56 protein-coding genes (1 of these 56 cut by a window edge) are annotated in these 55,720 nt (G+C 71.9%); 23 read left to right on the top strand and 33 right to left on the bottom strand.

Annotated elements, in window-relative coordinates; genetic code table 11:
* The 8 genes from AC1DXT_RS17105 to AC1DXT_RS17070 form a co-directional block, all read right to left on the bottom strand.
* Window positions 1-344: the 5' portion of a hypothetical protein gene (locus tag AC1DXT_RS17105; protein WP_477062502.1), read on the bottom strand. The gene continues 736 nt to the left of window position 1, outside the view; only the first 344 of its 1,080 coding nucleotides appear in the window; it begins with the start codon at window positions 342-344; its stop codon lies beyond the left edge, outside the window.
* A gap of 63 nt (window positions 345-407) precedes the next feature.
* The gene (locus AC1DXT_RS17100) at window positions 408-611 is read right to left on the bottom strand and encodes a helix-turn-helix domain-containing protein (protein ID WP_477062501.1); all 204 of its coding nucleotides are present in this window, start codon (window positions 609-611) and stop codon (window positions 408-410) included.
* Window positions 611-1,108: a DUF2975 domain-containing protein gene (locus AC1DXT_RS17095; protein ID WP_477062500.1), complete on the bottom strand. Its 498-nt coding sequence runs from the start codon at window positions 1,106-1,108 to the stop codon at window positions 611-613. Before AC1DXT_RS17095 ends, AC1DXT_RS17100 begins: the two co-directional genes overlap by 1 nt.
* 71 nt (window positions 1,109-1,179) lie before the next feature.
* A complete protein-coding gene (locus AC1DXT_RS17090) occupies window positions 1,180-1,602 on the bottom strand; it encodes an iron chaperone (RefSeq protein WP_477062499.1) in 423 nt (140 codons plus the stop codon).
* Window positions 1,603-1,635: 33 nt separating this feature from the next.
* Window positions 1,636-4,059, bottom strand: a complete 2,424-nt coding sequence (locus AC1DXT_RS17085; protein WP_477062498.1) for an ATP-binding cassette domain-containing protein — start codon at window positions 4,057-4,059, stop codon at window positions 1,636-1,638.
* Between the two features lie 49 nt (window positions 4,060-4,108).
* The gene (locus AC1DXT_RS17080) at window positions 4,109-5,257 is read right to left on the bottom strand and encodes an RNA polymerase sigma factor (protein WP_477062619.1); all 1,149 of its coding nucleotides are present in this window, start codon (window positions 5,255-5,257) and stop codon (window positions 4,109-4,111) included.
* A 35-nt stretch (window positions 5,258-5,292) separates the two neighbouring features.
* Window positions 5,293-5,733 carry a YciI family protein gene (locus AC1DXT_RS17075; RefSeq protein ID WP_477062497.1) on the bottom strand — a complete coding sequence of 147 codons (441 nt, stop codon included), beginning with the start codon at window positions 5,731-5,733 and terminating at the stop codon, window positions 5,293-5,295.
* Window positions 5,734-5,812: 79 nt separating this feature from the next.
* A complete protein-coding gene (locus AC1DXT_RS17070) occupies window positions 5,813-6,619 on the bottom strand; it encodes a hypothetical protein (protein WP_477062496.1) in 807 nt (268 codons plus the stop codon).
* A 166-nt stretch (window positions 6,620-6,785) separates the two neighbouring features.
* Here AC1DXT_RS17070 and AC1DXT_RS17065 point away from each other — a divergent pair, with 166 nt between their 5' ends.
* Window positions 6,786-7,136, top strand: a complete 351-nt coding sequence (locus tag AC1DXT_RS17065) for a hypothetical protein (RefSeq protein ID WP_477062495.1) — start codon at window positions 6,786-6,788, stop codon at window positions 7,134-7,136.
* 3 nt (window positions 7,137-7,139) lie between these two features.
* On the opposite strand, the gene AC1DXT_RS17060 is transcribed toward AC1DXT_RS17065, so the two are convergent.
* The 3 genes from AC1DXT_RS17060 to AC1DXT_RS17050 are packed head-to-tail and all read right to left on the bottom strand — an operon-like array spanning window position 7,140 to window position 10,468.
* Window positions 7,140-8,825: a glycoside hydrolase family 9 protein gene (locus tag AC1DXT_RS17060; RefSeq protein WP_477062494.1), complete on the bottom strand. Its 1,686-nt coding sequence runs from the start codon at window positions 8,823-8,825 to the stop codon at window positions 7,140-7,142.
* A gap of 21 nt (window positions 8,826-8,846) precedes the next feature.
* Complete coding sequence (locus AC1DXT_RS17055) at window positions 8,847-9,629, bottom strand: MBL fold metallo-hydrolase (protein WP_477062493.1); 783 nt, start codon at window positions 9,627-9,629, stop codon at window positions 8,847-8,849.
* A 2-nt stretch (window positions 9,630-9,631) separates the two neighbouring features.
* Complete coding sequence (locus AC1DXT_RS17050; RefSeq protein WP_477062492.1) at window positions 9,632-10,468, bottom strand: alpha/beta hydrolase; 837 nt, start codon at window positions 10,466-10,468, stop codon at window positions 9,632-9,634.
* Window positions 10,469-10,697: 229 nt separating this feature from the next.
* Here AC1DXT_RS17050 and AC1DXT_RS17045 point away from each other — a divergent pair, with 229 nt between their 5' ends.
* Both AC1DXT_RS17045 and AC1DXT_RS17040 read left to right on the top strand, forming a co-directional pair.
* Complete coding sequence (locus tag AC1DXT_RS17045) at window positions 10,698-12,623, top strand: oxidoreductase (RefSeq protein WP_477062491.1); 1,926 nt, start codon at window positions 10,698-10,700, stop codon at window positions 12,621-12,623.
* A gap of 25 nt (window positions 12,624-12,648) precedes the next feature.
* Window positions 12,649-13,167, top strand: a complete 519-nt coding sequence (locus tag AC1DXT_RS17040; RefSeq protein ID WP_477062490.1) for a putative immunity protein — start codon at window positions 12,649-12,651, stop codon at window positions 13,165-13,167.
* A 7-nt stretch (window positions 13,168-13,174) separates the two neighbouring features.
* Here AC1DXT_RS17040 and AC1DXT_RS17035 read toward each other — a convergent pair whose 3' ends face one another.
* Window positions 13,175-14,407, bottom strand: coding sequence for an RNA polymerase sigma factor (locus AC1DXT_RS17035; RefSeq protein WP_477062489.1), 1,233 nt, complete (start codon window positions 14,405-14,407; stop codon window positions 13,175-13,177).
* Window positions 14,404-14,733: a YciI family protein gene (locus AC1DXT_RS17030; protein WP_477062618.1), complete on the bottom strand. Its 330-nt coding sequence runs from the start codon at window positions 14,731-14,733 to the stop codon at window positions 14,404-14,406. The genes AC1DXT_RS17035 and AC1DXT_RS17030 overlap by 4 nt, the downstream gene beginning before the upstream one ends.
* 207 nt (window positions 14,734-14,940) lie before the next feature.
* Between AC1DXT_RS17030 and AC1DXT_RS17025 the strand changes: the two genes are divergently transcribed.
* Window positions 14,941-16,011, top strand: a complete 1,071-nt coding sequence (locus AC1DXT_RS17025) for a hypothetical protein (protein ID WP_477062488.1) — start codon at window positions 14,941-14,943, stop codon at window positions 16,009-16,011.
* Here AC1DXT_RS17025 and AC1DXT_RS17020 read toward each other — a convergent pair whose 3' ends face one another.
* From AC1DXT_RS17020 to AC1DXT_RS17000, 5 genes are all read right to left on the bottom strand, one after another.
* Window positions 16,012-17,340: a wax ester/triacylglycerol synthase domain-containing protein gene (locus AC1DXT_RS17020; RefSeq protein ID WP_477062487.1), complete on the bottom strand. Its 1,329-nt coding sequence runs from the start codon at window positions 17,338-17,340 to the stop codon at window positions 16,012-16,014.
* 21 nt (window positions 17,341-17,361) lie between these two features.
* On the bottom strand, window positions 17,362-18,477 hold the full coding sequence (locus tag AC1DXT_RS17015; RefSeq protein ID WP_477062486.1) for a hypothetical protein: 1,116 nt from the start codon (window positions 18,475-18,477) through the stop codon (window positions 17,362-17,364).
* Window positions 18,478-18,588: 111 nt separating this feature from the next.
* Complete coding sequence (locus tag AC1DXT_RS17010; RefSeq protein ID WP_477062485.1) at window positions 18,589-19,890, bottom strand: MFS transporter; 1,302 nt, start codon at window positions 19,888-19,890, stop codon at window positions 18,589-18,591.
* A 104-nt stretch (window positions 19,891-19,994) separates the two neighbouring features.
* On the bottom strand, window positions 19,995-20,579 hold the full coding sequence (locus AC1DXT_RS17005) for a sugar O-acetyltransferase (RefSeq protein WP_477062484.1): 585 nt from the start codon (window positions 20,577-20,579) through the stop codon (window positions 19,995-19,997).
* Window positions 20,576-21,445: a helix-turn-helix transcriptional regulator gene (locus tag AC1DXT_RS17000; RefSeq protein WP_477062483.1), complete on the bottom strand. Its 870-nt coding sequence runs from the start codon at window positions 21,443-21,445 to the stop codon at window positions 20,576-20,578. The genes AC1DXT_RS17005 and AC1DXT_RS17000 overlap by 4 nt, the downstream gene beginning before the upstream one ends.
* 144 nt (window positions 21,446-21,589) lie before the next feature.
* Here AC1DXT_RS17000 and AC1DXT_RS16995 point away from each other — a divergent pair, with 144 nt between their 5' ends.
* Complete coding sequence (locus AC1DXT_RS16995; RefSeq protein ID WP_477062482.1) at window positions 21,590-22,609, top strand: zinc-dependent alcohol dehydrogenase family protein; 1,020 nt, start codon at window positions 21,590-21,592, stop codon at window positions 22,607-22,609.
* A gap of 7 nt (window positions 22,610-22,616) precedes the next feature.
* On the opposite strand, the gene AC1DXT_RS16990 is transcribed toward AC1DXT_RS16995, so the two are convergent.
* The 4 genes from AC1DXT_RS16990 to AC1DXT_RS16975 all read right to left on the bottom strand — a co-directional run bounded on the left by AC1DXT_RS16990 (window position 22,617) and on the right by AC1DXT_RS16975 (window position 26,088).
* Window positions 22,617-23,258 carry a winged helix-turn-helix transcriptional regulator gene (locus AC1DXT_RS16990; protein ID WP_477062481.1) on the bottom strand — a complete coding sequence of 214 codons (642 nt, stop codon included), beginning with the start codon at window positions 23,256-23,258 and terminating at the stop codon, window positions 22,617-22,619.
* A gap of 5 nt (window positions 23,259-23,263) precedes the next feature.
* The gene (locus AC1DXT_RS16985; RefSeq protein WP_477062480.1) at window positions 23,264-23,695 is read right to left on the bottom strand and encodes a VOC family protein; all 432 of its coding nucleotides are present in this window, start codon (window positions 23,693-23,695) and stop codon (window positions 23,264-23,266) included.
* A gap of 63 nt (window positions 23,696-23,758) precedes the next feature.
* Complete coding sequence (locus tag AC1DXT_RS16980; RefSeq protein WP_477062479.1) at window positions 23,759-24,496, bottom strand: AAA family ATPase; 738 nt, start codon at window positions 24,494-24,496, stop codon at window positions 23,759-23,761.
* Window positions 24,497-24,525: 29 nt separating this feature from the next.
* Window positions 24,526-26,088 carry a leucine-rich repeat domain-containing protein gene (locus tag AC1DXT_RS16975; RefSeq protein ID WP_477062478.1) on the bottom strand — a complete coding sequence of 521 codons (1,563 nt, stop codon included), beginning with the start codon at window positions 26,086-26,088 and terminating at the stop codon, window positions 24,526-24,528.
* Window positions 26,089-26,273: 185 nt separating this feature from the next.
* Between AC1DXT_RS16975 and AC1DXT_RS16970 the strand changes: the two genes are divergently transcribed.
* Together AC1DXT_RS16970 and yiaA are read left to right on the top strand one after the other, a co-directional pair.
* Window positions 26,274-27,143, top strand: a complete 870-nt coding sequence (locus AC1DXT_RS16970) for an AraC family transcriptional regulator (protein WP_477062477.1) — start codon at window positions 26,274-26,276, stop codon at window positions 27,141-27,143.
* A gap of 169 nt (window positions 27,144-27,312) precedes the next feature.
* Window positions 27,313-27,777, top strand: a complete 465-nt coding sequence (yiaA, locus tag AC1DXT_RS16965) for an inner membrane protein YiaA (RefSeq protein WP_477062476.1) — start codon at window positions 27,313-27,315, stop codon at window positions 27,775-27,777.
* An 80-nt stretch (window positions 27,778-27,857) separates the two neighbouring features.
* Here the strand turns inward: yiaA and AC1DXT_RS16960 are convergent, their stop codons facing one another.
* The 4 genes from AC1DXT_RS16960 to AC1DXT_RS16945 all read right to left on the bottom strand — a co-directional run bounded on the left by AC1DXT_RS16960 (window position 27,858) and on the right by AC1DXT_RS16945 (window position 31,401).
* Complete coding sequence (locus AC1DXT_RS16960; RefSeq protein ID WP_477062475.1) at window positions 27,858-28,418, bottom strand: DUF2510 domain-containing protein; 561 nt, start codon at window positions 28,416-28,418, stop codon at window positions 27,858-27,860.
* Between the two features lie 79 nt (window positions 28,419-28,497).
* Window positions 28,498-28,866 (bottom strand): YciI family protein, encoded by a 369-nt coding sequence (locus tag AC1DXT_RS16955; RefSeq protein WP_477062474.1) that lies wholly within the window; start codon window positions 28,864-28,866, stop codon window positions 28,498-28,500.
* Window positions 28,867-28,976: 110 nt separating this feature from the next.
* Window positions 28,977-30,395: a serine hydrolase gene (locus AC1DXT_RS16950; RefSeq protein ID WP_477062473.1), complete on the bottom strand. Its 1,419-nt coding sequence runs from the start codon at window positions 30,393-30,395 to the stop codon at window positions 28,977-28,979.
* 46 nt (window positions 30,396-30,441) lie between these two features.
* On the bottom strand, window positions 30,442-31,401 hold the full coding sequence (locus AC1DXT_RS16945) for a DUF5692 family protein (RefSeq protein ID WP_477062472.1): 960 nt from the start codon (window positions 31,399-31,401) through the stop codon (window positions 30,442-30,444).
* 203 nt (window positions 31,402-31,604) lie between these two features.
* Here AC1DXT_RS16945 and AC1DXT_RS16940 point away from each other — a divergent pair, with 203 nt between their 5' ends.
* Window positions 31,605-32,216, top strand: a complete 612-nt coding sequence (locus AC1DXT_RS16940; protein WP_477062471.1) for a TetR-like C-terminal domain-containing protein — start codon at window positions 31,605-31,607, stop codon at window positions 32,214-32,216.
* Here the strand turns inward: AC1DXT_RS16940 and AC1DXT_RS16935 are convergent.
* Window positions 32,213-33,691, bottom strand: a complete 1,479-nt coding sequence (locus AC1DXT_RS16935; protein WP_477062470.1) for a DUF6345 domain-containing protein — start codon at window positions 33,689-33,691, stop codon at window positions 32,213-32,215. The genes AC1DXT_RS16940 and AC1DXT_RS16935 overlap by 4 nt on opposite strands.
* A 99-nt stretch (window positions 33,692-33,790) precedes the next feature.
* On the opposite strand from AC1DXT_RS16935, the gene AC1DXT_RS16930 reads away from it, so the two are divergent.
* Window positions 33,791-34,261 carry an HIT family protein gene (locus AC1DXT_RS16930; protein ID WP_477062469.1) on the top strand — a complete coding sequence of 157 codons (471 nt, stop codon included), beginning with the start codon at window positions 33,791-33,793 and terminating at the stop codon, window positions 34,259-34,261.
* Between the two features lie 31 nt (window positions 34,262-34,292).
* The gene (locus tag AC1DXT_RS16925; RefSeq protein ID WP_477062468.1) at window positions 34,293-35,213 is read left to right on the top strand and encodes a cold-shock protein; all 921 of its coding nucleotides are present in this window, start codon (window positions 34,293-34,295) and stop codon (window positions 35,211-35,213) included.
* Between the two features lie 63 nt (window positions 35,214-35,276).
* On the opposite strand, the gene AC1DXT_RS16920 is transcribed toward AC1DXT_RS16925, so the two are convergent.
* Together AC1DXT_RS16920 and AC1DXT_RS16915 are read right to left on the bottom strand one after the other, a co-directional pair.
* Window positions 35,277-35,843, bottom strand: a complete 567-nt coding sequence (locus tag AC1DXT_RS16920) for a dihydrofolate reductase family protein (RefSeq protein WP_477062467.1) — start codon at window positions 35,841-35,843, stop codon at window positions 35,277-35,279.
* A 55-nt stretch (window positions 35,844-35,898) separates the two neighbouring features.
* Window positions 35,899-36,732 carry an SGNH/GDSL hydrolase family protein gene (locus tag AC1DXT_RS16915; protein WP_477062466.1) on the bottom strand — a complete coding sequence of 278 codons (834 nt, stop codon included), beginning with the start codon at window positions 36,730-36,732 and terminating at the stop codon, window positions 35,899-35,901.
* Between the two features lie 213 nt (window positions 36,733-36,945).
* Here AC1DXT_RS16915 and dnaK point away from each other — a divergent pair, with 213 nt between their 5' ends.
* The 7 genes from dnaK to AC1DXT_RS16880 all read left to right on the top strand — a co-directional run bounded on the left by dnaK (window position 36,946) and on the right by AC1DXT_RS16880 (window position 44,218).
* The gene (gene dnaK, locus AC1DXT_RS16910) at window positions 36,946-38,811 is read left to right on the top strand and encodes a molecular chaperone DnaK (RefSeq protein ID WP_477062465.1); all 1,866 of its coding nucleotides are present in this window, start codon (window positions 36,946-36,948) and stop codon (window positions 38,809-38,811) included.
* Window positions 38,808-39,368 carry a nucleotide exchange factor GrpE gene (grpE, locus tag AC1DXT_RS16905; protein ID WP_235522262.1) on the top strand — a complete coding sequence of 187 codons (561 nt, stop codon included), beginning with the start codon at window positions 38,808-38,810 and terminating at the stop codon, window positions 39,366-39,368. Before dnaK ends, grpE begins: the two co-directional genes overlap by 4 nt.
* Before the next feature lie 74 nt (window positions 39,369-39,442).
* Window positions 39,443-40,408 carry a DnaJ C-terminal domain-containing protein gene (locus AC1DXT_RS16900; RefSeq protein ID WP_477062464.1) on the top strand — a complete coding sequence of 322 codons (966 nt, stop codon included), beginning with the start codon at window positions 39,443-39,445 and terminating at the stop codon, window positions 40,406-40,408.
* Between the two features lie 2 nt (window positions 40,409-40,410).
* Window positions 40,411-40,833 carry a heat shock protein transcriptional repressor HspR gene (locus AC1DXT_RS16895; protein ID WP_477062463.1) on the top strand — a complete coding sequence of 141 codons (423 nt, stop codon included), beginning with the start codon at window positions 40,411-40,413 and terminating at the stop codon, window positions 40,831-40,833.
* A 285-nt stretch (window positions 40,834-41,118) separates the two neighbouring features.
* Window positions 41,119-42,297, top strand: coding sequence for an aminotransferase class V-fold PLP-dependent enzyme (locus tag AC1DXT_RS16890; RefSeq protein ID WP_477062462.1), 1,179 nt, complete (start codon window positions 41,119-41,121; stop codon window positions 42,295-42,297).
* Window positions 42,298-42,413: 116 nt separating this feature from the next.
* Window positions 42,414-43,391, top strand: a complete 978-nt coding sequence (locus tag AC1DXT_RS16885; RefSeq protein ID WP_477062461.1) for an ATP-binding cassette domain-containing protein — start codon at window positions 42,414-42,416, stop codon at window positions 43,389-43,391.
* The gene (locus AC1DXT_RS16880; RefSeq protein ID WP_477062460.1) at window positions 43,391-44,218 is read left to right on the top strand and encodes an ABC transporter permease; all 828 of its coding nucleotides are present in this window, start codon (window positions 43,391-43,393) and stop codon (window positions 44,216-44,218) included. The genes AC1DXT_RS16885 and AC1DXT_RS16880 overlap by 1 nt, the downstream gene beginning before the upstream one ends.
* 27 nt (window positions 44,219-44,245) lie before the next feature.
* Here the strand turns inward: AC1DXT_RS16880 and AC1DXT_RS16875 are convergent, their stop codons facing one another.
* Window positions 44,246-47,413, bottom strand: a complete 3,168-nt coding sequence (locus AC1DXT_RS16875) for an ATP-binding protein (protein WP_477062459.1) — start codon at window positions 47,411-47,413, stop codon at window positions 44,246-44,248.
* Between the two features lie 446 nt (window positions 47,414-47,859).
* On the opposite strand from AC1DXT_RS16875, the gene nrdH reads away from it, so the two are divergent.
* The 4 genes from nrdH to nrdF all read left to right on the top strand — a co-directional run bounded on the left by nrdH (window position 47,860) and on the right by nrdF (window position 51,741).
* Window positions 47,860-48,102 (top strand): glutaredoxin-like protein NrdH, encoded by a 243-nt coding sequence (nrdH, locus tag AC1DXT_RS16870; RefSeq protein WP_175349357.1) that lies wholly within the window; start codon window positions 47,860-47,862, stop codon window positions 48,100-48,102.
* A 99-nt stretch (window positions 48,103-48,201) separates the two neighbouring features.
* Entirely contained in the window at window positions 48,202-48,618 is a 417-nt protein-coding gene (nrdI, locus tag AC1DXT_RS16865; RefSeq protein WP_477062458.1) for a class Ib ribonucleoside-diphosphate reductase assembly flavoprotein NrdI, read from the top strand.
* Window positions 48,588-50,735, top strand: coding sequence for a class 1b ribonucleoside-diphosphate reductase subunit alpha (gene nrdE / locus AC1DXT_RS16860; protein WP_477062457.1), 2,148 nt, complete (start codon window positions 48,588-48,590; stop codon window positions 50,733-50,735). The genes nrdI and nrdE overlap by 31 nt, the downstream gene beginning before the upstream one ends.
* Window positions 50,736-50,766: 31 nt before the next feature.
* Window positions 50,767-51,741: a class 1b ribonucleoside-diphosphate reductase subunit beta gene (gene nrdF / locus AC1DXT_RS16855; protein ID WP_477062456.1), complete on the top strand. Its 975-nt coding sequence runs from the start codon at window positions 50,767-50,769 to the stop codon at window positions 51,739-51,741.
* Window positions 51,742-51,800: 59 nt separating this feature from the next.
* Here nrdF and AC1DXT_RS16850 read toward each other — a convergent pair whose 3' ends face one another.
* Window positions 51,801-52,229: a hypothetical protein gene (locus AC1DXT_RS16850; protein ID WP_477062455.1), complete on the bottom strand. Its 429-nt coding sequence runs from the start codon at window positions 52,227-52,229 to the stop codon at window positions 51,801-51,803.
* A 255-nt stretch (window positions 52,230-52,484) separates the two neighbouring features.
* Between AC1DXT_RS16850 and AC1DXT_RS16845 the strand changes: the two genes are divergently transcribed.
* Window positions 52,485-52,784, top strand: coding sequence for a DUF1540 domain-containing protein (locus tag AC1DXT_RS16845; protein WP_056087472.1), 300 nt, complete (start codon window positions 52,485-52,487; stop codon window positions 52,782-52,784).
* Between the two features lie 63 nt (window positions 52,785-52,847).
* Here AC1DXT_RS16845 and AC1DXT_RS16840 read toward each other — a convergent pair whose 3' ends face one another.
* Entirely contained in the window at window positions 52,848-53,738 is an 891-nt protein-coding gene (locus tag AC1DXT_RS16840; protein ID WP_477062454.1) for a phosphotransferase, read from the bottom strand.
* A 100-nt stretch (window positions 53,739-53,838) separates the two neighbouring features.
* Window positions 53,839-54,660, bottom strand: coding sequence for a hypothetical protein (locus AC1DXT_RS16835; RefSeq protein ID WP_477062617.1), 822 nt, complete (start codon window positions 54,658-54,660; stop codon window positions 53,839-53,841).
* A gap of 144 nt (window positions 54,661-54,804) precedes the next feature.
* Here AC1DXT_RS16835 and AC1DXT_RS16830 point away from each other — a divergent pair.
* Window positions 54,805-55,720: sigma-70 family RNA polymerase sigma factor (locus AC1DXT_RS16830; protein ID WP_477062453.1), on the top strand; the 916-nt coding region annotated here is incomplete at its 3' end.

Genomic DNA, 55,720 nt, shown 5'->3' with positions numbered 1-55,720 from the left:
CCGGCGATCATCGAGACGACCCCGGCAGCCCAGCCGGCGACGATGACGGCGAACCACACGGCGAGCACGCGAGGCGCGGCGCCGGTCCGGGTGGCGCGGAGCGCCGGGAGCACGAGCAGGGCGAGCGCGCCGAGGAACACCAGGACGGCCAGGACCTCACCGCCTCCGGCGTACCCCGCCCCGCGGACCAGCGACACCGCGGGCGTCGCGGGGGCGAGCAGGCCGACGAGCCCGGGGGAGATGCCGGCCCTGCTCGCCCCTGCGTGGGCGACCGCCGAGACGAACCAGAGCACGAGGCCGAGGCCGAGGGCGGTCAGGAGCGCGCGGTTCGTCCGGATCGGCATCGCCGGAGACTAGCGGCCCGGCACGTGCCCCGTCCGGCGAACGGGCGGATGCGGCGGACCGACCTACGGGACGCGTCGCAGCAGGTCTCCGGGCTGGCACTCCAGCACCGCGCACAGCGCCTCGAGCGTGGTGAACCTGACCGCCTTGGCCCGGCCGTTCTTGAGCACGGCGAGGTTGGCGGGCGTGATGCCGACGCGGTCGGCCAGCTCACCCACGGACATCTTGCGGCGGGCCAGCATGACGTCGACGTCGACGACGATCGGCATCAGATGACCTCGTCGAGCTCGGCGCGCAGCGTGGTGGCCGTCGAGTCGAGGACCATCGCCTTGGCCAGCAGCACCCGCAGGACGAGCACCAGCAGGGCGATCCCGGCCGTGCCCATGCCGCCGATCACGACGAGCAGCACGATCCCGGGCGCCACCGCCTCGCCGGGTGCGAGCACGAACGACAGGACCATCGCCAGCAGGGTGGCCGCGACCGCCGCCCCGATGATGACGTCGACGTACCGGAACGCCGCGGTGCTGAACACGGTGTCGCGCCGGACCATGGTGAGCAGCTGCCACACGCAGACGAGCGCGGCCTGCACGGCGAGCACGCCCAGGATCCCGATGATCATCACCGGCCAGCGCAGGTGCGCCACCGCGGCTCCGCCGTCGTCGATGTCGCGACCGATGGCCGGGATGATCATGATCTGCACCGCCAGCAGGCCGGCGAGCATCAGCACGATCACCACCCGCAGCGCGAGGACGGCCAGTCGGCTCATGGGGTGCTCCTTGGTGGCGATCTATCGATTAACGACAGAAATCTATCGTTATCCCGCCACCAGAGCAACCGTCAGCTGACGGCCTTCCTCACGAGCTCGCCGATCCGCTTCTCGTCCGCGGCCGTCAGACCGGTGAGCGCGAAGGCCGTCGGCCACATGGAGCCGTCGTCGAGGGCCGCCACGTCGTTGAAGCCCAGGGTGGCGTACCGCGTGTTGAACTTCGACGCGGCCTGGAAGAAGACGACCACCTTGCCGTCCTTCGCGTAGGCCGGCTGGCCGTACCAGGTCTTGGGCTCGAGGTCCGGCGCGACCTCCGTGACGATGGCGTGGATCCGCTCCGCCATCGCGCGGTCCCCCTCGGCCATCTCGGCGATCTTCTCGAGCAGGTCGCTCTCGCCGTTCGCCTTGCGCCGCGTCTCCTTGGCGCGCTCCTTGATCGCGGCGCGCTCCTCCGCGGTGAATCCCTCGGCCTCCGTGCTCGTCGTCTTCGCCATCATCGGTTCCTCTCTGGACGTCTTCCGACCACCCTAGGGAGCGGCCGCGACCGCGGCTTCTCCATCCCTGCTCGATGCGGCAGCACTCACGTAGGCGGCCAGGTGCTGGCCCGTGAGCGTCGAGCGGCCGGCCACCAGCTCGGCCGGCGTCCCCTCGAAGACGATCCGCCCGCCGTCGTGGCCGGCGCCGGGACCGAGGTCGATGATCCAGTCCGCGTGCGCCATGACCGCCTGGTGGTGCTCGACGACGATGACCGAGGTCCCGGAGTCGACGAGCCGGTCGAGCAGGCCCAGCAGCTGCTCGACGTCGGCGAGGTGCAGGCCGGTGGTCGGCTCGTCCAGGACGTAGATGCCGCCCTTGTCGCCCATGCGCGTGGCCAGCTTGAGCCGCTGGCGCTCGCCGCCGGACAGCGTGGTGAGCGGCTGACCGAGGCTCAGGTAGCCGAGCCCGACGTCGGCGAGCCGGACGAGGACCGCGTGCGCCGCGGGGGTGCGCGCATCGCCGGCCCCGAAGAACTGCTCCGCCTCGGTCACCGACATCGCGAGCACCTCGCTGATGTCGCGGCCGCCCAGGTGGTACTCGAGCACCGAGGCCTGGAACCGCTTGCCCTCGCACAGCTCGCACGGGGTGGCGACGCCGGCCATCATCGCGAGGTCCGTGTAGATGACCCCGGCGCCGTTGCAGCTGGGGCAGGCGCCCTCGGAGTTGGCGCTGAACAGGGCGGGCTTGACGCCGTTGGCCTTGGCGAACGCCTTGCGGATGGGCTCGAGCAGGCCCGTGTACGTGGCGGGGTTGCTCCGGCGTGACCCCTTGATGCCCGCCTGGTCGATGGACACGACGCCCGCACCGGTCGGCATCGACCCGTGGATGAGCGAGCTCTTGCCGGAGCCGGCCACGCCGGTGAGCACGACGAGGACGCCGAGCGGGATGTCGACGTCGACGTCGCGCAGGTTGTTGGTGGTCGCGCCGCGGATCTCGAGCGTGCCGGTCGCCGTCCGGACGGACTCCTTGAGGGTCGCGCGGTCGTCGAGGTGGCGCCCCGTGATGGTGCCGCTGGAGCGCAACCCGTCGAGGCTCCCCTCGTAGCAGACCGTGCCGCCCGCCGACCCGGCGCCGGGTCCGAGGTCGACCACGTGGTCGGCGATCGCGATCGCCTCGGGCTTGTGCTCCACGACGAGCACCGTGTTGCCCTTGTCCCGCAGGCGCAGGAGCAGTGCGTTCATCCGCTGGATGTCGTGCGGGTGCAGGCCGATGGTGGGCTCGTCGAACACGTACGTCACGTCGGTGAGCGACGAGCCGAGGTGCCGGATCATCTTGGTGCGCTGCGCCTCGCCGCCCGAGAGGGTGCCCGACGAGCGCTCGAGCGAGAGGTACCCGAGCCCGATGCTGACGAACGAGTCGAGCAGCTCGCGCAGGGCCGTGAGCAGGGGTGCGACGGACGGCTCGTCGAGCCCGCGCACCCACTCGGCGAGGTCGCTGATCTGCATCGCGCACGCGTCGGCGATGTTGACCCCGCCGATCTTCGACGAGCGGGCGCCCTCGTTGAGCCGCGTCCCGTCGCAGTCCGGGCACGTGGTGAAGACGACGGTGCGCTCGACGAACGCCCGGATGTGGGGCTGCAGGGCCTCGACGTCCTTGGCCAGGAACGACTTCTGGATCTTCGGGATGAGCCCCTCGTAGGTGAGGTTGATGTTGTCGACCTTGATCTTGGTCGGCTCCTTGTAGAGCAGGTCGTGCAGCTCCTTCTTGGTGAACTTGCTGATCGGCTTGTCGGGGTCGAAGAAGCCCGAGCCGCTGAAGATCCGCCCGTACCAGCCGTCCACGCTGTAGCCGGGGATCGTCAGGGCGCCCTCGTTGAGCGACTTGCTGTCGTCGTAGAGCTGGGTGAGGTCGAAGTCGGTGACCGAGCCGCGGCCCTCGCAGCGCGAGCACATGCCACCGGTGATGGAGAAGCTCCGGCGCTCCTTGGTGGTGGTGCCACCCTTCTCGATGGTCACCGCCCCGGCGCCCGAGATCGACGCGACGTTGAACGAGAACGCCTGGGACGAGCCGAGGTGCGGGACCCCGAGCCGGCTGAACAGGATGCGCAGCAGCGCGTTGGCGTCGGTCGCGGTGCCGACGGTCGACCGGATGTTGGCGCCCATCCGCTCCTGGTCGACGATGATCGCCGTGGTCAGCCCGTCGAGCACGTCCACGTCAGGCCGCGCCAGCGAGGGCATGAAGCCCTGGACGAAGGTGCTGTAGGTCTCGTTGATCATCCGCTGCGACTCGGCGGCGATCGTGCCGAACACCAGCGAGCTCTTGCCCGAGCCGGAGACCCCCGTGAACACCGTGAGCCGGCGCTTCGGGATCTCGATACTGATGTCCTTGAGGTTGTTCTCGCGCGCACCGTGCACGCGGATGCGGTCGTGGGTGTCGGCGACGTGTGCCGCAGTGCTCATCTCGTCCATCACCATGGGCGCCACGCTAGCGGCGGGCGCGGACACCCGTACGGGTGGGACCCGCTCAGCTGAGCCTCGCCACCTGCGCGTCCAGATAGCGGCGCTCCGCCACGTTGGTCGCGCGGCCGGCAGCCCGTCGGTAGTGCGCGAGCGCCAGGTCGGTCTCGCCGGCGAGCTCGTGCAGGTACGCGCGCAGCTGGTCGACCCGGGGCATCCCGTCGTCCACGCCGTCCAGGATTGACAGCCCGGCCGCCGGCCCGTCGACCATCGCCGCCGCGACCGCTCGGTTGAGCGTCACCACCGGGTTGCCGGTCATCCGCTCGAGCAGGCCGTAGAGCGCGAGGATCTGCGGCCAGTCGGTCGCGTCCGCCGAGGGCGCCCGGTCGTGGATCGCGGCGATCGCCGCCTGCAGCTGGTACTCGCCGACCGTCGCGCGTCCGAACGCCCCGTCGAGCAGGGCCGTCCCCTCCGCGATCCGGGTGCGGTCCCAGCGGTTCCGGTCCTGGTCGGCCAGCGGCACCGGCGCACCCGAGGCGTCGGTCCGCGCCGGCCGACGGGCGTCCGTCAGGAGCATCAGGGCGAGCAGCCCGGCGACCTCGGCGTCGTCGTCGACGGTGTGCAGGAGCCGCGCGATCCGGATGGCCTCGTCGGACAGGTCGGCGCGCGTCAGGTCGGAGCCCGCGCTGCTGGTGTAGCCCTCGTTGAACATCAGGTACAGGACGCGCAGGACGCTGCGCAGCCGTGCCGGTCGCTCCTCGGGTGCGGGCATCGAGAACCGCTCGCCCGCGACCCGCTGCTTGGCGCGGCTGATCCGCTGCGCCATGGTCGCCTCCGGCACCAGGAACGCCCGCGCGATCTCCGCGGTGGTCAGCCCGCCGACCGCGCGCAGGGTCAGCGCGATCGCGGACGTGGGGGTCAGCGCCGGGTGGCAGCACAGGAACAGGACCGTCAGGGTGTCGTCGTCCTGCTCGGCGCCGCCGGATGCGGGCTCCGTCGCGACGCGGACCTCGCGGTCGCGGCGGGCGACGTCGCTGCGCCACCGGTCGACCATCCGCCGCGACGCGGTCTGCAGCAGCCACCCACGCGGCTGCGCGGGGACCCCGTCCGCCGGCCAGTGCTGCGCGGCCGCCAGGAGGGCCTCCTGCACCGCGTCCTCCGCGGCGTCGAAGTCGCCCCACCGGCGAGCGAGCGTGCCGAGGACCTGCGGCGCCAGCTGACGCWGCAGGTCCTCGACGTCGTCGGGGACGTTCAGCGGGCGTCGCTCGCCGTCTCCAGGAACGCGTTCATCTCCTCGACGTCCGACGGTCCGTCCTCCATGATCCGGCGCACCTGGATGGGCTGCTGGGTCGGCACCCCGCCGCGTCCGGGCACGGCCGAGACGAGGGCGGCGATCTCCACCGCGCGCGCCTCGGTCTCCGTCTCGACGATCTGGTAGCCGGCCACCCACTCCTTGAACTCCTGGAACGGGCCGTCGGTGACCACCGTCGTGGAGCCGTCCGACGTCACGACCTTCGCCAGGTCGGGGCCGGTGAGGATCTCCCCGCCGACGAGCTCGCCGCTCTCGGTCAGCTCGCGGTTGAGCCGCCCGTAGTAGTTCAGGTGTGCGGCGACCTCGTCGTCGGTCCACGCCGACATGGGGGCGTCGTCGGGACCGCTCTGGAAGTCCACGATCAGCAGGTACTTCGCCATGGTTCTGCTCCTTCGTCGTCGTGCCCAGACTGGCACTGTCACTCGGAGAACGGAGCCGCCCGGCGGTTCTCTACACGGATCAGAACGGGATCTCGGTCGTGACCTGCTCGGCCGGGGGCACGGTGACCGGGGTGCCCGCGCCGACGTGCGTGAAGACCACGGTCGTCGTGGTGCCGTTCAGCTCGTACGAGCTCTTGCGCGGGAGGTCCTGCGCATCGAGCCAGTGGGTGTACGTGAGGGTGGGCGGGAGAACCGTCAGGCCCTCGTCCTCGAGCATCCCCTGGGCGACGTCCGGCGTGATCTTGGTCGAGTCGACCACGACCTGGTACGCCTGCACCTCGACGCCGTCGAGGACCTCGGGAGCGCCCACCTTCGTCACGCTCGTCACCGCCTGGTCCATCCCCTCGAACGCCGACGAGAGGACCTCCCCGAGGTCGCCGAACGCCTCCGCGAGCGGGTTCGCCCCGTCGTTCGGGTCGACCTGGTAGAAGAGGCCGCCGCCGATCTCGGCGATGTTCACGTAGAGCAGGCCGTCCACGAACCGGATCTCGATCGGCCCGACGTCCGGGTCGGTCAGGTGGATCGCGACGTTGTGCTTGCCGCCGGCCAGGTCCGCCGAACCGGTCATCTCCATCGTCGCCGCGCCGGTGACCGAGACGGCGACGTCGTAGCTGGTCGCGGTCGCCTCACCGGCGGTCGCGCGCGCGACGAAGTTCGCGGCGGTGAGCTCCTCGACGGTCGGCGTCGGGGTGGGGGTCGGCGACTCGGCGACCACGGCCTTCGTGGGCGACGGGGACGGTGCGGCGGCCGGCTCCCCGCCGCACGCGGTCAGGCCCGCGGCGACGAGGATCGCGACGGGGAGGGCGGTGAGGCGGGACACGTGCATGGGAACCCCCTGCTGCTGCCGCATCCGGGCGAGCGCCCCCGAGGTGCGCGAGCGGCCAGGCGCGCGACGCGCGACATCCTGGCAGGAGCACCGGCACCGCCGTGGCGGTTTGCCGCGCATTCGCTCGCTCGGACGAGCGCGGGTGCTTCGGGGTAGTTTCGCGGGCATGGACCCGACGTCCTCGACCCGGATGCCCGGCCGCCTCGTGCCCGCGAGCGGCGGTCACGTCCCCGTGCGGGTGCGGGGATTCCTCGACTCGGCCGCGCCCACCCGCGCCACCCGCTCCGAGCGGGGGTTCGCCGTCGCGCTGGCCCGGAGCGAGCACGACGTCGTCAAGGTGCTCGATGGTTCCACGGTCCTCGGGTTCCTGCCGGCCACGTGGTCGCAGACGGTCGACTTCGAGCTCTGGTCCTGCGAGCAGGCGGGGGAGCCGGCCCTGGCCCGGGCGGTGCTCGAGGGCGTCCCCGGCGAGCGCGACCTGTTCGTCATGCTCGACTGGAAGCGCCGCCGGGCCTGACCTTCATCTGTCGAGGAACGTGGCCACCCAGACCAGGGGTGCGTTCCAGCGGATGCAGACGTCGTTGGTGACCTCGGACGTGGGCTCGTCCAGGTAGCAGAGCTGGGGTGCGAGGCCGGCGAGCCGCGGGTCGTCGGGGAAGTCCGGCGCGGGGACCGAGTTGGCGCCGCCCGCCAGGGCGCCTGGCGGTGGTGGCGGCATCGCGGGGTCGAGGTCGTGGCCGAACTGGCGGGTGCGCTGGTGGTGGCTGTGGTCGGTGCCGTACCCGGTGACGTAGCTCTGGCCGAGCGCGTTGCGTCCGAGCAGGTAGTCCACGCCGGAGGCGACCGCGTCGCGGTAGGCGGTGCTGCTGGTGACCAGGTGGGCGACCCCGAGGACGACGAGGTTGTTGAGGATCCGGCCGTTCGACCCCCAGCCCCACCCGTCGGCGGGTGCGTAGGGCTGCCCCCATGGCTGGCGGGACTGCAGGTCGAGCAGCCGGTCGGCGGCGCGGCGAACGCCGTCGACCACCCGCGCGTGGTCCTCGAGCCGGCGGCCGTGCAGTGCCAGGTCCAGGCGCGCGGGCGCGCTGACGCGGTGGAAGTCGTACCCGGCGGTGTCGAACGGGTCGGCGGCGTGCTCGGAGCAGTCGAGGACGTGCTCCTCGTAGACCCGCTCCCCGGTGGCCAGCCAGAGCTCGGCGGCGGCCCAGTAGAAGTCGTCGCCCACGTCGCCGTCGTCGTACGGACCGCCACCGTGCCGCGCGTGGTCGTCCGGCGGGAGGAGGTCGGGGTGTCGCCGCGCCGCGTCGTAGGCCGTCCGCGCGGCAGCCAGCAAGCGCGCGGCGTAGGCGGGATCGGTCGGCCGGAAGTGTCGGGCGCCGGCCGCTGCGGCCGCCGCGAGATGCAGCGCCGCGGTGGTCGACGGTCGGTGCAGGACGCGTTCCGTGGGGTCGAGGTGCGGCCATCCGGGCAGGGGCGACCAGGCGACACCGTGCACGCGGTGGAACGCGAGCCCGGCCAGCGGTCGGTCCGGCGGCACCTGCATCCGCAGCAGCCAGTCGAGCTGCCACCGGCACTCGGCGAGCACCACGTCGGCCCGCGGGTCGTCGGGTGGCAGGACGTCGAGCGCGCCGAGCAGCTGCCACACCGCGAGGGCACCGCTTGTCGTGTACTTCCCGTAGTCGCCGGCGTCGTACCAACCGCCCGACACGTCGTAGGTGCCGTCGTCGTGCCAGCCCGGGTAGAGGGCCTCCGCGTCGGGACCCGTCCAGGCGGGCACGGCGACGTCCCCGGGGTGTCCGGCCGGGCGCTCGTAGCCGGGCACGTCGACCGGGGCGCCCGACCGCATGAGCGAGAAGAAGCGCAGGGCGTCGTCGCCGAGGTCGGCGTATCGGCGGCCGTCCACGACGAACGGATGGCTGACGTGCTGAGCGGACCGGACCCGGAACGACCCCTCGGGAAGGCCGGTGAGGTCGAGCACGTGCACCGGGAGGCCGGAGGTCGGTTCGGGACGGACCGGCCACGGCCGCGACACCCCGGTGAGGACGATGCGGTCGTCGTCACCGACCACCTCGAACGCCACGGGACCGGGTTCCGTCGACACCAGCGTGGCGCCCATCGGCAGGCCCGGGACGTAGCCGAGCTGGTTCACCCGCACGGCGGGCCGCTGCGCGAGGACGTCCTCGACGGACCACTGTGGCCAGCTCACGCCGGAAGCCTAGGCGAGCGCTCAGACCTCGACCACGAGTGGCCGGCCCGGTTCGGCCCATGCGGTGCGCCCCGGCTCGGGGGTGAGCTCCGGTCGATCGAGCGCGGCGGGCCCGTCGACGAAGTGCGACCAGCCCTCGTAGTGCACCGGCAGGACGATCCGGGGTCGCAGCGCGCGGCACAGCTCGCGGCCGTCCTGCACCGTCATCGAGTAGCGCAGCGGACCGGTCACGGGGAACCGCACCCCGCCGAGGTGCAGGATCGCGGTGCCGACGCGCCGCCGCTCGGCCACCTGGCGCACCCCGCGGTAGAGGACCGTGTCGCCGGAGAACCACACGGACCCGTGCTCCTGGCCCTCCCAGGTCAGGTCGAACCCGATGACGGCACCGGCGATCGGACGGCTGCCGACCGGTCCGTGCCGGCACGGGGTGGCCGTGACGGTGAGGGTCGGACGGTCCGGGTGCGTGAGCGTCGTCGTCGTCCAGGGGTGCAGGCCGACTGCCGGCGGACCGAGTCGCCGTGCGCCCGGCACGGTGGTCAGGACCGTGGGTGCGCTGCCGAGCAGCCGCCGTCCGGCGTCGTCGAGGTTGTCGGCGTGGTGGTCGTGGGTGAGCAGGACGGCGTCGATGTCGCCGATCTCGTCGGCCGGGACTGCCGGGCCGGTGGTCTTGCGGGACGACGTCCCCCAGCCGAACTTGTAGGTCCGGCCGGGGGCGTCGAAGGTCGGGTCCGTGAGGATGCGCCAGCCGTCGACCTCGACCAGCGTCGTCGGCCCTCCGACGTGCGTGAACGTGAGGGTCGACACCGTCAGGACGCGGCGGAGCTCTGCGCGGGAGCCCAGTCGGACTGGGCGAGCGCCCAGTCCAGTGCCCGGTCGGCGATCTCCTCCCAGCCCTCCCCGGCGACCATGAGGTGCGGACGGCCGTCGTACGTCTCGTGCTCGGTGATCGTGCCCTCGCCGCGGTAGTGCTTGGCGTTCGACGCCTGCACCGACGGCGGCATGATGTGGTCCGCGGAGCCCGACAGGAAGAGCAGCGGCACACGGTTCGGGTTGCTGAAGTCCACCCAGGCGTCCTGGTGCCCCGGCTGCACGTTCGCGAGCACCGAGTCGATGAGCACGCGGCCGGACGCCGGGATGTGGTAGCGGTCGTAGAAGTACCGCGACTCCTCCTCGGTGTACGTGTTGGTGAAGGCGTAGGTCCACTCCTCGAGCGACAGACCGACCGCGCGGTGGTGGTTCGCCGGGTTCTTGACCACGGGGAACACCGACTTCAGCTGGGACCACGGGGTGGTCTTGACGCCCTCGACCGGCGCCGAGTTCAGCGCGACGGCCGCGCTGCCGTGCCCCCGGTCGAGCATCAGCTGCAGGAACGTCCCGCCCGCCGAGTGACCCATGAGGATCGGCGGCGTGGGGGTGTCCAGCGAGCTCAGGAACGCGTCGAGGTGCGATGCGATCGCGTCCGTCGTGAGGTCGGCGATCGGCGTCGGGTCGGCCCGCAGAGCCTCCACCTCGACCTCGAAGCCCGGGTAGCCGGGCGTGTGGACGGTGTAGCCCTTCGCCTCGTAGTGCGCCTTCCACCCCTCCCAGGAGCGCGGTGTGACCCAGAACCCATGGATGAGCACGATCGTGTCGGGGGTCGTCATGACGTCTCCTCGTCTCGCGGCGGTCGGTCCCGTCCGCCCGCTCAGCAGCACGGTCGCACCCGGTACCCGGGGCGCACTGTGCTGGCCGTGCACGGTTCTGGTGCGGGCGTGCAGACCCCGGTTGACCTGGGACCTCCTACCCACGAAGCGCTTCGACGACCGGCGGACGATCGAGCCACCACTGGCACTGCCCCGGCCGCACCGTCGCGCGCCGGAGGAAAGGACTCCGATGTCCGCGTTCGCCCACGTCATCGCACCCGGACGCATCGGCGCCCTCGAGCTCGCCAACCGCGTGATCATGCCGCCGATGGGGACCAGCCTCTCCGACGCGGACGGCCACTTCTCCAACCGGCAGGTGGCCTGGTACGCCGAGCGCGCCGGCACCGGGGCGGGCCTGGTGGTCACCGAGCTCACCGCCGTGAGCCGCGACCTCGAGCTCACCGCGGGCCTGGCCCACGCCGACTCCGACGCCGCGATCCCGGCCCTGACCCGGCTGGCCGACGCGGTGCACGCCAAGGGCGGCAGGCTCGGTGTGCAGCTCACGGCCGGCATGGGACGGAACAACCCCGCGTACACGCCCGAGCAGCCGCCGGTCTCGGCGTCGGACAACCCGAACTTCTTCGACCCCACCGTCCTGTGCCGCCCGCTGACCACCGACGAGGTCCGCGCGCTCGTCGGCCGGTTCGCCGAGGCGGCGGTCCGGTGCGCGGCCGCGGGCGTCGACATGGTGGACCTGCACGGCCACACCGGCTACCTGATCGACCAGTTCCTCGGCCCGCAGTGGAACCGTCGCACCGACGTCTACGGGGGCTCGGTCACGAATCGCGCCCGGTTCGCCACCGAGATCATCCAGGCGATCAAGGCCGCCGTCCCGGGCCTGCCGATCAGCTTCCGGCTGTCCGTGAGCAACAAGATGCCCGGCAGCCGTGACGTGGCCGAGGCGCAGCAGGTCGCGCGACTGCTCGAGGCCGCGGGGCTGGACCTGCTCATGGTCGACGACGGCGCCTACGACGCCATGGACTGGGTGTTCCCGCCCTACTACCTCGGTGACGCGTGCATGGTCCCGTCGGCGCGGGCGATGAAGTCGGTCGTGTCGATCCCCGTCATGGCCGTCGGCAACCTCACCCCGGAGAACGCCGAGGGCGTGCTCGCCGCCGGTGACGCGGACTTCGTCGGCATCGGTCGCGGGCTCATCGCCGACCCGCAGTGGGTGGCCAAGCTCGCGGACGGGCGTCGTGACGACATCCGGCCCTGCATCCGCTGCAACCAGCTGTGCATCGGCGCGATCTTCACCGGCGCCACCATCGGCTGCGCGGTCAACCCCGCCGCCGGGTACGAGCTGGAGCGCGCCCTCACCCCGGCGGCCGCGCCCAAGCGCATCGCCGTCGTCGGCGGTGGCCCCGCCGGCCTGGAGGCGGCACGCGTCGCCGCCCTGCGCGGGCACACGGTCGACGTCTACGAGAAGGGCGAGCACCTGGGCGGGGTGCTCCTGCCGGCGGCGACCCCGGAGTTCAAGAAGGAGCTGCGGGCCATGATCGGCTGGTGGGAGCGGCAGATCGCCGACCTGCCCGTCACCGTGCACCTGGGCACCGAGATCCTGGCCGACGACACCCGCCTGGCAGGCGCCGACGAGGTCGTGGTCGCCACCGGCGCGGACCCGTTCGTCCTGCCGATCCCGGGCGTCGACGGCGAGAACGTGCTCGAGGTGCTGGACGCGCACCTGCACCGCGACCGCGTGGGCTCCCGCGTCGTCGTCGCCGGTGGAGGACTGTCCGGCGCGGACCTCGCGCTCGAGCTCGCCGAGGCGGGGCACGAGGTCACCATCGTCGAGATGGCCGACGCGATCGCCGCGGACCTGCTGTTCATCAACGCGATCAGCCTGCTGCGCAGCCTCACGGACGCGCGCGTGCACGTGCTCACCGGCCACCGCGTCACCGAGATCGACGAGAAGGGACTGACCGCCGTCGGGCCCGACGGCGAGGTGCACGTGGACGCCGACACGGTCGTGACCGCGTTCGGCGTGCGACCGGCGCACCGGCTGGCCGACGCCCTGGCCGCGAACGGGCTCAGCGTCCACGCGATCGGCGACTGCGTCCTGCCGGCGAAGGTCGCCGAGGCGATCAACGCGGGATACCTCACGGCGGCGGTGCTCTGACGGTTCCGGCTGGTAGGAACGTGGGGTGCCGATCCTCCCGACCGAGCGTGACCCGCGGCTGATCACCGTCCGCCGCGGCGGCACCCTGACGGACGACCACCACCGCCTGCTGGCCGAGTGGGCACTGCAGTGCGCCGAGCACGTGCTCCACCTGTTCGAGGACGACCGACCAGGCGACGACCGGCCCCGGCAGGCGATCGCCGTGGGTCGGGCGTGGATCCGCGGCGAGGTGCCGATGAAGGTCGCGCACGACGAGGCGTTCCAGGCGAACGCCGCAGCGCGCGGGATGCCTGATCCGGTGAAGTTCGCTGCGCTGTCGGCCGGTCAGGCGGTGGCCGTGGCGCACGTCGCCGCCCACGACCTCGGCGCCGCCGCGTACGCGATCAGGGCGGTCGGTGCCTCCGTGCCCGCCGACGACGCCGCGCGCGCCCGTGCAGCGGAACGGCAGTGGCAGCGGGAGCGCCTGCCGGAGGCCGTCCGCGAGCTCGTGCTCGACGACCAGCGCAACCGGAGCGCGATCTGCTGGAACGTCTTCGACGACTGACGCCAGATCACTCCAGCCCGTCGCGGCGACGGGTCAGGTAGGCGGTCTCGGCGGTGTTGCCGGCCAGCGCGATCGCCCGGTCGTACGCCTCGCGCGCCTCGGCGCTGCGACCCAGCCGGCGCAGCAGCTCCGCGCGCGTGGCATGGAAGGCGTGATAGCCGGCCAGCGCGTCCCCGAGCGGGTCGACCGTGGCGAGCGCCACCGCGGGCCCGTCGAGCTCCGCGACCGCGACCGCCCGGTTGAGCGCGACGACCGGGGACCGGTCCAGGCGCACGAGCTGGTCGTACAGGGCGAGCACCTGCGACCAGTCGGTGTCGCGGGCGTCGCGCGCCGAGGTGTGCACGGCGTTGATCGCGGCGAGGAGCTGGTAGCGGCCCGGGGCGATCCCGGTGGCCAGGCGCTCGCGGACCAGCCGGTGCCCCTCGGCGATCAGTGCCCCGTCCCAGAGCCCACGGTCCTGCTGCTCGAGGAGCACCAGCTCGCCGGTGACCGACACGCGCGCGGGACGGCGGGCCTCGGTGAGGAGCATCAGCGCCAGCAGGCCGGCCACCTCGCCGTCGTCGGGCAGGAGGGCGCGGACCAGACGGGTGAGCCGGATCGCCTCCGCGGTCAGGTGGGGGCGCACCGGGTCGGCGTCGGGGCTCGTCGCCAGGTAGCCCTCGTTGAACACGAGGTAGAGGACCGCGAGCACGCCGGACACGCGCGCGGGGAGGTCGTCCGCCGACGGGACCCGGTAAGGGATGCGCGCCGCCTTGATCTTGGCCTTCGCGCGGGTGATCCGCTGTCCCGTGGCGGACTCCTGCACCAGGAACGCGCGCGCGATCTCCGGCACGGTCAGTCCGCCCACCATGCGCAGGGTCAGCGCCACCCGGGACTCCATGGCGAGCGCGGGGTGGCAGCACGTGAAGATCAGCCGCAGCCGCAGGTCGTCGACCGCGCCGAGCGGCTCCGGGGGATCGTCGTCGCTCAGCATCCGAGCCGCCTCGTGCTTGCCGTCGCGCTTGGCCTCGCGGCGGATCCGGTCGATGGCCTTGCGGTTCGCCGTCGTCGTCAGCCAGCCGCCCGGGTTCGGGGGCACGCCGTCCGCCGGCCACCGCTCGACGGCGACCGCGAACGCCTCCGCGGCCGCCTCCTCGGCGATGTCGAGATCGCCGAACCGTCTGGTCAGGGAGGCGAGCACGCGCGCCCACTCGTCGCGGTGCGCGCGCGCGACCGCCTCCCGGACATCGACGTCGGTCACAGGAACGGACGCACCTCGACCTTGCGGTTGCAGGCGTGCGACCCCGCGGTGGCGAGCCTGAGCGCCACGTCGAGGTCGGGAGCCTCGATGATCCAGAAGCCTGCGACGTGCTCCTTCGTCTCGACGAAGGGACCGTCGGTGACGATCGCCTCGCCCGCACCCCGGTTGTCGATGACGGTCGCGGTGTCCGGTGACGCCAGCCCACCGGCGAAGACCCAGCTCCCCTCGGCTCGCAGCCCGTCGTTGAACGCGTCGATCGCGGTCATCTCCTCGGGCGTCGCGAAGCCGGACGTCTCGTCGAAGATCACGGACACCAGATACTGCATAGCCATCTCCTGTGTGCTCGGCGGGAGCCCGGCGCGAGCGTCCCCTCACCCGTGCCACGAACGACCTTGCCCCGATCCGACACCGCACCGCCACCACGTGGGGACCTCGTGCCCTGGTCAGGATCGGGACCTGGTGCTGGAGTGGGTCCTGGGAGCGCCGCAGACGAGGACGCATCTCGGCAGGGGCGGCGCCTGAGGGGGTGCCCGATGGAGAGCGCTGAAGACGACCAGGCTGTCGAGCCGGTACAGGACCCCGAGGACTCGGCGGTCGACCGTTTGCAGGCGGAGCTCGAGGCATCGTTGTCGGCCGGGTTCGCGCCTGACGGGTGGGAGCGCCGGATCTCGTGGCCGTCGCACGGCACGAAGGGCTTCTGGATCGCCGGCGCGGGGAGCGTCCTCGGTCTGGTCGCGGCATGGGTGGCGTGGGGCTGGAAGGCCGGGTTGGCTGCGCTGGTGCTCGTCATCGGGCTGGCGTTGCTGGCGTCGTGGCGCAGCGGACCACGCGTGGGTGACGAGATCACGGAGTCCTTCACGCCTCCGGACGAGGTCCTGCTGAACCTCGGCATCGCGGGCCACGAGCTCCTCACGCTGCAGCGGAGCCGGCCGACGTTCTCGGTCAACCGGCAGGCGACGCCCGCCGACCGCCGGAACGTCCGCCTGGGAGCGATCGCGATGGGCGCGATCCTCGTCGTCGACGGGGGACTCGTCCTGCTCCTCGAGTCTGACCGCATCTCCCCGTCCACCTTCCTCCGGTCCGGAGCGATCGTCTCGGCCGCGGTCCTGACCGGGCTGGCCTTATGGGCGTGGCGACGTATGGGCCTCGTCATCCGGGCGTTCGGCCCGCGACCCGACAGGGATCCCACGCAGGACACCGACGAGGACCTCCTGGACGTCGCCACCTCCGGCGGCGGGGCCGTCGACGCACTCGTCGGTGGCGTGCTCTCGAGGCTCCCGCTGCCGGTCGCCCGCGTGGTGACGGTCGCGATCCTCTTGCTCGTCGGGGCGCTCGGCGTGCTCGTTGCGTTCAACGTGGCCCCGGACGAGAGTGAGCTGTGGTCGTCGCTCACCGCGGGAGCGGACCTCCTGCTGTTCCTGGCTGCGGGCGCCCGGGCCTTGATCCTCCTGGCGATCGGACTGGTGCGACGGGATCGGGCTCCCGCGGTGGCGGGTGTGCAGTCGCTCGTGCTGATGGGCGGCCTGCTGCTCGCCGCGATGCTGTTCGGGTGGCTGGACGAGTGGCGGGCAGTGATCTCCTGGGTGCTCGACCGGGTGGCGTGATCAGGCGTCGACGATCTGCTGCAGGGCGCTCCGCAGGTCCGCCGCGAGAGCGCCGGTCTCCGGCACGACGTCCGGGTCGGCGATGACGGTGACGGTCAGCCCGCCCGCGTAGGAGAGCGCCGCGAACGCGACGCCCACGTTGCCGGCGGTCACGGTGATCGGCACGACCCGCACGATCGGCGCGCCGGCGAACGCCAGCGGTCGGGTGGGGCCCCGGAGATTGGTGAGGAACGAGTTGACCAGGCGCTGACGGTCGACGACCCACCGGAACAACCCGACCGCGGCCAGGAGGCGGAAGGTCGGCCCGACGAGCGCGGCCGAGGCGCCCCGGGTCTGCGTCTTGCGAACCCGGGTGCCGCGTGCGACCTGCGCGACGCGCTCGGCCATCCCTCCCGTGACGGGCACCCGGACCGGCATCACACCGACCCGGTTGCCCAGGTCGCCGCTGGTGGTCGAGGACCGCCCCGAGACGGGGACCGAGACCACGAGCTCCTCGACGTGCTCACCGCGGCGGTGCAGCGTGCGCGCCATCGCCTCGGTCAGCGCGACCAGCAGCACGTCGTTGACGGTCCCACCGTGGCGACGCCCTGCCGCCCGCACCGGGTCGAGGTCCACCTCGACGGTGGTCACCTGCCGCCGTGGGCCGGTCGGTGCGTTGAGCGAGGACCGCGGGGCGTGTCGGCGTCCACCTCCTGCGAGCTCGACCCGGCCGCGGCGCATGTGTGCGAGGGCCGCCGGCAGCCCGCGCAGCATGCGGACCCGCTCCTGCGTGCAGTCGAGCAGCAGGTCTCCGGCGCGGGGAGTCGCACGTCGCACGGTCGGCGCGGCGGCAGGCGTCGACCCGTCGTCGTCGACGAGCCGCGCGAGCACCGCGAGGCCACCGATGCCGTCGGCGAGCACGTGGTGCAGCACCACCACCAGCGCGACCCCCCCGTCGTCCAGCCCGGTGATCACCACCGCGCGCCACAGCGGCCCGGAGCGCGGCAGCGGGCGGGCGACGGCCTCGACAGCGGCGTGGAGCAGGGCGTCCTCGTCGCCCGTGCCCGGACACCGCACCCGGGACACCTGCTCGGCGACGTCGAAGCCAGGATCGTCCACCCAGTAGGGGCGACCCAGCCCCCACGGCGGTGTCACCAGGCGCTGGCTCAGCCGTGGGATGGTCGCGATCCGCGCAGCGAGCGCGGCCTCGACCCGCGCCGCGCTCGTCCCGGTCCCCCCGGCGAGGAGCAGCACGGCGCCGACGTTCATCGGCACCGGGCCCACGTCCGTGGCGAGCTCCACCAGGTCGCCGGGACTGAGGCGCTCGACCGTGCGCGGGTCAGCGCTCACGGCAGAGCCCATCGCGTGCGATCACGCCGTGGGCGTCCCGTCTCGCCGACCGACGACGGCGAGGAGCCTGAGGTCCTCGGCCTCGAGATCGGGGACGTCGACGAGGATCGCGAGCGTCGAGGTCGGCGGTTCGCTGAGTCCCGCGCCGGACGTCGTCGCCGACTGCGTGGCCAGCGCCGCGTCCGGGCCGTTCTCCGTGAGCTCCTTGATCGCGGCCGGAGCCGACTCGGCTGCTGTCGGTTCCTCGACGACCGCGACGTACCGGTCGAGGACGCGCGTCAGCACCTGCTGGGCGTACCCGAACACCAGGGCGATGACGAGCGCCTGCGCCAGCGTGTCGTAGGTGACGGACGTCAGCACCTTGGCGGACACCAGCAGGGCTCCCAGCATGCCGAACAGCGCACCGCAGGCGATCTTGATGGCCACGAGGGCAGGCGCCGGGTTGAACCAGCGGGTGTCGATGCGGTCGTTGCGGGCGTAGGTGATCGCGGAGACCAGTCCGCCGAGCGCTCCGAAGACCAGGACGAGGAGCAGGAAGACCCAGGGTGCCATCGCCAGCGCGGCGCTGTCCGTGCCGTTCGGGATCGTGAGGAACGGGTCGTCCGGGAGCCAGCCCTGCGCCACCAGCAGCCCGACCACCGCAGCCCAGGCGATCAGCGCCAGCACGGACGTCAGTCGGGAGTTGTTGCGCATGGTCTCGAGGTGGTGCGCCGAGACGGCGTGGCAGCGCACGATGACGTCCCGCGCCCGGTCCGCCCGGGCGGCCGCAGCACGTGCGGCGTCCAGCGTGGCGATGGCCTCGTCGGCCCGCGCGAGCGGCAGCGTGGTCCGAGCGTGCTCCGCGGCGCGCCGGGTGAGGACGACGACGTCGCCGTGAGCCCGGTCGACGGTCTCCTCGGCGTCGTGCAGCGCGTCCCAGACCACGGCGATCCGCTGGTGGCGGAGGTGTGGCCGGTCCCTGCCGGGCGCCGGTGCCTCGAACAGCGCCTCGACCCGGTCGGACGCCTGGGTGAGCAGCCCGGCGTCGGCGCCGTCCACCCCCCGGAGACGAACGATCTCGCCGCGCAGCTGGTCAGCGCGATTGACGGCGTCGGCCCTCCACGCGCCGTGCACGACCTCGTGCAGCCAGTCGACCATGCCGCTCACCCCCTGCGCTCGAGTGCCTTCTCGATCGACGCTCGTCCTGGTCCGCAGGTGCCGTCCAGGGCCGAACGTCCCCGACCTCCGACGTGCGCTCGAGTCAACGACCTACCGTCGAGGCACGACGGCCGGCGTGTGCTCGTCGCCGAGCCGCGCCCGCCGCACCCCGGTGGCTAGCGACACGGTGGCGACGACGACCAACGTCGCCCCGGCCACGACGAGCGCGGCGCCATAGCCGACGGCGTCGCCGAGCAGGCCACCCAGCGGCGCGGCGACGACGATCACCGCGCGGTTGGCGGACCGCCTGGTGGCGTTGGTCCGACCCTGCAACCGGTCGGGTGTGGCGGTCTGCCAGTAGGCCATCTCGTTGGCGTTCTCGGCGCCCATGCACAGACCGAGCAGCAGCTGCCCGAACGCGAACAGCACCCAGGCGCGCCCGCCACCCCACGTCCCGTCGACCGCTCCGGCGGGGACCAGCAGGGCAGCCGCCGCCATCAGCCCCCACGCCGTCCCCGTGCCGAGCCGGGCGCCGATGATGACGTGCCCCGCGCCCCACCGGTCACCGAGACGCACCGCCACGGAGGCCCCCACGAGCGCCCCCACGCCCGCCGCGGCCAGCGCCAGGCCCAGGGTGGCAGGGCTGAGGTGCAGCGTCCGCAGGGCGAAGGGCGTCATCACGGCACCCGCCACGGCCGAGCACGCGAACCACGCGTGGGTGGTGAGCGCCAGCGGCCGCAGCGTCGCGTGCCGGTAGATCCAGCGGAGGCCCTCGCGGATCTCGGGGCCGATGTCGCGCACCCTGCGCACCGATCCGCCTCGGGGCTCGTCCAACGTGACGGTGATCAGGAGGACGGCCGAGACGAGATAGCTCACGGCGTCGACGAGCACCGCGAGGGGCGCACCCAGCAGCTGCACCAGACCGCCCGCGACCGCCGGCCCGCTCGCCTGCGCCACGGCGTCGGACTGGTCCAGCCGGGCGTGCGCGGGTCCGAGCAGCCGCGTCGGGACGAGCCGGGGGACGAACGACTGGAACGCCGCGTCGCCCACCACGGTGCACAGACCGAAGACCGCCATCACCCCCGCGAGCCAGCCGACGGTCAGGGAACCGGTCGCGGACAGGACGGGGATCGCCGCGAGCGCGACCGCGCTGAGCAGGTCCGTCGCGACGAGCAGCGGTCGGCGGCGGACCCGGTCGACGAGCACCCCGGCGAGCAGCCCGAACAGCAGGTACGGCACCCACCGCGCGGCGTTGACCAGCCCGACGTCCACGGCGTCGCCGGCCAGCACGTCGACCACGAGGACCTGGATCGCCAGGACGGTGATGTAGCTCCCGAACGCCGAGGCCGTCGAGGCGGTCCACAGGCGGGCGAAGCCGCGCGACTCGCGAAGGGTTGGCGCCGGTGGGGTCACGCGTGCTTTGTATCGCACCCGCGTCGCTCAGGCCCGGAACCGTTCGGCGCCGGGCGCCGACCGGCCGGGGCGACGAGCCCGCGGCGCTGCACGTCCGGTGACTGTCAGGCGTCGAATCCCGTGGGGCGGATCAGCCGGGCGGGGACGCCCGCGACGATCGCGTCGGCCGGCACGTCCTTGGTCACGACGGCGCCCGCCCCGATGATCGCGCCGTCGCCGATCGTCACGCCCGGCACGATCGTCACGCCCGCGCCGAGCCAGACCTTCCGGCCGATGACGACGGGCGCGGGGACCATGTCCGCACGTCGAGCGGGGTCGGTCGCGTGGTTGAGGGTGACGACGGTGCTCCCGTGACCGATGAGCGTGCCGTCACCGATGGTGATGCCGCCGGCGTCCTGGAACGTGCAGCCCATGTTGATGAAGACGTCCTTGCCGAGCGTCAGGTTCTTGCCGAACTCGCAGAAGAACGGCGGGAAGACCGTCACCGACTCGTCCACGGGCCGCCCGGTCAGCCGCGCGAGCAGCGCGCGCACCTCCTCAGGCGTGCGGTAGCCGGTGTTCAGCTCCGCGAGCACCCGCAGCGCGTCCTGGCCGGCCCGGTGCAGGAACGCGTGCTGCGCCGAGCCTCCCTCGATGACGGCCCCGCGGCGCACGTGATCGCGGAAGCCCTCCAGGTCGACGTCACTCATCGCGGGACCGACGGCAGGTCGGCCGCCCACGAGGCCAGCAGGCGCAGGCGCTCGGCCGACGGCGAGCCCGGCTCGGCGGTGTAGACCAGGAGCACCTGGCCCGGTTCGGCGGTGATGGCCAGCTCCTCGTAGGCGAGGGTGAGGTCGCCGACCACGGGGTGGTGGAACCGCTTCGTCCCGGCGCCGTGGGTGCGCACGTCGTGGGTGCCCCAGAGCCGGCGGAACGTCTCGCTCTGCGTCGACAGCTCGCCGACGAGGTCCTGCAGGCCCGTGTCGTGCGGGTCCCGGCCGGCCTCGGCGCGCATGATCGCGACGCACATCTCCGCGAACAGGTCCCAGTCCGGGTAGAAGTCGCGCGCCGCGGGGTCGAGGAACTGGAACCGGGCGAGGTTCGGGGTGCGGCCGCCGTCGCCGATGACGGGCGAGTAGAACGCGCGGCCGAGCGCGTTGGTGGCCAGCAGGTCCTGGCGCTGGTCGCGCACGAACGCGATGCCGTCGGTGATCGCGGACAGCGCCCACTGCAGGCTCGGCCGGGGTGTCGACGACCGGGTCGAACGGCGGCGCGGCCGTCCCGACGAGGGGATGCCGTCGGCGGCCCTGGCCAGGTCGAACAGGTGCGCGCGCTCGGTGTCGTCGAGCTGGAGGGCCTGCGCGACGGAGTCGAGCACCGACGCCGACGCCCCGCCGATCGCACCCCGCTCGAGCTTGGCGTAGTACTCCACGCTCACTCCGGCCAGGATCGCGACCTCGCTGCGCCGCAGGCCGGGCACGCGGCGGTTGGTGCCGCCGAGGACGCCCGCCGCCTCGGGGGTCACCTTCGCCCGTCGCGACATGAGGAACTCGCGCACGTCCGCTCGGTTGTCCATGCTCCCGACGGTAGGCCGCGCGGCGCCGACGAGGGAGTCCGTGCGAAGAGGTGCACTGCCGGTACACCCCTCAGCAGGGACTCCCCACCCCGCGCCGCGTCCGGTTGCCTGGTGGGCACACCCCCAGAGAGAGGCACCACCACCATGCGCGCAGTCGTCATGTACGCCCCGGGCGACGTCCGGGTCGACGAGACCGAGCGGCCGACGATCGTCGAGCCGACCGACGCGGTCATCAAGCTCGCCGCCACCTGCATCTGCGGGTCGGACCTGTGGCCGTACCGCGGCACGGACGCCGTCGACCACCAGCCGATGGGCCACGAGTACGTGGGCGTCGTCGAGGAGGTCGGCTCCGCCGTCCAGAACGTGCAGGTCGGCGACTTCGTCGTCGGGTCGTTCTTCGCCTCCGACAACACCTGCGAGATCTGCCTCGCCGGCTACCAGACCCACTGCGTCCATCGCCAGCCCGGCGCCCTCCCCGGCGCGCAGGCCGAGTACGCCCGCATCCCGCTCGCCGACGGCACCCTCGTCGCGACCCCGGGCATGCCCGACGCGGACCTGATCCCGTCGCTGCTGGCCGCGTCCGACGTGCTCGGCACCGGCTGGTTCGCCGCCGTCGCCGCCGAGGTCGGACCCGGCAAGACCGTCGCGGTCGTCGGGGACGGTGCCGTCGGGCTGCTCGGTGTCCTGGCGGCCAAGCAGCTCGGAGCGGAGCGGATCATCGCGATGTCCCGCCACGCCGACCGGCAGGCCCTCGCCCGCGAGCTCGGCGCCACCGACATCGTCGAGGAGCGCGGGGACGCCGGCGTCGCACGGATCAAGGAGCTCACCGGCGGGCTCGGTGCGCACTCCACGATCGAGGCCGTCGGCACCCAGGAGTCGATGATGCAGGCGATCCGTGCCACCCGCGCCGGCGGGCACGTCGGCTACGTCGGCGTCTCCCACGACGTGGCACTGCCCGGCCAGGAGCTCTTCTTCTCCGGCGTCCACCTGCACGGCGGCCCCGCACCGGTGCGCCGCTTCCTGCCCGAGCTCATCACGCTCATCTGGGACCGGCAGATCGACCCGGGAACGGTCTTCGACCTCACCCTGCCGATCGAGCAGGCCGCCGAGGGCTACCGGGCGATGGACGAGCGCCGCGCCACCAAGGTGCTGCTCACCTTCTGACCGACGGTCAGGCGGCCAGGTGGAACGTGCTGGCGAAGCGGTCGAGGAGCTCACCGCGCCCGTGCAGCACCTCGACCACGCCGGTCGCGATCGCGCGGTCCGGGGCGAGCTCGCCGGAGATGACCCGGCGGAGCCCCGGACCCGCGGCGAACGCGAGGTCGACCGGTCCGTCGCCTCGCGTCACCTCGAGGGTGGAGCCGTCGACCCGGACGAGCAGCTCGGCCGGGCCGACTCGTGCCCCGTAGGCGGTCGCGGGCAGGTGCGCCGCCACCTGCGGACGAAAGGCGGTGCGCAGGGTCATGGTCATCGAGTCGGGGGTGATGACCTGTTCCCCGCGCGGATCGCCCATCGCCTTGAAGCCCCAGGCCCCGAGCGCGAGCACGACGGGCTCGAGCTCGCGGCCGTAGGGCGTCAGCTCGTAGATGACGATGCGTGAGCGCGGTGCGCGCCGGATGATGCCGGCGGCCTGCAGCTCCTTGAGCCGCGCGGCCAGGATGTTGGTCGGGATGCGGGGGAGCCCTGCGGCCAGCTCCCCGTAGCGGCGCGGCCCGACCAGCAGGTCACGCACGATGAGCAGGGCCCAGCGCTCACCCACCAGCTCGAGGGCCTGCGTGACGCCGCAGTACTGCCCGTACTCGCGTGCAGCCATCGGCCTCAGGCCTGCTGGTCGGCGAGCGCCTCGGGAGCCGGCGCGGCGGCGGGGTCGAACCAGCCGAACTCGAGGATGTTCCCGTCGGGGTCGGTGAGCTGACGCTGGTACATGAAGCCGTAGTCCGAGGCGGGTCGCTCCTCGACACCGCCCGCGGCGAGCCCGTCGGCAGCCCTCGCGTCGACCGCCTCTCGGCTGTCCAGGTAGACGACGGTCGACACCGACGGGTTCACTGCCGGGTCGCCGAGCGGCTTGTCGGTGAAGCTCTGGAAGAACTCGCGCACCAGGACCATGAGGTAGCTGTGGTCCTGCTCGACGACGAAGCACGCGGCGTTGTGGTCGGACATCTGCGGGTTGAGGGCGAATCCGACCCCTGTGTAGAACGCCTTCGCGCGCTCCAGGTCGGTCACGGGCAGGTTGACGAACATCGCGGTCATGGTGCTGCCTCTCGTGGGTCTGGTTCGTGGCGATACCGACACTTGCAAAAAACAAGTGAACCGTCAAGACCCAAGGTCGTCGATGACGTGCCGGAGGAAGCGACGCGGGTCGTCCAGGAACCCGCGGTACCGCTGTACCAGCTCCAGCTCGTCCCAGTCGCAGCGCCGCAGGCCCCAGTCGCCGACCTCGTAGATCGTCGCGCCCGGGATCGCCGCCAGCACCGGTGAGTGCGTCGACAGCAGGACCTGCGACGGCGTCGTGCGCACCAACGTGGTCAGGTGCGAGACCAGGGCGAGGCACCCGGTGAACGAGAGCGCGGACTCGGGCTCGTCGAGCAGGAACAGGCCGGGGTATCGCGGCTTCATGCGTTCGGTCACCAGCGCAAGGAACGACTCGCCGTGCGACATCTCGTGGAACACCGGCTCCGGCCCGCCGCCGGGGTTGTCCTCGAGGTACGAGTAGAACGAGTGCATCGTCTCGGCGCGCAGGAAGAACCCGCCCCGCGGGGCGCCGATCTCGCGTTCCAGGCGCAGGTACCGCCACAGCTCGGACTCGGACCGGCGAGTGGCGTGCCGCGATCCGGTCGAGCCGCCCTCGGCCCCCATCCCGAACATCATGGCGACGGCCTCGACGAGCGTGGACTTCCCGGCCCCGTTGTCGCCGACGAGCACCGTGACCTGGTCCAGCGGCCAGCCCTCGCGCAGCACCTGGGCGACGGCGGGCACCTGCGTGAACCAGGCGTCGAGCGGAACGGGCTCCTGGTCCTGCACCCGCACGGCGCGCACGGGCAGGGGGCTCATCGGGCAACCTCACCACACGCGACGGTGCGTCACGCCAGCCCGCCGACGTAGACGCCCTGCGCCCGCAGCTCCTCGATCCCGGGCGTCTGCCCGTCCAGGCCCTCGACGTCCACCCCGAGCAGTGCGGGTGCGTCGAGCAGCGGCCGCAGGTCGGTGACGGGGTTGCCGCCCACCCAGAGCTCGTCGAGCGCGGGCATCGCGGCGAGCGGCGCCACGTCCGCCACCTGGTTGTCCCGCACGTCGAGCATGCTGAGCGACCCCGCGCCCGCCAGGGGCGACAGATCCGCGACGGCCGCGTGCGCGACGTCCAGCTCCAGCAGACCGACCGAGGTGGCGAGCGGCCCGAGATCGGAGACGCCGGTGTCGGCCAGGCCGACCCACTGCAGCGTCGTCGTCCGTGCGAGCGGCCCGAGGTCCGTCACGCCGGTGTCCGACAGCCCGAGGTTCGTCAGCGGGAGCCCGCCCAGGGCCGAGAGGTCAGCGACCGCGTCGTTGCCGGTCAGCCGCAGCGACGTCAGTCCGGTCATCGCGGCGAGCGGACCGAGGTCGGCGACGTCCTGGCCGGTCAGGTCGATCTCGCGGACCGAGGTGAGGTTCTCGATCCCGGCGAGAGACCTCACCTGGTCACCGCTGCCGTCCCACGGGCAGTCGATCGTGTACACCTCGTCGAGCCGCTCGGGCGCGAAGGCAGTGTGCTCCACGCACGCCGCGAGCACGGGGTCGGCGACGACGTCAGACACCGTCTGCCGCTGCGCCACCCGCACGCCGACGGTGATGCCGAGCGCGACCACGAGAGCACCCGCGGTCGCCCAGCCGACCAGGCGCCGACGTCGCGCCTGCGCCTCGCTCACGGGGACGACCCAGTGCGCGAGGAGCCGCCACGCCGCGAGCGCGCCCCACCCGGAGACCACCGCGGCGATGCCGGCGACCAGCGCCAGGGCGAGCGCGCCGTCGCCCAGCAGCACGGCTGCCACCGTCGGCCCCCCGCGGTACCGCCCGGCCGACAGGACCGTCCACGCGATCCACGCACCCGCGGACAGCGTGGTGCCCAGCGCGCCGAGGGTCACGAGCGCCGCCCCCACGACGACCGCACCCCGACGACGCGCCAGCGCGCCACCGCCGGCGACGCCGGTCCCGACGGCCAGGAGCGCCAGCCAGACACCCGCGAGCATGCGCGGCGACCCGACAGTCCAGTACCAGGACCGGGTCGCGAGGCTCAGCGCGGTCGGGTCGGCCGTCACGACCAGTACCGCGTAGCCGAGCAGCACGATCCCCGAGACGACGACGCCGACGACGATCCGGGCCGCGCGCGACGACGGTCCGGCCGGCCGGAGTGCGGCGACGAGCACGAGCGCGACCGCAGGTACCAACCCGAGCGCGAGCGTGAGCGCCGGCAACCCGTCCGCCCGTACCGCGCGGAGCAGGTCGCCGACCGCCGACTGCGGTCCCTCCCCGAGCATCGCCCGGAGCCCATCGCCGAGCAGAGCCCCCGTGCCGTTGCCCAGCAGCGTCCCGGCGGTCCAGAGCGCCAGCAGCGCGACGACGCCCGCGCCGACCCGTCGCACCGCATCGGCGCGCGTCATCTCCGGCACTCGCATCTCCTGTCCGTCGCCCCCGCCGGGCAGCCGGCGCCTGGCGACCGTACCGAGCCGACGCCGACGTCCGCCGAGGGTCGGTGTCAAGGTCTCGTGAAGGCCTCGTCCTGATCGCAACCGACCGCGATGATCGGGTCGCGCGGCGTGTCCGGACGACAAGGTGGACAGCGGAAGGGGGCACAGTGATCGCCTGGCTCAACCAGCTCGTGGACCTCGTGGAGGAGCACCTCACCGAGGAGCTCGACGTCGTCCGCCTCGCCGCGGCGCTCGGCACCACCGAGTACCACCTGCGTCGCATGTTCTCCTCGCTGGCCGGGATGCCGCTCTCGGAGTACGTGCGCCGTCGGCGCATGACGGTCGCCGCGGCGGAGGTCGTCATCGGGTCCGGGGACTTGCTCGGCATCGCCGTGCGCTACGGCTACGGCTCGGCAGAGGCCTTCGGGCGGGCGTTCCGGTCGGTGCACGGCGTCAGCCCGGGACAGGCCCGGCGCGACGGTGGCCCTTTCCGCACCCAGCCGCGCCTCAGGTTCCGCCTGACCGTCGAAGGAGCACTGCCCATGGACGTCCGACTCGTCTCCCGACCCGCCTTCCGCCTCGCCGGGCACGCCGCGCGAGTGCCACTCGTGCACCACGGGGTCAACACCGCCATCCAGCAGCACGTCACCTCCCTGACCCCGCAGGAGCACCAGCGGCTGAAGGACCTGGGCGACGCGGAGCCGCACGGGCTGCTCGCCGTGAGCACGGACATCGACCCGGACCGCCAGGAGGGCACCGAGCTCACCTACCTGCACGGGGTGGCGGTCACGGACGCCGTGGACGTCCCCGACGACCTCGACGTCCTCCCCGTCCCGGCGGGAGCGTGGGCCGTCTTCCGCGCGGCGGGTCCCTACCCGGACACCCTGCAGGCGGTGTGGGCCGCGACGGCGACCGAGTGGTTCCCGTCCAACCCCTGGCGCCTGCGGCCCGGGCCCGAGGTGGTCGCGGTGCTCGACCGCGCCGACGACTTCAGCACCGCCACGGTCGAGCTCTGGCTGCCGGTGGAGGCGGGCTGATCCGACCGGCGGTCGCATGGGCCTGGCGACGCGCACGGCTCGGGCGACGAAGGCCAACTAGCCCAACCGGGGGTCGTCGGTCGGGACCCTTGCGGTGGGCCCGTCCGGACCACCACCATCAGGGCCGCGGCTGGCACGGTGCCGGCAGCCCGACCTCCGGAGCGTCCCCATGTCGCAGAACCCCGTTCCCGCACGTCCGACCGCGGCCTTCGTCGGCGCGTCCTGGGTCGCCCTCATCATCGCGATCGGTGCCTTCGGCATCGGACTGTGGAACGCGGAGCTGGTCCCGTCGGAGAAGGGCTTCCTCGGCACGTTGCTGCTGCTCGGCCTGTTCTCCGCGATCGCGGTGCAGAAGTCGGTCCGGGACCGGGCCGAGGGCGTGCCGGTGACGGCGATCTTCCTCGGCCTGTCGTGGGCCATGGTCCTGACCTCCCTCGTGCTCGTGTCGGCCGGTCTGGCGAACGCGCCGCTGGAGCTCTCGGAGAAGGGCTTCTTCGGCCTGGGCTTCGCGATGGCGCTGTTCTCCGTGGTCGCCGTCCAGAAGAACGTGCGCGACCTGGCCGCCTCCGGACCTGCGCCCGCACTGCCGAAGCTGCCGGTCGAGCCGGACGTCAAGGCGACCGTCTGGCAGTGAGGCTCGACCGGGCACCTGCCTGGGGTTCACGACGGGGGACATGCAGGGATGTTCCGCCTCGTGCCGCCCACGTATTCGGCCTAGTGCGGGACCGTGTCCCCGATGTGCGCCAGCGAGTTGATCGCGACGACCGGACCGACGAGGAGGACCACGAGCGCCACGACGAGTGCGGCACCCGCCAGTGCCCACGCGGTCGTCGTGAGCTCGGGTGCCCCCCGGAAGGTCGCGTTCTGGTAGTCGCGCCAGGCTCGGACGCACAGGAACACGGCCACTGCTGCGCCGGCGTACCAGATCGTGTCCGCGCCGTGCATCACGATCCCTATCGCGCCGGTCACCAGGAGGACCACGAGGGCGCTGCCGAACATCGTGAGACCCCGGCGGCGCAGCCTGACCGCGTCGTCGAGCCGGTTGCGCTGGTACGCCTCACCCTCGACCACGCGGTCGGCGAGGTTGAGGGACTGGCCGAGCCGCCCGACGGGGAGGTTGCCGAACGTCGAGGTCGGCACCTCGACGGCGACCGGAACCGGGGCGGGCGCGGCGTTCGGCTTCGTGTGCTCGGTCCACGTCGCGCCGTCGAACCAGCGCAGCACACCGGCGGTCACGCCGTCGTCGTACCAGCCGGCGGCGGGGAGCGAGCTCATCCGTCGATGGTCCCAGCGCCCCGTGGGCCGGCCCGCGGGTTCCACGCCGATTCACCCGGATGCGGCATAGGTGTCGTTCCTAGCTCGCAGTCTTGCCGAGCAACGCGTCCGTCTGGGCGTCGGGCATGAGCTCGCGGACGTCCTGCGCACAGCGGCATCCGGCGGCGATCTTGGCGGCCCACTCCAGCGCCTCGTCGCGTGACGCCACGTCGACGACCGCGAACCCGCCGATGACCTCCTTGGTCTCGGGGAACGGGCCGTCGGTGACCATCCCGTCCGTGCCGACGACGCTCGCCTGCTGYCGCTCGAGCCCGCCGCCGAACACCCACACCCCGGCGTCCGCGGCCTCCTGCATGACCGCGTGCGAGTCCCGGCTCACGTCGCCCCAGTCCCCGTCGGGGATGTGGTCCATCGCGCCCTCGTTGAACGAGATCAGGTACCGCGGCATCGCATGACTCCCTTGTCCCGGCGGCCGCCACCGGCGGCCTCTCACCTGTTCCACGAACGACTCACCCGGATCCGACACTGTGCCAGGCAGTCCCTCTGGTGTCACCGCGTTCAGCCGGACGATCCGTCCACACCCCTGAGCAGCGCAGCCGCCTCCTCGTTCTCGGGGTCGAGGTCGACGGCCCGACGCAAGAGCTCGGCCGCCGGGCGGATGTCGCCGTCGACCAGGTGCGCCCACCCGGTCATCGCCCAGGCCGGCGACGAGTCCGGTCGAACGGTCGTCCACACGTCCAGGAGAGGTCGGACCAGCTCGGGGCGGTGCAGCTCGATCGCGCCCCAGACGGCGTCCTCGAAGTGCCCGTCGTCGACGTCGACCTGGGCGGGAACGCTCCGCTCCAGCCGGTGGAACGTGTCGACCGCAGCCTCCGTGCCTCCCGCCATCAGGGCTGCCGCCACCGGCAGGGTGATCGGCTGGAGCGGCGCGTCGACGTCGGCCGCCTCGGTCGGCAGGTCCAGCGCAAGGTCGAGCGCGGCTCGGACGACGACGCGGACGGGGGCTGTGTTGGAGTTCGCCAGCACCACGACGCCGGTCCCGCGGTCGGGGATCAGCGCCAGGCGCGAGTTGAAGCCGGGATCGGCGCCGCTGTGGCCCACCATCCTGTGCCCGCGGTAGGTGCCGAGGTGCCACCCCAGGCCCACCGACTCGCTCCACGGCGGCTCCCCGACCTCCGCCTGCGGCTGCCACATCCGCTCGGGTGCGTCGGGGTGCGCGAGCGTGGCGAGCATCCACCGGGACAGCTCCGTGACGCTGGAGTGCAGCGTCGAGCTGGGCGCGTGCCGGCGCGTGTACGGATAGGCGCCGGGCGGGACGACCAGCGGTGCGCCGACGTGCGGGGAGGAGGCGAGCTCCGACGGGACGTCCGCGCGCAGGAACGTGCTGTGCGCCATGCCCGCCGGATCGAGGACGAGGTCCTTCATCGCCGCCTCGAACGTCCTCCCGGTGACGGTGGCGACCACGTGCCCGAGCACCTCGTACCCGGCGTTGCAGTAGGCGAACTCGGCGCCCGGGTCGGTGGCCAGGCTCGCGGTGGACAGGCTCCGGACGAACTCGGCCAGGGCGTCGTCGCCCAGCTGCGGGTCGTGCCACCCGTAGTCCACGACGTCCGGGATGCCGCTCGTGTGGGTGAGCAGGTGGCGCAGGGTGACCTCGCCCTGCCGACCGTCGGCCAGGGTCAGCTCGGGGATCCACCGCACGACCGGGCCGTCGAGGTCGAGCACGGGCGGCCCGGCGGTCGCCAGCTGGTCGACTGCCGTCGCGACGAACAGCTTGGACACCGACGCCAGGTGGAACAGCGTGTCGGGTGTGACGGGCTCGCCGGTGCTCAGGTCGCGCGTCCCGAACCCGCGCGCCAGGGCGAGCTCACCGTCCTGGACCACCGCGACCGCGAGGCCCGCGAGTCCGTGCGTCCGCATGAGCTCCGCGACCAGCGGCCAGGGCGACGTCTCCGCCCGGCGTTCCAGAGCAGTCATTAGCACCCCCTCGTGCCCACGGACGGCAGCGTAGGGCAGCGAGTGCTCAGACGGCTGCGAGCGGCCGGTCCGTGCCTGCGGCGGCGAGCGGCGCGTTCGCCTCCAGGACCTCGCGGTACGGACGCAGGTGCGTGAACAGCTCGTCCCGCAGCGGGTTGCGACGCCGGGTCACGATGACGCGCACCTGGTAGACGGCGACGGCGACGTTGGCCGCGAGCGACAGGGCCGACACCACGAACAGGGCGCTCTCGTCGTGCGAGGACGCGACGGCGAACTGCGAGGACGTGACGAACGTCGGGACCGCCATCGTGAACATCATCCACAGGGCGAGCGTGTGCGCGCGGTGCTGCAGCCAGGCGCCCTTCTTGAGGAAGAACGCGGGGATCGTGCAGGAGATCAGCAGCGCCGCACCGGCGTAGAACGCGTGGTCGCCGACGCAGTTGTAGACGTAGGCGAAGTTCCACAGGTCGTACGCGATGATCCAGAACCAGAGCATGTCGGGCCAGATCATGTCCTTGGACCTGTCCCGCGACACGATGATCCCCACCCAGCCGCAGATGGTGAGCGCGTTGAGGATGCCCGCGATCCCGTTCATGTAGTTCCAGACGCCACCGACCATGAACACGCCGTCGTGCATGCCCTGCAGCCCCGCCACCTGGAAGTCACGGATGACCGCCTCGCAGATGTTGACCGCGAGGATCAGCGCGGGGAAGAGCAGCATCCAGCGGTTCTTGGAGAGTCGGTCGACGTACCGGAGCAGCATGAAGCCGAGGCAGCCGGCCAGAGCCGAGTAGACCTTCACCCAGTGGAACCAGGTGCCGGTCGAGGAGCCCTCGCCGGCGGTCGACGGCCACACGAACACGGTCAGGACCAGGGGCAGCGCGACGAAGAACGCGAGCCCGGCCCACTTCCAGCGGCGGGTGACCTCGTTGAGGACGATCAGGGCGCCGAGGACGACGAACCACATCGCCCACGACTGCCAGCCGATGGTGTCGAACAGGAACATCGTGACCTCCTCGCGGACCGCCCGTGGCCCGCATGGCTCCGGGTGTGCTCGACGGTAGGAAGGCTGCGCCCCGGCGGGCACTGGACACCCGGCGGGATGTGTCCAGCGAGCGGCTCGCGGGGGCTTCGTCGGGCGCGGTGCCGGCCGTCTCTTGGGACCTTCGACCCACGGTGACGAGGGGTGCACTGGCCGTTGATGGGGGTGTGAGCCACGACGGGAGTCAGCACGCGCGCCGCACGGACGCGCGCGACGCTCTGGCGACGGCGCTCAAGACCCGGCTCCGGTCGGAGCCGCTGGCCAGGGTCACGGTGACGCACCTGGCCCAGGACTGCGGGCTGACCCGGCAGGCGTTCTACTACCACTTCCACGACGTGCAGGAGCTCGCCGTGTGGGTGTTCGAGACCGAGGTCGCGGAGCAGGTGCGCGTGTCGGCCCACCACGACGAGTGGGCGGACGGGCTGGTGCGGCTGATGGGGTACCTGCGGGACAACCGGTCGTCGACGACCGCAGTCCTCGACGGGCTGGGCCGAGCGGGGCTGGAGCGCTTCCTGTTCTGGCACATGAGGCCGGTGACCGAGGCCGTGGTGGGAGAGGTCGGTGGCGGGGGTCCGGCGAGCCCGGCCGACCGTGCGCTGGTCGTCGACTTCTACACGTCGGCCGTCCTTGCCGTGGTGCTGCGGTGGGTCTCGGACGGGATGGTCGGGGACCCGTACCGGCTCGTCGGCGACGTGGAGCTGATGCTGCACGGCTCCGTGCGGGAGTCCGTCGCGCGCCTGGACGCCCGGGCGCGCGTGGCCGGTCGGGGCCCTGGCTAGAGGACGACCTCGACGACCTTGCGGATCGCGAAGTCGCCGCTGCGGATCTCGACCTCCTCGCGCGCGACCAGGACTGCTGAGCCGTGGTCGACGCGGTAGGAGACGTCCCGGGTGTCCGGCAGGAGGACCAGCTCGGAGTCGCTGCGGCCATCGCAGCGGAGCTGCCGCTCGAGGTCTGCGATCGCGCGACCGAGAGACTCGTCGACGTCGACCTCGTAGCCGTCGGACGGTGCAGCCTCGACGGCGTCGACCACGGCGACGGTCCGGTCGGAGACGCTGCACACGGTGCCCCCCGCGTCGAGCGTGACGCTCACGTGACCGTCGTGGCCACGGGCCATCGGCGTCCCGTCGTACACCTGCCGGAAGTGGGCGGTGAAGTCGGCGATGGCCGTCTCGGTACGGTCGCCGTCCTGGCTCGCGCCGCCGTGCTCGGTCACCGTGAGGGCGTCGAGCACCAGCTCGGTGTCCAGCTCCAGAGACCGGACCGTCCGCTCGGCGATCTCCCTGGCGGCGTCCACGTCGATCGGTCGGGCGTAGCGGTCCGGCTCGGCCAGGAACGCCTCGTAGGACCCGTCCGGCGACAGGACGAGACGGGGGCCGACGAGGGCGTCGCCGCCGTCGTCCCGGTGCTCGGGATCGGGCGAGGCCGCGGACGCGATCCACGGCCGGAGCCCGAACCGGTCGCCCAGGTTCCGCGCGACCTCGTCGTCGACAGGCCGGCGCTCCACCGAGAGGCGCATCGGTGACGGCGGCACCGTGATCGTGATGACGACCTCGATCACCGTCGGGCCAGCCCATCTCCACCAGTACCAGTTGTCGGAGACGGCACCGCCGTGGAACAGGCGCTCGTTCCAGAGCCGGTCCTGTGCCTCTTCCGCGGTCGCGCCGCAGGCGGTGGACGACGGCCGGTGGTTCGTCAGGGTCGAGAACGCCGCGTCCTGCCACGACTGGCTGAACGACTTCCCCTTGTTCCACTCCCGGAAGAATCCGGCGCCGAGTCCACCGACGTCGTAGGTGAGCCCGTCGAAACCGAAGATCATCCGCGCGCCCTTGTTCGGTTCCGCCCAGGTGCGCCAGGGGTTCTGGCCCCCCTGCATCTCGAGCGAGTGGCAGCCGTGGAGCATCAGGTAGCGCAGGCGCTGGTCGCCGAACGACATCCGCGTGGACTCGGCCAGGAACCTGTTGTCCCAGGTGCGGCCCATCGCGGCGACGTAGCGGCCGTCCGCCGCCATACCCATGTGCGTGTACGTGTGGAGCACACGGACGGAGTCCATGCCGAGGCTGTCCTGCCAGTTGTCGTACTCCCGGTTGAACCGCCACTCGCGCACGTCGTCGTCCTGCGCGTGGAAGTTGACCCCGTTGAACTGTCGGACGTAGTCGAGGAACGCCTTCACGTCGTTGTGCGGCGTGCTCAGGGCCGCGTCCCCATTCGGGAACACCTGCACCGAGACACCCGCGTACATGTTGTCGGCCACTGTTCTCCCTGACTGTGCGTCGCCCCCGCCCAGTGCGGGCTTCGGGGAGAAGGAGCGCGACCGTTTCCCTGGTGATACCGCCCTGGGACGATTGCCCGCGTGACACAGAACGCGGCGCCGGCAGCGCAGGGGTGCATCTTCTGCGCCGTCGTGGCCCGAGAGGCCGAGGCCAGCGTGGTGTACGAGGACGAGACCGTGATGGCCTTCATGGACCTGAACCCCGTCACGCCCGGCCACCTGCTCGTCGTGCCGCGCGAGCACGCGGTGGGCCTCGACGACGTCGATCCAGCCACCAGCGCTCACGTGTGGTCGGTCGGTCACGACCTGGCACGAGCCTTGCGACGCTCGACCCTGCGCTGCGAGGGGATCAACGTCCTCCTCTGTGACGGCAAGGCTGCTTTCCAGACGGTCTTCCACTTCCACCTGCACGTCATCCCGCGCTACGTCGGAGACGGCTGGACCCTCAGGTCCGAGCCGCCGGAACGCGACAGGTCGCTCCTCGACGGCGACGCGCGGGCGATCAGAGCCGCCGTCGCTTCCTACCCCGCCCGGTCGGGGGAGAATGGGTGACAGCAACACCTGCTGCGACGAGGAGTCACACGTGCCCGAAGGAACTGTCCGCTGGTTCGACGCCGAGCGGGGGTTCGGCTTCCTCTACCTCGGTGACGGGGCCGAGGACCTGTTCGTGCACGCATCCGAGATCGTCGGCAACGACGACGTGCTCCGGGAGGGGCAGGTCGTCGAGTTCGAGATGGGCGAGGGTGACCGCGGCCCGCAGGCCCGCCGCGTCCGGATCACGGGCGACCACGCCCCCGACGCACTCCTGGGTGTGCTCGGCACGGTCTCCTGGTACGAGCCGGGCAAGGGGTACGGCTTCATCACGCCCGACGGCGGTGGTGCGGAGATCTTCGTGCACAGCTCGGCCATCGTGGGCGGCGGCGTGATCTCGGACGGGCAGCGGGTGGCGTTCCTGGTCGTCGACGGGGAGAAGGGGCCGCAGGCGGACCACCTGTTGCCGCTCGGGGCTGAGGCCACCGGACGCCCCAGGGCGTCCGACGGTGCGGACGGCACCGTGTCCTGGTACGACGGGGAGAAGGGCTTCGGGTTCGTCACCCCCGACTCGGGCGGCGAGGACCTCTTCGTCCACGTCCGGTCGCTGCCGTCGGGGGTGACCGAGCTGTCCGAGGGCGATCGCGTGACCTTCGACGTCGGCACGAGCGAGAAGGGGCTCCAGGCCCGCAACATCCGGCTCGTGGGGAGCGCCCCCGCGGCGCCGGCACGCGCACGGTCCGGCCCCCCGAGGGAGTCCGGCGGCCCTGTGCGCGGCGGCGAGGGCGTCGTCGCGCGCTACGACGCGGAGCGCGGGTTCGGCTTCATCACCCCGGATGCCGGGGGTGCTGACCTCTTCGTGCACGTGTCGGTCGTGCGGGGCGCCGAAGGGCTGGAGGAGGGCGATCGGGTCCGGTTCCAGGTGCGCCAGAGTGACCGGGGACCGCAGGCAGACGGCGTCGAACGGGTCTAGGCGACGCCTCGCCCGGCGCCGCGGTGAACCCTCAGACGTACGTCGTGCGGGCCGCCACTGGTGTCAGATGGCGCTTCGCACCGCGTGGCGCACGTAGATCACGCCGTTGCCGAACCGTCGGTGATCCAGCAGCTCCAGGTCGAGCCGTACCCCTCGCGGCAGCGCCGGCTTGCCGCCGCCCACGAGCACCGGGCACAGAAGGAGCACGCACTCGTCGACGAGCCCGTGCCGGAACGCCTCAGCCCCGAGCGTCGCGCCGCCGATGCTCAGGTCCGAGCCCGACTCCTCCTTGAGCCGTCGTACCGCCTCGGGATCGAACTGCCGCTCGATCCTCGTGCGCGCCGTCGACACCGCGTCGAGCGTCGTGGAGTAGACGACCTTGTCGGCGTCACGCCAGATCCCCGCGTACTCGCGGACGACGGCCGGTTCGTTCGCCAACCAGTCGTCGTCCTCCCAGACGCGCATCGTCTCGTACATGCGGCGGCCGTAGAGCGACGTGCCGATGTGCCGCTCGTGCTCGTTCCAGAACGCGTGCACCGCTTCGTCGGGTACCGACCAGTCGAAGGAGCCGTTCTCGTCCTCGAGGTAGCCGTCGAGCGAGGTGTTGGCTGCGTAGATCAGCTTGCCCATGGAGGCCTCCGGCCGGACGTGGACCTCGTCGTCGACCTGCGAGACGACGATCGCCTCACCGGTCGTGCCTGCCGCAGCCCGGCTTGACCGGACCCAGCGCCGAGTTCACGGCGGCCGTGTAGGCCTCGTAGCCAGCGGCTGTCGGGTGGAAGGCTCCCGGGTCCGACGGCCCGAGGATCCACGGATCCGGCGAGTTCGCTCCGTGGCCGTCGAATCTCTTGCGAACGTCCACGAACTGGAAACCGGCGCGGTCGGCGGCGGCAGCGATCACCGCGTCGAGGGTGTCCGCAGCGGCGTTGAGGGTGCTGAGCTCCGCCGACGAGGCGGCGAGGTAGGCGCCGTACTCGGGGGAGAACAGCCGCGGATAGCCGGTCACCACGACGTGGGCGTTGGGGGCGGCCGCGGCGACCCCGGCGTACACCGTGTCGAGCAGGGCCGGCAACAGGCTCGTGGTCCGTGCGTCGACGACGGCGACCGCGCCGGTGCACAGGGCGTCGGTGCCGCCGAGGCAGGCGGCGACCGCACTCGACCAGCCGATGTCGTTGCCGCCGACGGTCAACGTCACCAGGTCCGTGTCGGCATCCAGCGCGGCGAGCTGGCCGCCGGTGACCAGCGAGGTCGTGGTCGCGCCCGCGCAGGCGACGAAGTCGTCGAGTCGCAGGCGTTGGCGCCCGTCGAGCTGCACGGCGTAGGCACTCTGCGAGCGGCCGCACTCGGCGTAGGGCGGGACGCCGTACCCGGAGGCGTACGAGTCACCGAGGGCGTCGTAGACGACGCGCGACGCGGCGGTGGGCGCAGCGCTGGCGACGGAGCCGGCTGAGCCGACGAGGGCGAGCGCCGCGAGCACGGCGAGGACGGCGGACCGCGCTGTGCGCAACGAGCGCTTCATCACTGCACCGTAGCCACATCGCCGGACGCGTGCCGGTCGAGCGGCTCCCGCTGCCGCCGGGGGAATGCGACGCGCACTCGCAAGGTTGAGCCCAACAGACTCAAGTTCGACCCACCCGAGTTTGCGCCGAGCCCCAACCCGACGCAGACTTGAGCCAGCCGGACTCAAGAGCGAGACGACACACCCCAGTACGACACGAAAGAAGGCACACACATGGCACGAGCAGTCGGCATCGACCTCGGCACCACCAACTCGGTGGTCGCAGTCCTCGAGGGCGGCGAGCCCACGGTCATCGCCAACGCCGAGGGGTCGCGCACGACGCCGTCGGTGGTCGCGTTCTCCAAGACGGGTGAGGTGCTGGTCGGCGAGATCGCCAAGCGCCAGGCCGTCACCAACGTCGAGCGCACGATCTCGTCCGTCAAGCGGCACATGGGCACGGACTGGTCGCAGGCGATCGATGACAAGAAGTACACCGCGCAGGAGATCAGCGCGCGGGTGCTCTCCAAGCTCAAGCGTGACGCGGAGGCCTACCTGGGCGAGCCCGTCACCGACGCGGTCATCACGGTCCCGGCGTACTTCAACGACGCCGAGCGCCAGGCCACCAAGGACGCCGGCGCCATCGCGGGCCTCAACGTCCTGCGCATCATCAACGAGCCCACCGCGGCCGCCCTGGCCTACGGCCTGGAGCGCGGCAAGGAGGACGAGCTCATCCTCGTCTTCGACCTCGGTGGCGGCACGTTCGACGTGTCCCTCCTCGAGGTGGGCAAGGACGACGACGGCTTCTCGACGATCGAGGTCCGCGCGACCTCCGGCGACAACCGGCTCGGCGGCGACGACTGGGACAACCGGATCGTCGACTTCCTGGTCTCCGAGGTGAAGAACTCCACGGGCGTCGACCTGGCCAAGGACAAGATCGCCGTGCAGCGTCTGCGCGAGGCGGCGGAGCAGGCCAAGAAGGAGCTCTCGTCCGCGACGAGCACCAACATCTCGCTGCAGTACCTGTCCATGAGCGAGAACGGCCCGGTCCACCTGGACACCAAGCTCACGCGTGCGCAGTTCCAGCAGATGACGCAGGACCTGCTCGACCGCACCAAGGAGCCGTTCCGGTCCGTCATCCGTGACGCCGGAATCCAGCTGTCCGCGATCGACCACATCGTGCTCGTCGGCGGCTCCACCCGTATGCCGGCCGTCAGCGAGGTCGTCAAGGAGCTGACCGGCGGCAAGGAGCCCAACAAGGGCGTCAACCCGGACGAGGTCGTCGCCGTCGGTGCCGCTCTGCAGGCCGGCGTCATGAAGGGCGACCGCAAGGACGTCCTGCTCATCGACGTCACCCCGCTGAGCCTCGGCATCGAGACCAAGGGCGGCGTGATGACCAAGCTCATCGAGCGCAACACGGCCATCCCGACCAAGCGCTCGGAGATCTTCTCGACGGCCGAGGACAACCAGCCGTCCGTGCTGATCCAGGTGTTCCAGGGCGAGCGTGAGTTCGCGCGGGACAACAAGCCGCTCGGCACGTTCGAGCTGACCGGGATCGCGCCCGCGCCGCGTGGTGTGCCGCAGATCGAGGTCACGTTCGACATCGACGCCAACGGCATCGTGCACGTGTCCGCCAAGGACCGCGGCACCAACAAGGAGCAGTCGATGACGATCACCGGCGGCTCGGCCCTCCCCAAGGAGGACATCGAGCGCATGGTGCGCGAGGCCGAGGAGCACGCCGCCGAGGACAAGGCGCGTCGCGAGGAGGCCGAGACCCGCAACTCCGCCGAGCAGCTCGTCTACTCGACCGAGAAGCTGCTGGTCGACAACGCCGACAAGCTGCCCGACGACGTCAAGACCGAGGTCCAGGCCGCGGTCGGCGAGCTCAAGACGGCGCTGGCGGGCACGGACATCGACGCGGTCAAGGCCAAGCACTCGGCCCTGCTCGCGGCGAGCCAGAAGATCGGCGAGGCGATCTACTCCGCCGAGAACATGGCGGGCGCTGCGCCGGCCGACGAGCAGCCTGCGGCTGACACGTCGTCCGACGAGGACGTCGTGGACGCCGAGATCGTCGACGACGAGGACGAGGCGGCATCGAAGTGACGTCCGGGACCGAGGACGCCGACGGCGACCTGACGCCCGAGGAGCAGATCCTCGCCGACGCGGAGTCCATCGCGGCCTCCGCCGAGGAGGAGGTCGTCCTCGAGGGTCTCGTCGAGGCGGAGAAGCTCGCCGCCGAGCGTCTGGACGAGCTCCAGCGCTCCAAGGCGGCGTACTACAACCTCGAGCAGCAGTACTCCGGGTTCGTGAAGCGGTCGAAGGCCGACGCCCTCGCCGCCCACGACCGCGGCGTGCACGAGATCGTCGAGGCGCTGATCCCGGTGCTGGACGACATCGAGCTGGCTCGCCAGCACGGTGACCTCACCGGACCGTTCCTGCCCATCGCGGAGAAGCTCGACGCGACCCTCGGTCGCTTCGGGGTGACCCGCTACGGCGCGGTCGGCGAGCCGTTCGACCCCGCGATCCACGAGGCGCTCATGCACTCGCACGCCCCGGACGTCTCGGAGTCGACCGTGCAGATGGTGCTCCAGCCGGGGTACCGCACGCCCGACCGGATCATCCGGGCGGCCCGCGTCGCGGTCGTGGACCCCGAGGCGTAGAACACGGGTAGCGTCCGGGCAACGAGCAGGTCGTTGCCCGGACGCTGCTCCACAGACTCAAGGAAGGAGGCGGCGTGACCGGACAGGATTGGCTCGAGAAGGACTTCTACTCCGTCCTCGGCGTGCCCAAGGATGCCGACGCCGCCACCATCAAGAAGGCGTACCGCAAGCTCGCGCGCCAGATGCACCCGGACCACAACCCGGGCGACGCCAAGGCTGAGGCCCGGTTCAAGGACGTCGGCGAGGCCTACGCGGTCCTGTCCGACACCGAGCAGCGCGGCCAGTACGACCAGCTGCGCGCCATGGCGGGCGGCCCGCGGTTCACGTCGGGCGGTCGCGGCGGCGCGGGGTTCGAGGACGTCTTCGGTGGCATGTTCGGCGGTCAGCAGGGCGGCGGTCGCGTCCGCTACACCAACGCCCCCGGTGGTGCGTCGGGGTTCGAGGACATCCTCGGCGGGCTGTTCGGCAACGCGGGTGGCGGGTTCGCCCCCGGCCCGCAGCAGGGTGCCGACCTGGCCACCAGCGCGACGCTCCCGTTCCGGCAGGCCGTGGAGGGATCGACCGTCTCGCTCGTGGTCGAGGGCCGGACCGTGAACGCCCGCATCCCCGCCGGCGTCCGCGACGGCCAGAAGATCCGGCTGCGTGGCAAGGGCCGACCCGGTGACCGTGGCGCCCCCGCGGGCGACCTGGTGATCACCGTGCGCGTCACACCGCACCCCGTCTTCTCCCTCGACGGCGACAACCTGCGCATCACCGTGCCCGTGGCCTTCGACGAGGCCGCCCTGGGCGCGACGATCGAGGTGCCGACGCTCGACGGGTCCACCGTCCGCGTCCGCGTGCCCGAGGGCACCCCGTCCGGGCGTGTCCTGCGCGTCAAGGGCAAGGGTGTCCCCGGCACCAAGGGCGACCTGCTGACCACCGTCCAGGTCGTCGTGCCCCAGCGGCTCAACGCCGCCGCCCGCGAGGCCGTCCAGGCGTTCGGCATCGCGACGTCCGGTGAGGACGTGCGCGCGGACCTGCTCGCCGCGGCGAAGAAGTAGCCATGGCCGGCGAGGACGCCAAGGTGTACGTCATCTCGGTCGCCGCCGAGCTGGCCGGCATGCACCCGCAGACCCTGCGCCAGTACGACCGCCTCGGCCTGGTCAGCCCCAGCCGCGCGAGCGGCCGCGGCCGCCGGTACTCCCTGCGGGACATCGCGACCCTGCGCGAGGTGCAACGGCTGTCGCAGGACGAGGGCGTCAACCTGGCGGGGATCAAGCGGATCCTCGAGCTCGAGGCGGAGCTCGAGGGGCTGAAGCGGCAGATCGAGTACCTGCGCGCGTTCGTCGACCCCGGCCGCCGCGTCTTCACGGCGGACCCGCGCGGCGACGTGGTCGCGGTCAACCGCACGGCCAACCGCCTCCGCCGCCCGACGACGACGACCGACCGCGCAGCAGTAGTCCTCTGGCGCCCCAGCTCCCGCTGACCCCCACCGCAACGTCCGCACTCGATGGGCCTGGAGCCCACACGAGCGCGGACGTCCCGCACCACCACCCAGCAACGTCCGCACTCGAGCGCCCTGGAGCCTCCTCGAGTGCGGACGTCCGCGCATCCGGTTGCGGGAGCGCTCGAATCTGCGGACCCCAGCTCTCGACGCCCGCAGCGTCCGCGCGTTCGGTCGTCCAGGCACTCGAATCTGCGGACGTCCGAGGAGCCACGTCGTCGCGGGTGGCCATAGGGCACCGCGGGTCGGCTGCCTACACTCGGCGCCGTGACGATCGATCTCGGCATTGACCTCGACCGCGCCCGCCGTGACACGCCCGGCGTCGAGCACGTCGCCCACCTCAACAACGCCGGCGGAGCCCTGCGCCCCCGCGTTGTGACGGACACGGTGGTCGCGCACCTGCGGCGCGAGGCGGAGATCGGTCCGTACGAGGCGGAGGCCGAGTCGGAGGACCGCGTCGCGGCGGTGTACGGCTCGGTCGCGCGGCTGATCCACGCGCAGCCCGACGAGATCGCCCTGGTGCAGAGCGCGACCGCCGCCTGGAACGTGGCGTTCTCGTCGCTGCCGCTCACGCAGGGCCAGCGGATCCTCACGGCGCGCACGGAGTACATCAGCAACGCGATCGCCCTGCTCCAGGCGTGCGAGCGCACGGGCGCCACGCTCGAGATCATCGAGGACGACGAGCACGGGCAGGTGGACCTGGACCAGCTGGAGCGCCGGCTCGACGACGACGTCGCCCTCGTCGCCCTGACGCACATCCCGACCGGGGGAGGTGTCGTGAACCCGGCGGTGGAGGTCGGCGCTCTCACGCGCAAGGCAGGCGTCCCGTTCCTGCTCGACGCGTGCCAGTCGGTCGGCCAGCTCGACGTCGACGTGACCGCCCTCGGCTGCGACCTGCTCGCCGCGACCGGCCGCAAGTTCCTGCGCGGCCCCCGCGGCACCGGCTTCCTCTACGCCTCCCGTGCGATCACCGAGCGGCTGGTCCCGCCCGTCCTCGGCCTCGGCGCGGCCACCTGGTCGTCGCCGACGACCTGGGAGGTGGTCCCGGGCGCCCTGCGGTTCGAGACGTGGGAGCGGTCGATCGCCGACAACCTCGGCCTCGGCGCGGCGGCGGACTACGCGCTCGCGATCGGGCTGCCCGCGATCGAGGAGCGGGTCACCGCGCTCGCGGCACGCCTCCGCGAAGAGCTCGCCCAGACCCTCGGAGTCACCGTGCGTGACAAGGGGGTGCGGCGGTCCGGCATCGTCACCTTCACGGTCGACGGGATGCGTGCCGATGACGTCCGCGCCCGCGTCGCCGCCGCCGGTGTGAACGTGAGCGTCACGCGCATCTCGTCGGCCCAGCTGGACTACGGCGTCCGGGGACTGACGGAGGTCGTCCGCGCGAGCCCGCACTACTACACGTCCGACGACGAGCTCGACCGCCTGCTCGCGGCACTGCGCTGACCCGGACGTCCGAGCATCTGGTCGCTCCAGCGCTCACTTCCTCGGACGTCCCACCGACATGGAGCGTGTCAGCGCCGTGTCGGGGCCCTGTCAGCGGGCTCCTCCAGCCTGGAGCCATGACACACGACCTGGTGATCGAGGCAGAAGGCCTCGTCAAGCACTTCGGTGAGACGAAGGCGCTCCAAGGCGTCGACCTCGCCGTCTCTCGCGGCACCGTCCTCGGCGTGCTCGGCCCCAACGGCGCCGGCAAGACGACTGCGGTCCGCATCCTGTCCACCCTCCTCGTCCCGGACGCCGGCCACGCCCGCATCGGCGGCTTCGACGTGGTCAAGGACGCCGAGCGCGTCCGCCAGTCGATCGGCCTCACGGGCCAGTACGCCTCCGTCGACGAAGACCTGTCCGGCCGGCAGAACCTCGTCCTGTTCGGCACGCTGCTCGATCTGGGAAGGGTCGGCGCCCGCGCCCGCGCCGCCGAGCTGCTCGAGTGGTTCGACCTGACCGCCGCGGCGGACCGGCCCGCCAAGACCTACTCGGGTGGCATGCGTCGCCGCCTCGACCTCGCGGCGAGCCTCGTCGGCCGTCCCGACGTCATCTTCCTCGACGAGCCGACCACCGGCCTGGACCCCTCCAAGCGCGAGGACATGTGGGACGTGGTCCGCTCGCTGGTCACCGACGGATCGACCGTGCTGCTCACCACGCAGTACCTGGAGGAGGCGGACGCGCTGGCCGACGAGATCACGGTCATCGACCATGGTCGGGTCATCGCGCACGACACCCCCGAGGGGCTCAAGCGGATCGTCGGCGGCCAGACCCTCGAGGTGCGCCCGTCCGACCTGAGCCGCATGGCGGAGGCCGCGACCATCCTCGGTCAGGTGACCTCCGGGTCGGCGCCGGAGGAGATCCGCAAGGGCGTCCTCGCGGTCCCCGTGCAGGACGACTCCGCCCTGACCGCCACGGTGTCGCGGCTGGCGAGCGCCGGCATCGGCGTCACCGAGCTGTCCCTGCACCTGCCCAGCCTCGACGAGGTGTTCTTCTCGCTCACCGGCCGCACGGCGTCCGAGGATGACACCACCACCACGAAGGAGGTGGCCTGATGACCACGCTCACCGAGCACCGTTCCCCTCGCGCGGTCCCCACGTCGGCCGCCCCGGTCGCCCGCAAGCCGTTCCCGCTGGTCCGGCACTCCCTGTCGCTGGCCAAGCGGAGCCTGATCAAGACGTGGCGGACGCCCGAGGCTCTGATCGACGTCACGCTCCAGCCGGCGATCTTCCTGGTGATCTTCGTCTACATCTTCGGCGGGGCGGTGGCGGGTGACACCCACACCTACCTGCAGTTCCTGCTGCCGGGCATCCTCGCGCAGACCATCGCGACCGGTGCGATCGCCATCGGGGTCAACCTCAACACCGACCTGGAGAAGGGGATCTTCGACCGGTTCAAGTCGCTGCCCATCCCACGGTCGGCACCCCTGATCGGGGCGGTGCTCGGGGACGTCGTCCGCTACGTGATCGTCACGGTGATGACGCTCGGCATCGGGTACCTGATGGGCTTCCGGATCCTCACCGACCCGTTCAGCGCCGTCGCGGGCTGCCTGCTCGCCGTGGTGTTCGCCCTGTCTCTGTCCTGGGTGTCGGTGTTCGTCGGCATGAAGGTCCGGACCTCCGGCGCGGTGCAGGGGATCATGTTCCTGATCATCATGCCGCTGAGCTTTGCGTCGAACGTGTTCGTCCCGGCGGGCACGCTGCCCAGCTGGATGCAGACGTTCGTGGCGTGGAACCCGCTCACGCACCTGGTCGCCGCGATGCGCGGACTGTTCCTGGGCACGCCGATGGGTGACAGCGTCTACTGGACGCTGGCCTGGTGCGTCGGGCTGGTCGCGGTGTTCCTGCCGCTGGCCATGCGGGCGTACCGCCGCAAGGTCTGACGACGACCGGATCCGGGAGCGACGGCCTCAGATGTCGGCCGTGAGCTCCCGGATCCGGTCGGCCGCGTCCGTCGACGACCGCTCGCGCCACGACGCCAGCAGGTGCTCGCGCTCGTCGTCGTCGCCGAGGGCGCCGGCCAGCGGCCCCTCGATCCCCAGCTGGAAGAGCATGACGAGGTTGGCCCCGAGCCGGACGCCGGCCGCCCACAGCTCGCGGGCGAGCTCGGCGTCGCCGCGGGAGGCCGCCAGCTCGGCGACGCCGAGCCCGAACGACCCCAGCACCGGCATGTCGGTGGTGACCCGCGCGTCGGGCGCGGCGGCGGCGATGAGCGCGACCGCGGTGGCGATCGAGGTGTCCGAGTACGACGGCGTCATGGCGGCCACCCGCAGGTGCACGACGGCGGTGGCCACGCGGAACGCGATGCGCACCTGGGGCACGGTCACGGTCATCGAGGCCACGATCGCCGCGGCGGCCTCCGCGCTGTCGAGTGCCTCCTGAGCCCGCCCGGCCTGGCAGGCGACGTGCGCGAGCCCGAGCAGCGCCTGTGCGGCGTCGACGTCGTCCATCTGCGTCGACGCCGTCACCTCGCGGAGCCGTGTCAGCGCGTCGTCGTCCCCGCCGAGCGCGCGCTGCACGTCGAGCATCACGCGGATGCTCCGGACGTCCTGCATCGCTCCGACGATCTCGAGGTGGCGCAGGCTGCGCAGGAGCCACTCCTGCGCGTCCGGTTCCCCGCGGGCGCTCTGCCACTGCCCGACGCCCTGCGCGGCCATGCCCATGCCCCAGTGGTCGCCGATCGACTCGAACGCCCGGTACGCCGCGCGCGCGTCCGCGCTGGACGTCTCCGGGTCGCCCGCGTTCTCCCGCGCCGCGGCCCGCATGAACAGGCCGAGCCCGTGCAGGAAGCCGTCCTCGTGGTCCGCGAGGCGCTCCGCGGCGGCGTAGGTGACGGAGGTGTCCGACGAGACGAGAGCGGGCATGACCGTGACGAGTGCGGTGATGCGCGGGGAGATCTCGGCGGGGCGCTCGACGGTCAGGAGCCGGATCGCGCGCCCGGCGAGCGCCACCAGCCGCTGAGAGACGGAGACGCCGGCGTTCACCGAGGAGAACAGACAGGTCGCGGCCAGGCGGTCGGCGTCCGGCAGCGGCCGACCGGATGCGATGCCCTGGTAGATCGGGGAGGCACGGCGCGCGGCGGGGTCGTCGGCGAGGAGCACCCGCTGCGCCCACTCGATGACCTCGAGGTGCAGGCCGCGCACGCTCCACAGGTGGAACAGCGCGGCGGTGATGTCGACCGCGCCCACGGGGTCGTCGTGCTCGACGGCCCAGCGCAGGGCCGCCAGGAACGTCTCCTGCTCGGCGACGCACTCGTCGAACGCGCGCACCTGGCCGGAGCCGACGAAGTCCGCGGCCAGCCGCACGGAGTCGGCGGCCGACCAGCGCACCAGCCCCGTCATCGCCTCCACACGCCTGCCGGAGGCGTCCAGCCGTGCCTCCCCGTACTCCCGGACGGTCTCGAGCATCCGGTAGCGCGCGGGCCCGCCGTCGTGCTCGTCGAGCGTCAGCAACGACTGCTCGACGAGGGTGGCCAGCCCACGCCGGACGGCGGGTGCGGGCGCGCCGGCGACCGCGACGGCGGTCTCGGCGGTGAACGGCGCGGGGATGACCGCCAGCCGCTGGAACAGGTCGCGGTCCGGCGGCTCGAGCAGCTCGCGGCTCCAGTCGACCATCGCCCACAGGCTCGCGTGGCGCTCCGGCAGGCCGCGGAGCGCGTCGTCCAGGAGCGCGAACCGGTCGCTCAGGCCGTCCAGCAGGTCCTCGACCGTCATCGCCCGGAGGCGGGCGGCGGCCAGCTCGAGCGCGAGCGGCAGGTTGTCCAGCCGGTGGCACAGCTCGCGCGCCCGCTCGGGGTCCCAGCCGACGGTCGCCCGTCCGGCGCGAGCGCGCGACTGCAGCAGCTCCAGGGCGTCGGCGTCGGGCAGAGCCAGCAGGCGGTGCACGGACTCGCCGACGAGGCCGAGGGGCGCACGGCTCGTCGCGAGCACCACGACGTCCGGGGACGCGACGGCCAGCAGGTCGCCGACGACGACGGCCGCTGCATCGAGCACGTGCTCGCAGTTGTCGAGCACCAGGAGGCCGTCGAGGTCCGCCGCCGCGAGCCGCAGCCGGTCCTCGGGGGACAGCAGGCGGCGCTCGGTGGGCGCGTCGGCGCGGGTCGCGGCCGTGTCGGACCCGCCGATCGCCGCCAGCACGGTGGGCAGCACCTCGGCGGGCGCGCGCAGACCGGCCAGCTCGACCACGCGGACGGGTCGACCGGACGCGACCGCGCGACGGGCCACCTCGCCGGCCAGGCGCGTCTTGCCCGCCCCGCCCGTGCCCACGACGGTGATAAGCGCCGACGTCCGCAGCTCCTCCTCCACCCGGGCGATGTCGGTGTCGCGGCCGACCAGCGGGGTCGCCGCCCGGCGCCAGGCCGGCGGGAGGGTCGCGACGACCCGGGGTGCGGCCGCGCCCAGCTCCCCCTGCAGCAGCGCCAGGTGGGCCTGCGCGACGACGGGCGACGGGTCGGTGCCGTAGCGGTCCGCGAGCTCGGTCCGCACCTGGTCGACCACCTCGAGCGCCTCGGCGTCGCGACCCTGCGCCGCGAGCACGCGGACCAGGAGGGCCACGAGCGGCTCGTCCGGCGGGGTGCGCAGCGCGAGCCGACGCAGGTCGTCGGCCAGGCCGTCCACCTCGGCGAGAGCCAGCCCGGCCTCGGCCAGGACGGCGAGGACGCCGCCGAGCAGTCGCGTGGTCACCGGGTCCGCCAGGTCCGGGACGGCGGGCAGGAGCGTCCGCGCCTCGCGGGCCAGGTCCCGCGCACGTGTGGCGTCCCCCGCCTGCAGGGCCGCGCGGGCGTGCGTCAGACGGGACTCGGCGTCGTCGACGTCGATCTGCAGCCCGTCGGTGGGCAGGCGGTAGCCGCCGCCCGCGGCCTCGACCGCGAAGCCAAGACGGCGGGCGCGCGACACGAGGGCCTGCACGGCACCGGCGGCGTCCTCCGGTGGGAGCCCCTCCCACACGACCTCGACGAGCGCGACGGACGACACTGTGCGGCCGCGCGCGTCGAGCAGGGCGCCGACCAGGGCCGCGAGGCGGTCGCCGCGGACGGCCCGGCCGTCGACGGCGAGCCCTCCGAGCGTCGTGATCTGCACGCGCACAGCATCCCTCACGTCCGGCACGGGTCGGTCGGGTGCAGGTCGGGAAAGCCGACTCTGGCGTGTCGTGCCGGGCGTTCCGGGCGAATCGGACGGGTCGGGTGTGGACTGCCGTGTGGACCGGCCTGTGGGCACCGGACAGGTGCCTGTGGACGCCTGTGCACGGCCCCGCGAAGGTGCTGGTCGGGGGCCGTGTCAGTGGTCGCCGGTAGCCTGGAACTTCTCCACAGGGTGAAGAATGACACGCTTGTCACTACAACCCCTAGTGGTCCATTGCGTGTGGGACCCCTAGGTGTAGTGTCTAGTCACGACGCAGTGCAGAACCTTCTCGTCAGGCTCAGCACCTCGTCCGGCCCGGAGACGGGCCCTTCAACTTCAAGGAACTCGCTTCGCGAACGCTCTGGGGAGAGCGTGCCGCAGACAGACCACACGGGGAGCCCATCATGACGATCACGGTCTACAGCAAGCCGGCGTGCGTGCAGTGCAATGCCACCTACCGCGCGCTCGACAAGCTCGACACCGAGTACACGGTCGTCGACATCAGCGAGGACGCCGACGCGCGTGACTACGTCATGTCGCTCGGCCACCTGCAGGCCCCCGTCGTGATCGTCGACGGCGAGCACTGGTCGGGCTACCGCCCGGACCGCATCAAGGCGCTGGCCGACCGCCTGGCCGCCGTCGCCTGACGAGCTCCCCGGATCGGCGCCTGGTCTACGGACCGCGCCGGTTCGGCGGGTCTTTCGCGCCCGCACCACCGCACGACCCGAGCTGAGGGGATCCGACCGATGAGCTCCCTGGTCTACTTCTCCTCCACCTCGGACAACACCCACCGCTTCGTGCAGAAGCTCCGTCTGCCGGCCGAGCGCATCCCGCTCCGGCCGTCGGACGAGTTCCTGCGCGTCTCCGAGCCGTACGTGCTGATCGTGCCGACGTACGGCGGAGGGAACGAGAGTGGAGCAGTACCCCGGCAGGTCATCAAGTTCCTCAACGACGAGGACAACCGTGCGCTGATCCGCGGAGTCATCGCGGCCGGCAACACGAACTTCGGCGAGGCCTACTGCATCGCGGGGGAGATCATCGCGGCCAAGTGCCACGTCCCCTACCTGTACGGGTTCGAGCTCATGGGAACGCAAGAGGACGTCACAGCCGTCCGCGAGGGATTGGGAAGATTTTGGCAACGACAGTCGCAGATACCCGCGTAGAGACGCCGGAGCTGGATTACCACTCCCTGAACGCCATGCTGAACCTCTATGGCGCCGACGGCGAGATCCAGTTCGAGAAGGACCGTGAGGCGGCGCGCGCGTACTTCCTGCAGCACGTCAACCAGAACACGGTGTTCTTCCACGACCTGAACGAGAAGCTCGACTACCTCGTGGAGAACAAGTACTACGACCCCGAGGTCCTCGCGCAGTACGACCGCGCGTTCATCAAGACGCTCTTCGAGTACGCGTACTCGAAGAAGTTCCGCTTCCAGACGTTCCTCGGCGCGTTCAAGTACTACACGTCGTACACGCTGAAGACGTTCGACGGGAAGCGGTACCTCGAGCGCTTCGAGGACCGGGTCTGCATGGTCGCCCTCGCCCTCGCGGAGGGGAACCAGGACTTCGCCATCTCCCTGGTCGACGAGATCGTCTCCGGTCGTTTCCAGCCGGCCACGCCCACGTTCCTCAACCTCGGCAAGGCGCAGCGCGGTGAGCCCGTCTCCTGCTTCCTGCTGCGCATCGAGGACAACATGGAGTCGATCGCGCGCGGCATCAACTCCGCCCTGCAGCTGTCCAAGCGCGGCGGCGGCGTCGCCCTGCTGCTCAGCAACATCCGTGAGCACGGTGCGCCCATCAAGCACATCGAGAACCAGAGCTCCGGCGTCATCCCCGTGATGAAGCTCCTCGAAGACTCCTTCTCCTACGCCAACCAGCTCGGTGCTCGTCAGGGCGCCGGCGCGGTGTACCTGCACGCGCACCACCCGGACATCTACCGGTTCCTCGACACCAAGCGCGAGAACGCCGACGAGAAGATTCGCATCAAGACCCTCTCGCTGGGCGTCGTCATCCCGGACATCACGTTCGAGCTGGCCAAGAAGAACGAGCCGATGTACCTGTTCTCGCCGTACGACGTCGAGCGCGTGTACGGGGTGCCGTTCGCGGACATCAACGTCACCGAGAAGTACTACGAGATGGTCGACGACGCGCGGATCAAGAAGACCAAGATCAGCGCCCGCGAGTTCTTCCAGACGCTCGCCGAGCTGCAGTTCGAGTCCGGCTACCCGTACGTCATGTTCGAGGACACGGTGAACCGGGCCAACCCGATCGCCGGGAAGATCACGCACTCGAACCTGTGCTCGGAGATCCTGCAGGTCTCCACGCCGTCGACGTACAACGAGGACCTCTCGTACAAGCACGTCGGCCGCGACATCTCCTGCAACCTCGGCTCGATGAACATCGCGCTGTCGATGGACTCGCCCGACTTCGGCAAGTCGGTCGAGGTGGCCATCCGCGCCCTGACCGGCGTCTCCGACCAGACGGACATCGAGTCGGTCCCGTCGATCAAGCGAGCCAACGCGGGCGGGCACGCCATCGGCCTCGGCCAGATGAACCTGCACGGCTACCTGGCGCGCGAGCGCATCTTCTACGGGTCCGACGAGGGCCTCGACTTCACCAACATCTACTTCTACACGGTGGCGTACCACGCGATCCGTGCCTCGAACCTGCTGGCCCAGGAGCGCGGTCGCGCGTTCGACGGCTTCGCGGACTCGAAGTACGCGACGGGCGAGTACTTCGAGAAGTACACGTCGAAGGAGTGGAAGCCGAAGACCGAGCGCATCGCCACCCTCTTCGCCGAGGCCGGCGTGCACATCCCCACCCAGGAGGACTGGGCCGAGCTGGCCGCCCTGGTCAAGGAGCACGGCATCTACAACCAGAACCTGCAGGCCGTGCCGCCGACGGGCTCGATCAGCTACATCAACCACTCGACGAGCTCGATCCACCCGATCGCGTCGAAGATCGAGATCCGCAAGGAGGGCAAGATCGGGCGCGTCTACTACCCGGCGCCCTTCATGACCAACGACAACCTGGAGTACTACCAGGACGCGTACGAGATCGGCTACGAGAAGGTCATCGACACCTACGCCGAGGCCACGCAGCACGTCGACCAGGGCCTGTCGCTGACCCTGTTCTTCAAGGACACGGCCACCACCCGTGACCTGAACAAGGCGCAGATCTACGCCTGGCGCAAGGGCATCAAGACGATCTACTACATCCGCCTGCGCCAGCTCGCGCTGGAAGGCACCGAGGTCGAGGGCTGCGTCTCGTGCATGCTCTGACCCCCGTCCTGAACACGAAGGAAGCACTGCGATGAGCGAGAAGCTCAAGCTCGTCAGCCGCGTCTCGGCGATCAACTGGAACCGGCTCGACGACGACAAGGACGCCGACGTCTGGGACCGGCTCGTCGGCAACTTCTGGCTGCCGGAGAAGGTCCCGGTGTCCAACGACGTGCAGTCGTGGGCCACGCTGACCGAGGAGGAGAAGACGCTCACCATGCGCGTCYTCACCGGCCTGACGCTGCTGGACACCATCCAGGGCACGGTCGGCGCCGTCTCGCTCATCCCGGACGCGATCACGCCGCACGAGGAAGCCGTCTACACGAACATCGCGTTCATGGAGTCGGTGCACGCCAAGTCGTACAGCTCGATCTTCTCGACGCTGTGCTCCACCAAGGAGATCGACGAGGCGTTCCGCTGGTCGGAGGAGAACGCGAACCTCCAGCGCAAGGCCGAGATCGTCATGGAGTACTACCGCGGCGACTCGCCCCTGAAGCGCAAGGTGGCCAGCACGCTGCTGGAGTCGTTCCTGTTCTACTCGGGCTTCTACCTGCCCATGTACTGGTCCAGCCGCGCCAAGCTCACGAACACGGCCGACCTGATCCGCCTGATCATCCGCGACGAGGCGGTGCACGGGTACTACATCGGCTACAAGTACCAGAAGGGCCTCGAGAAGCTGTCGGCCGCGGAGAAGGCGGAGATGAAGGACTACACCTTCGAGCTCCTCTTCGAGCTGTACGACAACGAGGTCGAGTACACGCAGGACCTCTACGACGGCGTCGGGCTGACCGAGGACGTCAAGAAGTTCCTGCGCTACAACGCCAACAAGGCCCTGATGAACCTGGGTTACGAGGCGCTCTTCCCGCGCGACGAGACCGACGTCAACCCGGCGATCCTGTCGGCCCTGTCCCCGAACGCCGACGAGAACCACGACTTCTTCTCCGGGTCGGGCTCGTCGTACGTGATCGGCAAGGCCGTGAACACCGAGGACGACGACTGGGACTTCTGAGCCCCAGCGAAACCGAACGGCCGACCCTCTCGGGGGTCGGCCGTTCGGTCGTTCCCGGGTCAGACGCGGGGATCGGTGCGCGGTTGCTCGGCCGGCACCTCGGGGTCGACGCCGCGCGCGGTGCTGGGCTGCTCGGTGCGGACGTCGGGGTCGATGCGGTCTGCCGTGCTCAGGCGGTCGTCGAGCTCGGAGCGCGCGCCGGTGGCCTCCGCGCTGCGTGCCCGTGCCTCGTTCTGCAGCGCGGCCGCGTCGGCGGCCCGGGCATCGGCCTCCGCCTGAGCGAGGCGGGCCTGCGCGTCCAAGCGAGCGGCCTCGGCCTCCCGCCGCTGGACCTCGACCTGGTCGAGGGCAGCCTGCTCGCGGATCTTCTGGGCCTTGGCCCGCTCGGCCTCGGCGCGACGGGTGCCGCGCTGACGGCTGAGCATGACAGCCGCCACGATCACCAGCACGACGACGATGGCGACGATGATCCAGCCGGTCACGTCCATGGTGCTCCTCCTCGGGATGGGTTCCCCCTGACGGCATTCGACTGCCGTCCGTGACCGGTCGCAACCGGGGAGGCGTCAGCGACCCGTCCGGAGACGGCCGAGATCCCGGAGGACGCACAGCCGATTCACCTCCTCCGCCGGTTGTTCGTCGCGTCCCTGACCTGCGGGTAAGGCTGTCCTACCTTGCTAGGCAGGGTGCGCGGAACGGGTCTACCGTCGAAGGAACGCGCAGATCCCACCCCCACGGAGGTCGACATGAGCACCCTGATGGACATGCCCGCCGTCGCCGAGTGCTCGGTCGCCGGCTGTTCGTACAACGACCACTCGCACTGCCACGCGGCCGCCGTGAACATCGGTGGCGCCACGGGCGACGCGCAGTGCACCACGTTCTTCCCGCTGGGCACCAAGGGCGGGCTCGACAAGGTGATCACGCACGTCGGCGCCTGCCAGCGCGCCGAGTGCGTGCACAACTCGTCGCTCGAGTGCTCCGCGGAGTCGATCCGCGTCGGAGCCGGGCACGAGGAGGCGGACTGCCTCACGTTCAGCCCGCGCTGAGCCCCCGAGAACGTCGAACGGCCGCCCCGGTCAACCGGGGCGGCCGTCGTCGTCCGTGCGGGGTCAGGGGTGTGCGGCCACCTCGACCAGGTCCCTCACGAGCACCGTCGCGGCAGGCACCAGCTCCCGCTCGCCGGGTACCAGCGACGGGTCCAGCGCGCGCACGGCGGCAGCCTCGTCGAGTGCCGCCAGCGGGTCGAGGTCCGTCGCCTGCAGGAACGCCGCCAGGAACGCTCGCGCGGCCTGCGAGTACACGCCGCCCGCGTCGACGGCCACCTCGGCGACGATCAGCGCGGTCAGGGAGACATCCAGCTCGGCCGTGCCGGTGCGCGCGTTGGTCCAGTCGATGACCGCGGGCCCGTGGCTCTCCGTGAGGATCACGTTCGCGGGGTGCAGGTCCAGGTGGACGATCGCCGGCCCGGACGTGACCACCGGCCACGAGGTGGGCTCGCCGTGCTCCCAGCCGTGCGGCGGGGTGATGGCGTGCAGCCGCGAGTGCAGGTCGGTGAGGATCCCCGCCGCGTCCGAGAGCGAGACCTCGCCCGCGGTCAGGGCCTGGAGCAGGGTGGGGCCGTGCAGGCGCTCCATCACGAGGTCGGGGCCGCTCGCCTGCAGGATCGCGGGGGCGGGGAACCCGTGCGCGACCACGTGCTGCAGCAGGCGGACCTCGGCGGAGGCGTCCCGGCCGGAGCGGTAGCGGCGCAGGACGGTGTGCTCGTCGAGCGCGAAGACGTCGGCCGCAGCGCCGGCGGCGAGGACGGGACCGGGCTCGTCGGAATCGGCCAGTGCCGGGTCGACGGCGGGGAGGTGGGGCGTGACGGCGCCGGAAGAGCTTCGGTCCGGCTGCGTCGGGAAGTCGGGTGCGGGGTCGTGCGGGTGGTTCTCAGCGGCTTCCGATGCCCTTCGTCCTGAAGGCGTCGTAGGGCCGCTCGGAGCGAGTCCTGCGGAGTTCATGGATCGACGGTAGACGCATTCGCCCGAGTTGTCCCTACTGATGTGCAGACAAGTCCCTGACCTGCGCTTTACCTGCCCGACACCCGTCGGTGTGTGCGGGTCAGGGCCGAGAGACCCGGTCCAGCGTCTGCAGAGCCTGCTCGTGGGTGGCCGGCAAGGGTTCGATCCAGACCCGGACCGGCTGGCGCGTGGACGCCCTGAGCTCGAGAAGCTCGCAGCGGCGGGCGATCTCGAGGTGGAGCGCCTCGAGCGGGGGGTGCGGGTCCTCGTCGGCGCGCGCGAGCACCGCGAACACGCCGCCGCCCAGCGTCGCCATCGGGTGGCCCTCGCCGTAGGTGGTGGTCATCGCGGCACCGACCGCGGCCGACCGCGCGGCGCGGGTGAACGGGTCGACGTCCCCCGCGGCGACGTCGATGAGGACGAGGTGATGGCCGAGATCGGCGGCAGCACGGGAGCGCTGGGTGGGCAGCGCCGCGTCGCGGTACGTCTCCGCGAGCCGGATGGCGAGGTACTGACGGCTCGGCAGGCCCGACTCCGGGTCGAGCGCGGTGCCGAACGCGATCGTTCCGGCCTGGGCGTCGGCCCAGCCCTCGCACAGCGCGCGCAGGACGGCCGTCGGTGGGTCGGCGGCGCCGAGGGTGCGGTACAGGCAGGCGAGGTCGTCGACGGTCTCGCCGATGCCCACGCCGTCGTAGCCGCGGGCGCGGCCCAGCTCCTCCGCGGCGGCCGCGGGGTCACCGGCGGCGAGCACGGCCGTGGCCAGCGCGTCGACCGCCGGGTGGTACCAGTCCGACGGCCGCAGCCACACGGACCGGACGCTCTCGTCGCGCCAGCGTTCTCTGACCGCCGTGGGCAGGGCGTCCGTCGGGACAGCTCCCGAGACGTCCGGCAGGGCAGCGTTGTTCGACCCCGAGTTCATCATCGTCACGCCGGATGAGAGGCCGACACCTGTCGGGTGTGACGCCGGTCCGCGAGTTTTCACCCGCCGGGATTCTCTCCGCTTATGTAGAAACGAGGGATATGGCAGTCTGTGCGGTCGGACGTTGAAAGCTGATGGGAGCTGTTCGTGTCACCACGCACGCAGCTGGACGGCGGTATCACGGCGGACGCGGAGCTGATCCTCTCCGCGCGCGCGGGTGACACGGCTGCCATCGGCGCGCTCTATGAGCGGCACGCGGGCGCTGCCTGGGTGGTCGCGCGGCAGTACACGGACTCCCCGGCAGACGCCGACGACGTCGTCGCCGACTCCTTCACGGCCGTCTTCGGCGCCCTCCAGCGCGGCAGCGGCCCCGAGTCCGCGTTCCGCGCGTACCTGTTCACCGTGGTGCGTCGCGTGGCTGCGGTCCGCCGCGAGAAGGCCCGTCGCATGCAGCCGACCGATGACCTCGCCGTCCTCGAGTCGGGCACCGCGTGGGCCGGCACCGCCGAGGAGCCCGCGCTGGCCGGCTTCGAGCGTGGCGTCGTCGCGCGGGCGTTCCACACGCTGCCCGAGCGCTGGCAGGCCGTGCTGTGGCACACGGAGGTCGAGGGCCTGTCTCCCGCGGAGATCGCCCCCATCCTCGGACTGACCGCCAACGGGGTCGCCGCGCTCGCGTACCGCGCGCGCGAGGGACTGCGTCAGGCGTACCTGCAGCAGCACCTCCAGGACCCGCTCGACGAGGGGTGCCGTGCGGTTGCGGGGAAGCTGGGCGCCTACGTCCGGGGCGGGCTCGGCACGCGTGAGACCACCCAGGTGCAGGCACACCTCGAGGACTGCGGGACCTGTCGCGGGCTGCTGCTCGAGCTGGGCGACGTCAACCACGGCATGCGTGCGGTCATCGCGCCGCTCGTGCTGGGACTGGTCGGGCTGGGCGCCCTCGGCGTGCTCCTGCCCGTCGGCGGTGGGCTCGCCGCGGGCGCGGCCGCCGCGGCCTCCGCCGGGGCGGGTGCCGGTGGGGCCGGCGCCGGCGGTGCGGGAGCTGCGGGAGCCGGCGGTGCAGCGG

The sequence above is a fragment of the Cellulomonas sp. P1_G12_2 genome, from assembly GCF_056405535.1.
This window is presented reverse-complemented; position numbering and strand designations above follow the sequence as displayed.

Excerpts from the sequence above, each read along its gene's own strand:
- AC1DXT_RS17050 (WP_477062492.1), bottom strand. The coding sequence starts at position 10,468 with ATGACGACCCCCGACACGATCGTGCTCATCCATGGGTTCTGGGTCACA.
- AC1DXT_RS16850 (WP_477062455.1), bottom strand. The coding sequence starts at position 52,229 with ATGGACGTGACCGGCTGGATCATCGTCGCCATCGTCGTCGTGCTGGTG.
- AC1DXT_RS16995 (WP_477062482.1), top strand. The coding sequence starts at position 21,590 with ATGCGCGCAGTCGTCATGTACGCCCCGGGCGACGTCCGGGTCGACGAG.
- AC1DXT_RS16885 (WP_477062461.1), top strand. The coding sequence starts at position 42,414 with ATGACACACGACCTGGTGATCGAGGCAGAAGGCCTCGTCAAGCACTTC.
- AC1DXT_RS16840 (WP_477062454.1), bottom strand. The coding sequence starts at position 53,738 with ATGAACTCCGCAGGACTCGCTCCGAGCGGCCCTACGACGCCTTCAGGA.
- AC1DXT_RS17070 (WP_477062496.1), bottom strand. The coding sequence starts at position 6,619 with ATGCACGTGTCCCGCCTCACCGCCCTCCCCGTCGCGATCCTCGTCGCC.
- AC1DXT_RS16985 (WP_477062480.1), bottom strand. The coding sequence starts at position 23,695 with ATGACCGCGATGTTCGTCAACCTGCCCGTGACCGACCTGGAGCGCGCG.
- AC1DXT_RS17045 (WP_477062491.1), top strand. The coding sequence starts at position 10,698 with ATGTCCGCGTTCGCCCACGTCATCGCACCCGGACGCATCGGCGCCCTC.
- dnaK (WP_477062465.1), top strand. The coding sequence starts at position 36,946 with ATGGCACGAGCAGTCGGCATCGACCTCGGCACCACCAACTCGGTGGTC.
- AC1DXT_RS16835 (WP_477062617.1), bottom strand. The coding sequence starts at position 54,660 with ATGATGAACTCGGGGTCGAACAACGCTGCCCTGCCGGACGTCTCGGGA.
- AC1DXT_RS17030 (WP_477062618.1), bottom strand. The coding sequence starts at position 14,733 with ATGCAGTATCTGGTGTCCGTGATCTTCGACGAGACGTCCGGCTTCGCG.
- AC1DXT_RS17085 (WP_477062498.1), bottom strand. The coding sequence starts at position 4,059 with ATGGTGATGGACGAGATGAGCACTGCGGCACACGTCGCCGACACCCAC.
- AC1DXT_RS16915 (WP_477062466.1), bottom strand. The coding sequence starts at position 36,732 with ATGAAGCGCTCGTTGCGCACAGCGCGGTCCGCCGTCCTCGCCGTGCTC.
- AC1DXT_RS17100 (WP_477062501.1), bottom strand. The coding sequence starts at position 611 with ATGCCGATCGTCGTCGACGTCGACGTCATGCTGGCCCGCCGCAAGATG.
- yiaA (WP_477062476.1), top strand. The coding sequence starts at position 27,313 with ATGTCGCAGAACCCCGTTCCCGCACGTCCGACCGCGGCCTTCGTCGGC.
- AC1DXT_RS16990 (WP_477062481.1), bottom strand. The coding sequence starts at position 23,258 with ATGGCTGCACGCGAGTACGGGCAGTACTGCGGCGTCACGCAGGCCCTC.
- nrdH (WP_175349357.1), top strand. The coding sequence starts at position 47,860 with ATGACGATCACGGTCTACAGCAAGCCGGCGTGCGTGCAGTGCAATGCC.
- AC1DXT_RS17000 (WP_477062483.1), bottom strand. The coding sequence starts at position 21,445 with ATGGACAACCGAGCGGACGTGCGCGAGTTCCTCATGTCGCGACGGGCG.
- AC1DXT_RS16980 (WP_477062479.1), bottom strand. The coding sequence starts at position 24,496 with ATGAGCCCCCTGCCCGTGCGCGCCGTGCGGGTGCAGGACCAGGAGCCC.
- AC1DXT_RS17090 (WP_477062499.1), bottom strand. The coding sequence starts at position 1,602 with ATGGCGAAGACGACGAGCACGGAGGCCGAGGGATTCACCGCGGAGGAG.
- AC1DXT_RS17005 (WP_477062484.1), bottom strand. The coding sequence starts at position 20,579 with ATGAGTGACGTCGACCTGGAGGGCTTCCGCGATCACGTGCGCCGCGGG.
- AC1DXT_RS16945 (WP_477062472.1), bottom strand. The coding sequence starts at position 31,401 with ATGTTCCTGTTCGACACCATCGGCTGGCAGTCGTGGGCGATGTGGTTC.
- AC1DXT_RS16845 (WP_056087472.1), top strand. The coding sequence starts at position 52,485 with ATGAGCACCCTGATGGACATGCCCGCCGTCGCCGAGTGCTCGGTCGCC.
- AC1DXT_RS17095 (WP_477062500.1), bottom strand. The coding sequence starts at position 1,108 with ATGAGCCGACTGGCCGTCCTCGCGCTGCGGGTGGTGATCGTGCTGATG.
- AC1DXT_RS16920 (WP_477062467.1), bottom strand. The coding sequence starts at position 35,843 with ATGGGCAAGCTGATCTACGCAGCCAACACCTCGCTCGACGGCTACCTC.
- AC1DXT_RS17025 (WP_477062488.1), top strand. The coding sequence starts at position 14,941 with ATGGAGAGCGCTGAAGACGACCAGGCTGTCGAGCCGGTACAGGACCCC.
- nrdI (WP_477062458.1), top strand. The coding sequence starts at position 48,202 with ATGAGCTCCCTGGTCTACTTCTCCTCCACCTCGGACAACACCCACCGC.
- AC1DXT_RS16960 (WP_477062475.1), bottom strand. The coding sequence starts at position 28,418 with ATGAGCTCGCTCCCCGCCGCCGGCTGGTACGACGACGGCGTGACCGCC.
- AC1DXT_RS16880 (WP_477062460.1), top strand. The coding sequence starts at position 43,391 with ATGACCACGCTCACCGAGCACCGTTCCCCTCGCGCGGTCCCCACGTCG.
- AC1DXT_RS16950 (WP_477062473.1), bottom strand. The coding sequence starts at position 30,395 with ATGACTGCTCTGGAACGCCGGGCGGAGACGTCGCCCTGGCCGCTGGTC.
- AC1DXT_RS17065 (WP_477062495.1), top strand. The coding sequence starts at position 6,786 with ATGGACCCGACGTCCTCGACCCGGATGCCCGGCCGCCTCGTGCCCGCG.
- AC1DXT_RS17075 (WP_477062497.1), bottom strand. The coding sequence starts at position 5,733 with ATGGCGAAGTACCTGCTGATCGTGGACTTCCAGAGCGGTCCCGACGAC.
- AC1DXT_RS16895 (WP_477062463.1), top strand. The coding sequence starts at position 40,411 with ATGGCCGGCGAGGACGCCAAGGTGTACGTCATCTCGGTCGCCGCCGAG.
- AC1DXT_RS17015 (WP_477062486.1), bottom strand. The coding sequence starts at position 18,477 with ATGGTCGACTGGCTGCACGAGGTCGTGCACGGCGCGTGGAGGGCCGAC.